Below are 57,671 nucleotides of genomic sequence, written 5' to 3' on the forward strand. Positions count from 1 at the left end.
AGAAATTCTACCAAAAGTAACTTTTTCAGCCGCTCTTCCTCCCATAGTAGCGCACATTTCGTCTAACATTTGATCAGCACGAACAATTAAACGCTCCTCAGGTAAATACCAAGCAGCTCCAAGACTTTGCCCTCTTGGAACAATTGTAACTTTTATCAGTGGTGCCGCATGTTCTAACATCCAACTCACTGTTGCGTGTCCTGCTTCATGGATAGCGATCGCTTTCTTTTCTCCAGGAGTTACAATTTTATTTTTCTTCTCTAAACCACCAACAATTCTATCGACAGCATCAAGGAAATCTTGTTTGTCAACAGCAGTTTTGTTGTATCGAGCAGCAATTAATGCCGCTTCATTACAAACATTGGCGATGTCGGCTCCTGAGAAACCAGGAGTTTGTTTAGCTAAAAATTCAGTATCAAGACCTTCCACTTTTTTTAATGGTGCAAGATGTACTTTAAATATTTCAGCACGTTCGCGAATGTCTGGTAAGTCCACAAAGATTTGTCTGTCAAAACGACCGGCACGCATCAAAGCTTTATCTAGTACGTCTGCTCTGTTTGTTGCCGCTAATACAATTACATTTGAATTGGTTCCAAAGCCATCCATCTCTGTAAGTAATTGATTCAGCGTATTTTCTCTTTCGTCGTTTCCACCTGACATATTGCTTTTCCCTCTTGCTCTACCTACTGCGTCAATCTCATCAATAAAAATAATTGCAGGCGATTTTTCTTTTGCTTGTTTGAATAGATCACGTACTCGTGATGCACCTACACCGACAAACATTTCAACAAAATCAGAACCTGACAAAGAGAAAAATGGTACTTGCGCTTCTCCTGCCACTGCTTTTGCTAATAAAGTCTTCCCTGTTCCCGGAGGTCCTACTAGTAAAGCTCCTTTTGGAATCTTACCACCAAGATTGGTGTATTTCTCTGGGTTTTTCAGAAACTCGACAATTTCTTGTATCTCCTCTTTAGCCCCTTCGAGTCCTGCAACATCTTTAAAGGTAGTTTTTACATCCGTTTTTTCATCAAAAAGTTTAGCTTTCGATTTTCCAATATTGAAAATTTGTCCGCTGCCGCCACCGCCACCGCCTGACATTTTTCTCATAATAAAAATCCAAACACCAATGATGATGATGATTGGCAGTAAGCTGATGAAGATATCAGACCAATTGCTTTTTGACAAGAAATTGAAATCTTGTAATTTACCTTCGCTAACTGCTTTCTCTAGTTTGTTTTGTAATATTTGATCGTTACCAATTATAAAAGTATAATGTGGTCCTTTGTTAGGACTGTCAAAAATATCCTTTGCAACTTTTTTGTTTTCAGTTGATTTTAAAGCGCTGGCTGTCAGAAAAACTTCTGCTTCCGTTTTATTGTAAACAACTACTTTTGCAATTGCGCCTTTGTCTAAAAGCTCATTAAATTTAGACGATGTTATACTTGCTGGTTCTTGTAAACTAGAGCTTCCAGTTATGAAACTAATAAATAAGAAAATAAGTAGTATGGCTGTATAAACTAGCCAAGGGCTTACTTTAAATTTATTAGGCGTAGGGTTGTTATCTTTAGCCATTCTTCTTTTATCTTTTTTTAGTATTTGTTTGCTATTGCAGTGATTTTTGCGTCTCCCCACAAACTTTCGATATTGTAATATTCGCGTATTTGTGTTTGGAAAACATGAACTACCACATTAACATAGTCCATAAGCACCCATTCCGCATTGTCGGAACCCTCAACATGCCAAGGCTTATCTTTTAATTCTTTTGAAACAGTTTTTTGAATGGAGTTAACGATCGCGTTAACTTGTGTGTTTGAATTTCCGTTGCAGATAACAAAATAGTCGCAAACTGCGGTGTCAATATCTCTTAAGTCGAGAATATTTATGTCATTTCCTTTTACTTCTTCGATTCCCTTAATAATGCTTGCCAGAAGGTCATCATTATTTATAGTCTTTTTTGCCATGAATTATTTTTATATAAGTTTGTAAAGTTACCATTTTTTGTGATTATTTTTGGCCCTTAACATAATATTAAATTCCGTTGGAGAAATAATTACTTATGAAACTAATCAAACTCGGTGCCATAGATTCAACAAATGAGTTTCTCAAGGGGTTGTCACATAAGCAGGAACTCGATAACTTTACCGTTGTAATTGCTGAAAAACAAACTAAAGGAAAAGGACAGATGGGCTCCGTGTGGGACGCTGAGGAGGGTAAGAATCTAATAGTGAGTGTTTTTATAAAGGATCCGTTGTTAAGCGTAAAGCAGATTTATAACTTTAATATCGCCATTGCGGTGGCCGTTGTTGCCGCTTTAGAAACCTATAATATTCCTAAATTAAGCATTAAATGGCCAAACGACATTATGTCATATAATTTTAAAATAGGTGGCATTTTGATTGAAAACAGTCTCAAAAGTGACGGTACTGTTTCTTCTGTCGTGGGTCTAGGGCTAAATATTAATCAATTAAATTTTGAGAATTTACCTAAAGCGTCTTCATTAGCGGTGATTTGCGGAGCTCAATTTGATAAGGAGCAACTGCTTCATTCGATTATTGACAAAATGAAACAGAATATTGATTTAGTACAGCAACAACCAGCGTCTTTGTGGTTAGAATATACCGAAAAACTTTTCAAAAAAGGAATTCCGATGCCTTTTAAAGACAATTTTGATAAAAAGTTCATGGGTATTATTCAGGGCGTCTCTTCGCACGGAAAGCTTCGGGTGCTTTTAGAGGATAAAAGTGTTTCTGAATACAGCATCAAAGAAATTCAAATGCTATATTAATAACCGTTCGTAGATTTTTACTGGGTATAAAAAAGAAAGCCTTTTAGTTTGTACTAAAAGGCTTTAATGATAGGATAAGGTCAGCGTTTATAACCTAGTCATATTTGTGGCTAGGGCTTCGATAAATTTACCAATAGGTCCTTTAATCATCATGGCCATCATAGGGTTGAATTCCCCTTCGAAATCAAGTTGTACGGCACTGGAATTGTCTGAAATAGTATCAATGTTTGCTACTAAAGTGAAAGGTAGTTTGTCGCTTGCAGCCCCAAGTACTACTTTTGTAGGTGCTACTTTTTCTTTCATTTTTAATTTAATTTCCGGCATGCCTTTTAATCCAAAAATAAAAGCGTCCTCACCGATTACTTCAAACTTAGCAATGTTATCTGGCATTAATTTTTCAAAACTTTTCACATCTGTCAATAAATCGAATAATTCTTGTGCTGATTTTTGAACGGTAACTTTTGGACTTTCTAAGTTCATATTTTAAATTTGTTTTTTTATTTTATATCCCAAGTCGAAGGATTCACACTCCATTCTCTCAAGGTTTGTTCTTCTTTTTCACTAATGTAATTTTTGGCAACAGCCAAATTCAACAAGTTTTGATAGTTACTTAAAGTGTACAAATCGATATTGGCGTTTTTAAAGTTTTGTTCGGCTACATCAAACCCGTAAGTAAATATAGCGGCCATCCCTTTTATATTTGCACCAGCAGTGCGCAAAGCTTCAACAGCCATCAAACTACTGTTTCCGGTACTGATTAAATCTTCAACAACAACTACACTTTGTCCTTTTTGCAAGAAACCCTCCACCTGGTTTTGACGCCCGTGTTTTTTAGCTTCTGGTCTAACATATACAAAGGGTACTCCTAAACTTTCGGCAACTAGGATGCCAATTCCTATTGCTCCAGTGGCAACACCGGCAATAACATCTGGTTTTCCAAATTTATTCTCAATGTGTTTAGAAAACTCATCTCGTACATAATTTCGTATCGTTGGAAATGAGAGTATTAGCCTGTTATCACAATAAATAGGTGATTTCCATCCAGAAGCCCATGTAAAAGGATTTCCTGGATTCAATTTAATTGCATTTATTTGCAAAAGTAGTTCGGCTGTTTTTTCGGCAGTATCTTTATTAAAAATCATATTACAAATGTATAAAGTTTTTGTTAACGACAAACCACTTTTTTTGACAAATAAAATTTCAAAAGAAACAGATTTTCAATTGTTCTTGCTGGAAAGTATAGATATTGAGCAACTTATCGTGAAAATTTTTCAAAATAAAATTCAAAAAGCTTACCTCTATCATCCTGATGAAAAGGAAATCATGAAGACTTTGAAAGCTAAAATTCGCGTTTGTAAAGCAGGAGGAGGCTTTGTCCATAATAAAAATGGCGAGGTTTTATTCATTTTCAGGAACGGAAAATGGGATTTGCCTAAGGGTGGAATCGAAAAAGGTGAGGAAATTGAGGAGACTGCGATGCGTGAAGTGGAAGAAGAAACGGGAGTAGATCAATTGCGTGTTACAAAAAAGCTCCAAAAAACATATCATGTTTTCAAACGCAACGGGAAATACAAGCTTAAAATTACCCATTGGTTTGAAATGGAATCTGATTTTGAGGGTACGCCCAAGGGTCAGTTAGAAGAAGGCATTGAAAAAGTGGCGTGGCTGAAGCCCGAGGAAATTCCGGAAGCTTTAAAAAATTCATACGAAAACATCAAATTATTGTTTGAAGAAGAAAAACTCCCTGAATAGGAGTTTTTTTTTATTTATAACATGCGGTAGAGTGGATATTGCAAATGCGCTTTTTCATAGTAGACTGAGTGTTTGTAAACCCAGTCTAATTGAGCTTCGGGACTTTTAGCAAAGACAGGGTCCGCTATTTTTTTCTGTTCCAAAGCTTCTTTAAGTTTCGGGTTGTCTTTTAATATCTGAGCTGCAGTATCCTCAAAGGCATAGTCAGAGTAGCCTTCTTTTTGCTGTAACATGGTATCGAAAAAATTCCAATTGAAAAAAGAATCTATTCCTTCGGGTTCTAATGTTTCCATTAGATATTTTACGCCTTTTTGTTGTGTAGCGATAACATAATCTCCTTTGGCGAAAGCCACCCTTTCTGTTTTAGCCACTATTTTAGTGTCTCTATGAATATAGTGCCCTTCATAGGGCGTGTTTGAAGTTTTATAATCGGTAATTTTATATCCTTGTACTTCAATTAAAGTGTCTTTTTCTAACTGCGTAAAAGCAATTTTATTACTTTTTAATAAATCGATAACATTCCAAAATGCCTGTGGAATAATATAAGCTGTGGGTATGGTGATTTCTTTTACTGATTTGTATTCTTTTAGATAGGGAATGTCTTTTTTGAATGGTTTGGATCGGTCATAAAACAAACGATTACCGGTAGTAACTTCACTTTTTTTATGACCAGCTTCAAAGCCCAAAAATGAAAATTTGGAGACTTTTACAGTGTCAATTTCCCATTTGATAGAATAGGAATTTTTAGGCGCATATTGTTTTTCGTTTTGCAGGCGCATTTGTTTGATTTGTGTGTAATTCGCATCCATAAAATCAATTGTGGAACGCATGTACTCGTAGGTTGCTTTTACTCGATCTGTATATTTTTTCAGCATGTGTGTTTCAACAACAAAACCTATGGTATTAAATAGGGAGGTGTAGCCTGTCGAATATCTGGGACTGTCAAAAAATTGCATAAAGCCATTGTCCGGTGTTTCGCTGAAAGCATTTACATAGGGGGTGGTTTCAATATTTTTTTTCTGTAAATCAAGAATGATTGAAGGCATTATTTCAGTATCTAGATAGGTACCTAAAACGGTTCCTAATTGGTTCTGTTGTGTCATGATATAGGTAAGTTTGTATTGATAATCTGCTCCATTGCTTACATGGTTGTCTATAAAAACATCGGGGTTCAATTTATGAAAGAGTTCTGCAAAGCTTTTGGTGTTTCGCGTGTCCGATTTAATAAAATCCCGATTTAAGTCATAATTTCGACCATTGCCTCGAAAACCATAAATTTCGGGTCCGTCCTGATTCGCTCTTGTAGTCGAATTTCTATTCAGCGCCCCTCCGATATTATAAACCGGAATGGTCGATACAATCGTATTCTTTGGAATTTTAATTTTCCCTAAAGCCAAATCACGGAATAATTGCATCGTCGCATCAATCCCATCTGGCTCTCCGGCATGAATGCCATTATTAATTAATAAGACGGCTTTATTTTTTTGAATTTCGGCAAGATTAAATTGTTTTTCTGGATTAAAAATCACGAGATGTAGTGGTTCGCCACTGTCAGTAGCGCCCATTTTGAGCATTTTTATGGAGGAAAAGTCATTTGCCAGAAGGGTGTAATAGTCGATGGTTTCTGGGTAAGACGCCGATTGATTTCCGTTTCCTTTTTCAAAAAAAGTACTGTACTTAGTATCTTTTTGCGCGAAATTTGCCAATGAAAATAGTAGGAACGCAACGGTAAAGAATCTCATATTTAGTTTTTTTAGGGTATAAGTCAAATGTAATATTTTTTTCACGGTAATTTTTATGATGCAATTTATTAAAATGAAAATGTGACCTGAATAGTAATAACTGACCACTGACCACTTTTTTTAAGTACTTTTGCAAAATGAATAAGAGACACCATTCCAATAATATCCTTTTGAATTTAGGTATCGAAAACCTAAATGAAATGCAGGAAGCTGCGCAAGAAACAATATTAAATGATAATAACGTTTTGTTGCTTTCACCTACAGGTTCAGGGAAAACCTTGGCTTTTTTATTGCCTATATTAGAGATGTTACAACCCGAAATTCTTTCGGTTCAATGTTTAATTCTGGTTCCTTCTAGGGAGTTAGGACTGCAAATTGAACAAGTTTGGAAGAAAATGGGTACCGACTATAAAGTAAATGTATGTTATGGTGGTCACTCCATCGACACCGAAATCAAGAACTTAAGCAATCCGCCGGCTGTTTTAATAGGAACTCCCGGACGTATTGCAGATCATATTGATAGGGGGACTTTTAGAGTAGATAAAATTCAAACGTTGATTTTGGATGAATTTGACAAATCATTGCAACTTGGTTTCCATGAGCAAATGTCATTCATCATTGGTAAATTAACCAAATTGAACAAACGCGTTTTAGTTTCGGCAACTTCAGATATTGAGATTCCAAGATACACCAGAGTAGTAAATCCGACGATTTTGGACTTTATTCCAGAAAATGAAGAAGAAACTAATCTTTCCACAAAATTGGTTGTTTCCAAGGAAAAGGATAAGATTGGAAGTTTGTTTAACCTTATTTGCTCGTTGAAATCGCAATCGGCAATCGTTTTTTGCAATCATAGAGATGCTGCAGAACGCATCAGTGACACTTTAAATGAAAAAGGGATCTATTCCACCTATTATCATGGCGGAATGGATCAGGACGAGAGAGAACGAGCTTTAATCCAATTTAGAAACGGAAGTGTGAGTTATTTGATTACTACTGATTTAGCGGCCCGTGGTCTTGATATTCCCGAAATGAATCATGTTATCCACTATCATCTACCTTCAAAAGAGGATGAATTCACGCATAGAAACGGTAGAACTGCCCGTATGCTAGCTACAGGAACGGCCTATGTCATCGCTCATGAGAGTGAGAAAAAAATGGATTACATTAATTACGGAATGGAAGTTTTTAAATCGGAAAGTGCTTCATTGCCTAAACCTCCGGAGTTTCAAACCATTTACATAAGTGGCGGAAAGAAAAATAAATTGAATAAAATTGATATCGTAGGTTTCTTTTCTCAGAAGGGAAAACTGGAAAAAGGAGATTTAGGTTTAATTGAAGTAAAAGATTTTATTTCTTTTGCGGCAGTAAAATTTAATAAAGTAAAAGACCTGCTTCATAACATCCAGGATGAAAAAATGAAGGGCAAAAAGTTTAAAATCGAAGTAGCTAGAAAAGTGATTAAGAAAGAAGAGGAGTCTTAGTATTTAGCGATCAGTAAACAGTGTTCAGTTTTTTGTTGAAGTATTCATTAGTAAGTCCTTAATGGCTTTGAATTGAAAATACTCGATTTGAGTTTTTAAAAATATTAAATAAAAAAACGTTAGCAGAAAATGTATTGCTAACGTTTTTCTTATGCTTTTATCTCTCTAATACTGTAAACCGAGACTGAATGCTTTTCCAGTTCAAACACTGTGAATTGAGACACTGCAAACTATAATTTCTTCACGTATTGTGTAATGATTACGATAGTTTGTCCGTCCACTTTACCTTCAATGAACTCGGCATTGTCATGATCCAGTCTGATGTTACGCACTGCAGTTCCCTGTTTTGCAACCATACTCGAACCTTTTACTTTCAAATCCTTGATCAAAACTACTGAGTCACCTACTGCTAAAATAACTCCGTTGCTGTCTCTGTGGATCACCTTATTTTCATCTTCTTCCCCTTCACCCGTTGCTTGAGCCCAGGCTAAAGTGTCTTCGTCTAAATACATTTGGTCGATTAATTCTTGAGGCCAACCAGCAGAACGTAAACGGCTCAACATTCTCCAAGACACTACTTGTACTGCAGTATGCTCGCTCCACATGCTGTCGTTTAAACATCTCCAATGGTTTAGATCTTCGTTACCCGGAGTTTCAATTTGGTCTATACAGGTACTGCAAGCCAGAATACTTTCGTTTAATCCACCTTTTTTGGTCGGTAGTACTTCATATATTTTTAGGTTTTCAGTTGCTGCACAAAGTTCACATTTCGATCCGCTTCTTTTGTTTAATTCTCTTTCTATGCTCATTGTTGAAATTTGTTATGATGTGGCGAAAATAAGATTATTACGTACTTTTCGCAAGTTTGTTATTTTTATTGGTTTTGTGCTCGTTGAGAAAGTATAGAATACTTTTTTCTTAAACACATAGTCCCGAAGCTTCGGGGCATAGATTTTTATGTTGTAATAAAAGGTATTTCATTTTCTTTAGAGAACAGCCCTTTCGCTACATGCTGAATACTCAAAACTGAATTGGTAACACACTGACTAGTGCAATCTGAATACCGAAAACTATTTAACTCTCACCGCTTTAGGGACTAGCATTTGGTATTCACCGCCGTTTCGGAGTACGTCCCGTACGATGCTGGAACTAATGTACGAAGTACGTGCCGCAGTCAACAAAAATACCGTTTCTATTTTGGACAGATGCCTGTTCGTGTGTGCAATGGCTTTTTCGAATTCAAAATCGGCAGGATTACGCAAACCACGCAGAATAAAATCGGCTTTGATTCTATGACATAAATCAATCGTCAGACCTTCATAGGTGATCACCGTAACTTTTGGCTCATCTTTGAATGTTTCCTCGACAAAGCGCTTTCTGTCTTCCAAGGAAAACATGTATTTCTTTTCGGCATTAACACCTATTGCAATCACTATTTCGTCAAAAAGGGAAACCCCTCTTTTTATAATGTCTTCATGTCCTAGTGTTATGGGGTCAAACGATCCTGGAAATATGGCTTTTCTCATTTGTTTAAGATTTTAAAATTTAGATTCTTTACTTAGTATTAATATAAAAAAAATAGAAATTGTTAATCGCGGTCTATTTGATAGATTATTCTTTTATCAAATAATTCTTTCAGGTTTTCTTTTGAGAAAAACTGTGTTCTCTTGTAATTTTCATCAATATCTATTTCGTTAATTCCTGTTCCACTGCTCGTTTCCATATCATTAAGGTAGATATTAACACTGTCTCTAATGACTGATTTAACTTTTAAAGTAGAAAAGTGTCCATCGTTATTTATTCGATAAATATCACCAGTAAAAGGATTTTGTATGTATGTTTTTTCAGCTTTTTCAGCTCGAATTCCAGTATAAATGGCAACTGACATTAAAGCTGCTAATAAAAAGGAACCTGAAAATTGCCATACGGGAGTTTTTACAGGACTCTTTTTATATTGTTTCTGGAAGATGTTTTTAATTTCATAAGGTAATTCTATTAATTTATATATCTTTTTGCAATTGTCGCACTCTACTATAATTGTTCGTTTAATTGGAGCAGTTGGTATGATGATAACATTTACAAAGCCCCCGTATATTGAGAATTTTAATCCGTTTTTAAAATTACAATTTGGGCACAATGAATTTTCAATAGTTCCCGTTTGTATTTTTTTTACGTTACGACCTATATTTAGTAGCATAAGTCAAGTATTAATTACTAATTAAGACAATGTTTCTTGATTATAATGCCAATTCTATAGCATTCGTAAACAAATCTTCTAGTGAAATTCCTGCTGCTAACGATTGTTGCGGAAGTAGACTTTCTGATGTCAGACCGGGTACAGTATTCATCTCTAGCATGAAGGGCTCGTCCTCTACAATAATAAACTCCGTTCTCGAGAAGCCTTTGATCCTTAGTAACTCATAAGCGCGCTTCGCTATAGCGCCCACTTTCTCCGTCATTTCATCAGAAATTCGTGCCGGTGTGATTTCTTGGGATTTTCCGAGATATTTAGCTTCATAGTCAAAGAATTCATTTTCTGAAACAATTTCAGTGATGGGCAAAACGGTTGTTATTCCTTTATAGTTGATTACGCCCACTGAAACTTCAGTACCGTCAAGGAAGCTTTCTATGATGATTTCGTTATCTTCCACATAGGCTACTTCTATGGCAAGGGGCAACTCGGCTTCGGTTTTTACTTTTGAAATTCCAAAACTGGAACCTGCTTTATTGGGTTTCACAAAACAAGGTAATCCCACTTTTTTCACTATTTCGTCTGTGTAGATTTTGTCGCCTTTGTTCAAGTAATAGGAAACTGCGCTTTTTATTCCGTATGGTTTTAATACCGAGAGGAAGTCTCTTTTGTTGAACGTGAGCGCCGCTTGGTAATAATCACATGAGGTTTGTGGAATTTCTAGCAATTCAAGAAAGGCTTGCATGAGCCCGTCTTCACCCGGAGTTCCGTGTATCGCGTTAAAAACACAATCAAAATTGATTTTATTGCCGTCAACGGTCACCGAAAAATCATTTTTATCTATTGGGAATTCGATTTCATTATCGTCCACGTAGACCCATTTTTCTTTTAATATATGGACGCAAAATCCGTTGTATTTCGTTTTATCCAGATAGTGGTGTACGAGATTCCCGCTAATCAGTGATATTTTATACTCGCTGGAATAACCACCCATGATAATGGCAATGTTTTTCATTCTATTTTGTTTAAGGTTTTGAGGTTTAAAGTTTTATATTTAAACTCATATTTAGGGTTTCTTGTTTTGACAACCAATGGTATTTAGTCCCGATAATAGCGAATTCCTTTTCTTGTTCTCGTTTTTAACGACCTCAGTAAAAGATATAGCGTCCCGATGCTTCGGAAGCGAGAAATAGCTACTAATTCATGTCTGCGATATAAAATTAACTTTTTCTTTGAACTAATTCCCCTTTCATAAAAATGAGGGGGTACTAATCTTAATTTTTTACTGGTTCAAAAATAGAAATGTTTTTTCACTTTCTCTAAAGACAGACGTTAAATACTATTAAACAAAATTATCATTTTTTTTGAAACGAATAAGGTATATCTTTGCCGTATTATAAAAATAAATTTATGAGTTTACCTAAGTATCTTATCAGCCGTGTATTTCTTGTTCAAGTATTTTTAGCCGTTTTGATTATTGCTGTACTGGGATTTTTTTTTATGCATTGGTTGACCTTTACGACTGATCATGGAAATGAAATCACGGTTCCTAATTTGAGCAAATTAACGGAGGAGCAAGTCGAGGAGAAACTGGATGAATTAGATCTTGATTATGTATTGCTGGATAGTGTAAATTATAAGAGTGATTTTCCCAAGTTTTCTGTTGTACAGCAGGATCCTTTGCCAGGCGAAAAAGTGAAAGTGGGAAGAAAGGTCTATATCAAAATTAACAGTTCCGGATTTTCGTCAGTGAAAGTTCCGGATTTAATTGGAAAAACCTATCGTGAAGCAGTCCCTACTTTAAAAACATTGGGCTTAGAAGAGGGAACGATTACGTATGTGCCGAACCTTGGAAAAGACATGGTGCTGGAAATGCGTTACAAAGGAAGAAACATAAAACCGGGGGATAAAGTCTTGAAATCCTCTAAAATCGATTTGGTTTTAGGTGACGGTAAAATGAGTTATGAAGAAGAGATAGGAACGGATAGTATTGCTAATCCAACAGAAGAAATGCCAAATGAACAATAATGTAGAGTCAGTTGACTTAGAAGAAGAATTATACGAACACTTTAAATTTGAAGTACCTAAAGGTCAAGCGCCTTTGCGAATCGACAAATATTTGATGGGTCTGATTCAAAATGCAACCCGTAACAAAATTCAAATAGCTGCTACGGAAGGGAATATTTTTGTGAACGACTCTACAGTAAAGTCGAATTACAAAGTAAAAGCTTTTGATGTAGTGCGTGTGATGCTAACGCATCCTCCCTTTGAAAATCATATTGTGCCGGAGAATATTCCATTGGATATTGTTTATGAAGATGACACCTTGTTGTTGATTAACAAAAAGCCAGGAATGGTTGTTCATCCAGGACACGGAAACTACACTGGAACTTTAGTTCATGCCTTGGCGTATCATTTTGATAACTTGCCAATGAACAGTAGCGAGCGACCGGGACTGGTGCATCGAATTGACAAAGACACCTCAGGATTATTGGTGATTGCCAAAACGGAAGCTGCGATGTCACACCTAGCAAAACAATTTGAAGCTAAAACTTCCGAAAGGGAGTATGTGGCGCTTGTGTGGGGTAATGTAGTTGCCGATGCAGGAACAATTGAAGGTAATGTGGCCCGTCACGTAAAAGACCGCATGCAAATGGCTGTTTTTGCCGATCCTGAAATAGGGAAGCCAGCAGTTACGCACTACAAGGTATTGGAACGTTTTGGTTATGTGACGTTGATCTCGTGCCAACTGGAAACGGGAAGAACGCATCAAATTCGTGTTCATTTAAAGCACATTGGTCACACTTTGTTTAATGACGAGCGTTATGGCGGTCATTTGATTTTGAAAGGAACTACGTTTACTAAGTACAAACAGTTTATAGACAATTGTTTTAAAATATTGCCAAGACAGGCCCTACATGCCAAAACACTTGGATTTGTTCATCCTACAACGGGTGAGATGATGCGTTTTGATACAGAGCTGCCTCAGGATTTTCAGGATTGTATTGAAAAATGGAGAGGTTACTCTAAAACCAATTTAACGGAAGAAGGCGAGAAATAGACTTATCGCAGTATAGCACTGTCTAAGATATCCATCTAAATGAAAATCCCTCTTGATAACAATCGAGAGGGATTTCTTATTTGTACTTTGGTTTACGGGAAGTAGCGACTCCACGAGTTGGAGTGAATTAGGTTATTTTCCTGGTTCTTTAATAGTACTCGGTTTTTGGAAATAATATTATCGATAATCTGGATAAAATATTTTTTTTCTAAAGAGCCAGGTTTGTCTAAAATATTTCTAATTTCATTTTTTAAATTGGATTTTTACCGCAAGATAAAATGAGGCATTATTTTTTTTAGCTTATCTCTAAATTATAGTATTGTGAAATCAAAATACAACACCCGCTCTTAGTGATATTGCTCAATTATTCTTAAAATAGAAAAGAAGTCTATAGTATTTCAATTGTTCGGAAAGTAAGATTTACTCTAGGAGTAGTAATGCGTGTAGTGGGTGGTAAGCGATGCTGCCAGTGAGTTTGGGTTTCTTCTTTCATGACTAACAAGCTGCCGTGACATAAGTTCTGTGATACCGTTTCCTTGCTGTCTTTGTGTTTGAAGGTAAATTTTCGTTCGGCACCAAAACTTACGGAGGCGATGGCTCCATTTTTTTTTAAGTTTTTCTCGGCATCACTGTGCCAGCCCATTCCTTCGGTACCTGTGTGATATAAATTCAGCAGACAAGAATTATAGGTTTCTCCAGTTTTTTCCTCCACCAGGGTTTTTAGCGCCAGCAATTCGGGAGTCCAGATTAAGGCTTGCTTAGTTCTTTTAGAGTAGGTATAATTAAAAGTAGTATCCCCATACCAAGCGACCTTTCTTTTGGTGATGATGAGTTTACCAAAAATGACGGCCTCATCGTTTTTCCAATCAATGGTTTCCAATAAATTCTCTAGGTAAAAGTTGGCTTCTTGCAGGGGCATCATATGCCCGTAATAAAATACGGTTCCGTCTTTGGGCAACAGGTTTTGGTTCTCGTCTAATCCGGTGCTGAATAAATCCATTGGTTGTATGCTGTTTTCTTGCAATGACCACAAGGTCGGAAATTGTTTTGAATTGCTTGTGTCTCAGCGCTAAAAAATACTCAATTTTCTTTTTTCATTTGCTTCTCTGATTTGCAATGTAGCGTTCTATAAATTTTGAGTTTACCATTTCCTGCCAAGACAATTTGCTTTCGCTTGATTTTGGACTTTAGTTTGGCGGTTGTTATTTGTTTGTGTGCTATTATTGTTTTTGTTTTGCGTGAGGAGTTGTAGTGGGAATCTCTCTTGTCTTGTCTCGTTTAAAACTAGACGAGACAAGAGAGATTGAAAAATCCCGATCGCTATTGGGAGCTCCTTATTTGTCGCAGGGGCATTCCCAACTCCTTTTACAATTTTATTTCAAATAGGCAACAACCTTTAGTTGTTTGATAATGCAGAGGCAATCCCGCAGTAGATTTTAAATCGAATAGTCCCAGGAAATCAAAGCCGGCATTCGTGTAATGTTCAATAAGTTTTACATTCTTGCCCAAGGTGTCTAAACGAATATAATCTTTATCGATGCTTCGGGCATATTCTTTTGCCCAGTCTACTATAGTTCCAACAAAATTATGACCTCTAAAATAGGGGTTTGTGGCTATACGATGGATGTAGATGGCATCATCGCAGTCGCGTTCTTCCCAAATTTCAGCATCGTCAAATGTTATGGCCCATACACAGGCAATTTTGTCGTCGATCAGGAGTTTCCATTGTCTGTTTTCGCTTAGTTCTGTCTGGACTAATTGGCGTTCAAAGTCGGGCCAAACCACTACTTTTTTTGTTTTTTGGTATGCCGAAGCGATGGCGTACAGTCTAAATATTTCATCGACATCCGTAGCAACTGAGTTTTCTATTTTCATATTCTAAATTTTATTTTTTTGTGATCTGGCCAACTAATGATTTCCTTAACTACTACAATGCGATTGTAATCGATAGTTTCTTGTGAGTCATTGCATTTTGTATCACAAATATCGGAAGTGTTTTAACATTATAAAATCTGAAACTTTGCATATTGCTTTTTTGAAGCAAGTAGTAATATATGAAATAAGTTTTACCCACGTCTTGCACTTGTTTTTGAATGCGAAAGTCCTGTTGTTGTACAATAGTTAATTATAAGTTAAAAGTGGTTATACGAATGATTATATGTAGGTGTAAACTTATTTTTGAGACTAATTAATCATTAAAAACCAATAAATGAAGAAATTATTCATTTTAAGCACGCTGGCAGCTTTTGTATTTGTGCCAAGCTCAGTAATAGCACAAAAAAAGTGGCATCTAGATAAGAAAAAGAATAAAAAAACAGAAGTGGTTGCGTCTCCAGAAAAAAAACCTGAAGTTGCCATTAAACCTTATGATAAGATAATTACAAAAGATGCCATCTCTGACACTGGTTTGTTCACGGTACATAAAGTAGATAAAAAATATTATTTTGAAATCCCTAATAAGTTATTGGACAAGGATATGCTGCTGGTCAGCAGACTGTCTAAACTACCTTCTAATTTGGGTGGTGGTTATGTCAATGCTGGTTCAGAGACAAATGAACAATTAGTAGTTTGGCAGCGTTTTCAAGATAAAATTCTAATTAAATTGAAATCTTATAATGCTGTAGCAAATGACAGTTTGCCTATCAGTATCTCTGTGAAAAACAACAATTATGAGCCAACTTTGTTCGCTTTTGATATTGCTGCTTTCAGTAAAGATTCAGCCAATACGGTGATAGATGTATCTAAATTTTACGGAAGTGATATTAAGGCTATCAGTGGATTATCAGCCGGTATGAGAGAGACCTATAAGGTAAAGGGCATGGATGATTCTCGCAGTTTTATCACGGGGATGAAAAGTTTCCCAATGAATATTGAGGTTATTCAGGATTTTACTTATAATGCGACTAAGCCGCCTGTTCTACAAGATACGGAAACTATTAGTATCCAAATGAACCAATCGATGATTTTACTACCTGAAAAAATGATGGAGCCGCGTCTTGCTGATCCAAGAGTAGGCTGGTTTACTGTGAGTCAATATGATTATGGTAGCAATGAATTAAAATCAGATAAAAAAACCTATATCCGCAGATGGCGTTTAGAGCCAAAAGATGCTGTGGCTTATGCCAAAGGAGAACTGGTTGAACCAATAAAGCCTATCGTTTATTACATTGACCCAGCTACACCAGAAAAACTTCGTAAATACATCAAGCAAGGTATAGAAGAATGGCAAAAGCCATTTGAAACTGCAGGTTTTAAAAACGCTATTATTGCGAAAGACCCACCAACGAAAGAAGAAGATCCCGATTTTAGTCCAGAGGATATACGGTATTCGGTAATACGCTACGTAGCCAGTACGACACGTAATGCGGTTGGTCCGAGTGTCTCTGACCCCCGAACAGGAGAAATTATTGAGAGTGATATTATTTGGTACCACAATCACTTACGTTCGTATCGAAATCGCTATTTATTAGAAACGGGTGCGGCTAACCCTTCCGCACGAACATTAAATACAAGCGATGAGGAAATGGGAGAGATGATGCGTTTTGTTATAGCTCATGAGGTAGGACATGCGCTTGGTTTTCCACATAATATGGGAGCGAGTTGCGCCTATGAGACGGAGAGTTATAGAAACGCCGCTTTTACCCAAAAAAATGGAATAGCGGCTAGTTTGATGGATTATGCCCGTTTTAATTATATAGCACAACCAGGAGACAAAGGAGTTCGGTTTATTCGCCAGATGGGTCCTTACGATCATTATGCGGTGAATTGGGGCTACCGTGTAATTCCAAACTTAGTTACTCCGGAAGCAGAAGTTCCTACTTTAGACAAGTGGATTCTGGAAAAAGCGGGAGATCCAATGTATAAGTTTGGTAAGCAAAGTAGTAGTTTTGATCCAACTTCACAAACGGAAGACATAGGTAATAGCTCAATGAAAGCCAGTAGCTACGGACTTAAAAACTTAGAATATGTGGCAGCACATTTATCCGAGTGGACCAGTGATGTAACTAATAATTATGAGGATTTAAGTGAATTGTATGATGAGCTTTTGAGTGTATGGAGCCGTTATATAGGGCATGTTGTGACGAATGTGGGTGGTGTGTTTGAAGATATTAAAAAGCCCAATCAAAATGGAGTTGTTTATAATGTTGTTCCCAAAGCACAGCAACAAGAAGCCATGCAGTGGTTGCAAACTAACGCTTTTGCTTCGCCTACGTGGCTGGTTAATTTAAAAACTTTAAAAAACACCGATTACTCCGGTTATACAGAACGTTTTAGAAAGTTACAGGTGAGACATTTGGATGATGTATTGAGTTTTGATCGGATAGGTCGCTTAATTGATGCTGAAATTTTAGGAACTACTAACTATACTGCTTTGAACTTATTACGTGATATGCGAAAAGGGATATGGAAAGAAGCTAATACAGCAACAACCGTATCTATCTATCGCAGAAATTTACAGCGCGCCTATATTGTAAGGATGGAGTACCTAATGAAAGAAGAAATCAAATCAACTCGTTCAGCTGATTACTACAATGTGGCGCAATCTGATGTGAGAGCTTTAGTAAGAGGAGAGTTGACAACCTTAAAAACGGCTTTGGCAATATCAAAAAGCAGAGCTGTAGACGTAGAGACGAAATACCATTATGCAGACTGTATTGAACGAATCGCTTTGATTTTAGATCCCAAATAAAAGTAAATAATACCCATGAAAAAGTCCGCTCTCGAGCGGACTTTTCTATATGGCGTTAACTGGATACCCATCATGAACCTTTGCAAGGATGGGTTTGGTTATTGGGTATTCCATTTTATATTCCTTGGTCGGGAATTCAAAAACGTAACTTTTACCTGAGAGATATATCAGACCGTGGATTATTGATTCCGGGAGAAAACTAAGTTTATCCAAGAAGTAATCATAGGTTTTATTAGAATAATTAGTAATCAGAAAAGGGAATGAGTTTGGTATAAGATAGATATCTTCTATATATTGTTTGTCAACAACAACTTTTTTGTTGAACTCAAAATAATGGATTTCTTTGTTTTCTTTTTTTAATTGGATTAGTTCAAAAACGGATAAGGGTATTTTACAGTTAGTGTGGTAAAAAAATATTGATTTGGATACGTCAATCAGAACCCACTTCTTAAACTCCCGAGAGTATACCTCATTAAATGAATGGCCCCCGCGGATCGTTCGGTTTTTTGATATAATTTTTAAGCCCCACTCTTTTACTTTTAGATCATTGATGACACAGAAATTATTATAAACCTGTGACATGTCACTGCAAACGCCTCCTTCGCCTCTTATCATTTTTCGTAATGCTTTGTTGGAGGATTTTCCAAGTCCCGGGCCCCCTTTGATATGGTTTCTGAGCCATTTTGCTATTTTTTTTGCTTTTTCAAGATCACTCAGGTCTGACTTTGGTTGTGCCAAAATCATACGGTTCAGTTGAAAATAAATGGGAGGGATATCATACTTAGGGTTGATGGTATTGTAGCAAAAGTTTTCAATACGATCAAGCGATGATTTCCTGGAAACCATTTTAAATCTTATTTTGAACAACAGAGAATGTCTTCTAAAATACCAAAGTAAGGGTTTACTCATAATTCATTTTATTAGAGGTTTGCATAACTTAAATATAAAGAATTAAATAGTTAATTAATTAACTAATCGTTAAAAATCAGATATATACGATGAGTGGTCGGTATTGTAGTATATTGCTAAATTGGCGAATTACTGATAGTGCATAAATCGCCGCATAAAAAACTCCCAATCTTACAATGGTACGATTGGGAGTTTTTTATTAATCTAAATATCTTAACTAGCCGTTAAGTAGTCTAACTAAATAATGGGAGTCAAGAATATGATTCTATTTCTGGCTATACATTTCGATTTGTTTTTTTACGAGGCGTTGTTGCAGCCAGAGGGATAATTTTTTTTCTGAGCTTGCAGTAAGCCCTTGCTTGCTTCTATAAATCAGTACGGGTATTGTTCTGGAGCTATCCGTATTTTCATTAAAAGTATGGTTACCCATTGAAATATTATTAATTTCAGGAAACAAAATTTTTATTTCAGCTAACAAGGCTTTATTGTCATAAGTATTTAAGGCAAGTTCTTTTTTTAACTTTAAAATTGAAACATCTTTTTGACTTAGTTCCGATTTGTTGAAATTAATTTCACTAAGAATATCGCTTTTAAGATCTGTTGTGTCCTGCATTACAGTAAGCTTAGTGTCTTTTATATCGTAGTCTTTAAGTCTTTGATTCAATTCCTTAATTTCATCTTCACTATATCTTTTTGTAAGAAATCCGAGTTCCAGTTTTTTAGGCTTTTGATTGAATTTTGTTTTCTTATACAAAATGGCAATTCCTTTATTTGAAAATTCATTATCCGTAAAAAGATCAATCTGGTGTTGGTACTTTTTTTCTTCAATTAATAGGTATGCGAAATAGATGCTTGGTAATATTAACACTGTGATTAAGCCTGAAATAATATATTTCACCTGTTTTTGGGATCGATCATCTAGCTGCTTTTTGGTAGGGTATTTTAAGTATTTTACAATGAAAAAAGTAGAAATGCAAATGAATACGCAGTTGATGGAATACAAATACATAGCGCCGAAAAAGAATTTGTAACTCCCTAATGCCAGTCCATATCCTGCGGTGCACAGTGGTGGCATAAGTGCGGTTGCTATCGCAACTCCAGGTATCGGATTCCCTTTCTCTACTCTCGTTATCGCAATTGCACCAACCAAACCACCAAAAAAGGCAATAAGAATATCATAGATATTAGCTGAAGTTCGGGATAATAATTCGGGTTGAGCTTCCTTGAATGGGCTGACATAAAAATAAATGGTCGAAACCAATAATGATGGCTATAAGAAGGTTTTTTAAAGATCTTTTAAGTAAATCAAAGTCATAAACACCTCATCCAAAACCGGCTCCTATGATGGGGGCCATTAATGGAGATATAAGCATAGCACCTATAATCACTGCTGTTGAATTTACATTCAATCCAATTGATGCCACGACAATAGCACAAGCTAAAATCCACAAATTATACCCTCTGAAGGAAATATTGGACTTCACAAAGTCCAATACTTTATTTTTTTCTTCTTCTCCCTTACTCAGATTAATGTAGGAGAAAAAACTATTTAATATTGTTTTCACCAACTCCTTCTTTTAAAGTTTTTTTCAAAAAGACAAAGCCTATTATGCCCGCAATTAAAGAAGAAAGTAGAATGATAAACTTGGCATTGCTAATTATAGTTTTGTCATCAAAAGCAAGTAAAGTTATGAAAATAGACATTGTAAACCCTATTCCTCCCAAAAATCCGACACCAATAATTGTTTTCCAATTCATATCTGAGGGGAGTTTACATATTCCCAAAGAGACCGCCAGGAGAGAAAAGAGATAGATCCCCAAAGGTTTTCCCACGATTAATCCTAAAGCGATTCCGATACTGTAATGTTGAGCAATAGTTTCTCCTATGTTTGAACTTATAACAATTGCTGTATTGGCCAAAGCAAAGAGCGGAAGTATTAAAAAACCAACGGGTTTATGCAGAAAATGTTGTAAAATCGATGAGGTAGAGTCTTTATCTCCATTTCCAAAAGGAATGACAAAGGCTAATAATACGCCTGTAACAGTTGCATGAATTCCTGAATGTAGCATAAACCACCACATTATAACCCCACCGATAAGGTAAGGAATAAGACTTTTAACTTTCATGCGGTTCAGTATGAATAACACTAACATTGTACCTAAAGCATAAAAAAGATTAGACCAAAGAATGGTTTTCGTATAAAAGATGGCAATAACCATAATCGCTCCTAAATCGTCTATTACTGCTAATGCCGTTAAGAATATTTTCAAAGAAAGTGGTACCCGATTCCCTAATAAAGATAGGATTCCCAATGCAAAAGCAATGTCAGTTGCCATAGGGATACCTGCTCCGGCTTGTGCAATACCTCCGTAGTTCAAAAGTAAATACAGTCCCGCAGGTACTAGCATTCCTCCTAATGCCGCAAATATGGGCAATAAAGCATCTTTTATGTTTGACAATTCACCTTCATAGATTTCTCTTTCTAATTCTAAACCAATTAATAAAAAGAAGATCGTCATTAATCCATCATTAATCCAGTATTCCAGACTTTCTCCTCCCAGTTTCATATGCCAGGTGTGAAGGTATTGTGACCCAAAGATTGAATTTGCCATAAACAAAGAAAATACGGTGCACGCTATAAGTATAAGCCCAGTTGCTTTTTCGCTTTCAAAAAACTCATTAAATAAATTTGAATTGTAAATGCGCTTTATTGTTTTTTTCATTTTTGTCTTCATGGATTCTTTTTAGCCTAAAACCGGAAGAGTTTCCGTTTTGGTTGCTAAGTTACAGGACTAATTCTTAGAAAGGCAAAAATAGCTAAATAGTTACTAATCTCCTTGTAGAAATTGATAATATTATCAGAAGTTACAGTCTTAACAATCCTGAAACGGGAATTTAAGTACTATTTTTTTGATAATTGGATACTAATAAAAAGAGGTTTTTATGGAGTTTAATCAATGGAATTCATTCAAAATGGCAATAATAGGGGGTTGTTTTTGAATACTTTAATACTGAAAGTTAATTCGGTTTCAATATTAGGAATAGTTTTTTCATGAGTTATTTTTTTATTTGAAGCTTTAATAGTAGGTCGGTTTGTATGTCATCCCCCAAAGTGAAAATGTGTTTGTCAAATGCGACAAATCCATTTTTAGCATAAAACTCAAGCGCTCTGTAATTCTCTTCCCATACTCCTAACCAGATATATTTAACATGACTTTGATGCACCATTTCCAGAACGTAATCAATTAAAAGCTGTCCTACTTTTTTACCCTGGTATTCCTGCAAAACATAAATACGATGGATTTCCATTGCATGCTCATCCATTAATTCAGTTTGCGCATTACCAAAATTTATTTTTAAATAACCAATAATTGTAGTGTCTAAAGTGGCAAAGTAAAAGGAAGATTCCGGATTAGTGAGCTCCTGTGTCAATTGGTCCACATTAAAATTTAGGGCTATATAATTGGAAAGGTTTTCAGGGCTATTTACTGCCGCAAAAGTTTCCGTGAAGGTTTGTTTGCCGATAATTTGCAGCAATTCTAAATCTGATAGGGCTGTTTTTCTAATTTCAATTTTGCTCATGATAAAAAATAGGGTGCATTGTCGTAAAATTCAGGATCAAAAATAACATAATTAAAATATGCTGCAATTTTTATTTCTTCATTAAACAAATCGATTTATAAATGTCTGTTTATTGTTTTTCAATTAGTACTTTTGAATTTGTATTAAAAACAACCTGAAATAGGATTAATTATGAAAATTGTCATATCACCAGCCAAATCTTTGAACTTTGAAAAGGAACTACCTACTTCAAAATATACTGATCCTGCTTTTCTGAAAGAATCAAGAGAAATCCAAAAAGTATTGAAGCAACGGTCCCCAAAAGACCTATCTGAATTAATGAATATTTCTGCAAAATTAGCGGATATGAACTGGCAACGTAATACAGACTGGAAAACTCCTTTTACTCCTGAAAATGCGCGCCCTGCCATTTATGCTTTTGATGGTGATGTATATACTGGCGTAGATGCATATTCGATTCCGACAGAGAAAATAGAAAGGTTACAAGATAGTTTACGAATACTTTCGGGTTTGTATGGCGTGTTAAAACCGTTGGATTTAATTCAGGCATACCGATTGGAAATGGGTACGAAATTACCCGTTGGAGATCATAAAAATTTATATGAATTTTGGAAAACTAAAGTAACAGATGCTCTAAATAAAGAATTGGGAAAAGACGAGTTGTTTGTCAACCTGGCAAGTAATGAATATTTTTCGGCGGTAGATGTCAAAGGATTAAAAGTTCCCGTAATCACTCCTGATTTTAAGGATTATAAAGACGGGAAACTTAAAATAATCAGTTTTTACGCTAAGAAAGCTAGAGGTATGATGGTGCGTTACATTATAGATACAGAAGCAAAAACAATAGAAGATTTAAAAGGCTTCAATTATGATGGGTATCAATTTGATGCGACTCTTTCAAAAGGGAATCATTTGGTATTTACCAGATAATTCTTTTGACAATAACCCATAAAAAACTCCGACGTAGATCGGAGTTTTTTATGGACTTAGTTTGAATTAGCAAACGGTATTAGTGCATGGCATCTGCCGGATTGATTTTATTTTTTCCTCTTTTGATGAAGAATATAATTGGAATACAACAGAGAAACAAAATTCCCAGATACATGAAAATATCCATGTAGGACAAAACAGTACTTTGTTTCATGACAGAGTAATCAATTGCCTGATATGCTTTTTTCATGGATTCATTAGCAGTAAATCCTTTTGACATAAAACCTTTTTGCAATAGCTGTAATCGTTGCTGTACTTCAAATTTACTTCCATCTAAGTGTGCAATCAAATCGACGCGGTGTTTCTGCGTGAATCGTGTGATAAAGGTAGTAATGATGGCGATACCAAAAGAACCTCCCAATTGTCTCATCATACCCGTAAATGCAGCTCCTTCACCAATATTTTTCCCTGATAAAGTGGATAGTGATAAGGTAGTAATAGGGACGAAAAGCAACCCTAAACCAATTCCTCTTAAAATTAATGCCCAATACATATGTTCTTCACCAGTATCCGGTGTCATGCTATTGTGCATCATTAAGGTAAATAAAAAGAAAATTAAAAACCCAACACCAATCATGTAGCCTTGAGGCACTCCTTTTTGAATCAATTTACCAATAATTGGCATCATAAAAGCAGTAGTTATAGAACCAGGAATCAACAATAAACCAGCATCAGTGGCAGTCCATCCCAAAATGGATTGTGTATATATCGGAATTATTAATGTGGAACCGTACAAACCAAAACCGAGAATGAAAGCCATAAGAGTACCAATTCTTAAATTCCCGTCTTTCAGAACGCTTAAATTTACGATTGGATATTTATAGGTTAATTGTCGCCAAATGAACAGTATTAATCCAAATACGGAAACGGCACTCAATAAAACAATTAGTTTATTGTTAAACCAATCGTCCTGTTGTCCATGTTCCAGTACGAATTGTAATGAACCAATGAAGGACGCCAAAAGAATGATTCCCATCCAATCTACTTGGTTCGACTTCAATTTTTCTCCGTATTTTGGACTTCTTACAAAGCTTAAAGTCAAAAGAGTGGCAATAATGCCTAAAGGAATATTGATGTAAAAAATGTAAGGCCAAGAAAAATGATCCACAAGATACCCTCCCAATGGCGGACCTAATGTAGGGCCTACAATTACACCCATCCCATAAATGGCTTGTGCCATTCCTCTTTTTGCAATAGGGTAGCTCTCGGTAATAATGGTTTGTGCCGTTACTAATAAAGCGCCACCTCCAAGACCTTGAATAAATCGGAAGGCCACTAACTCCCATATATTGGTAGCATTACCGCATAAGAAAGAAGCAACTGTAAAAATAATTATTGAAACAGCAAAGTAATTTCGTCTTCCAAATTGCTGTGAAAGCCAACTAGTCATGGGGATTACAATCACATTTGCGATAGCATATGCAGTAATTACCCAGGCTACATCAGTTAATGTAGCACCTAGGCTTCCTCTCATGTTTGTTAATGCCACATTTACAATAGTGGTATCTACAATTTCCAGCAAAGCACAAAGCACTGCCGTTATTGTAATGATAACCCGTCTAAAGCCGTATTCGACTAAATCGTCGTCTCCTTGTCCTATTATCATTTTACTTTATGTGTACGTCTACATCCACATTCATTCCCGGACGTAATAATTTTATTTTTTCAATATCGTTATTGGCATCAATAGTAATTTTTACCGGTAAACGCTGAACTGTTTTTACAAAATTACCAGTGGCATTATCTGGAGGTAAAATAGAAAAACGTGATCCGGTTGCAGGGGAAAAGGAAGTAATTGTTCCATTAAAATCATAGTCAGGATACGCATCTACTTTGATGGTCACCTTCTGTCCGGTCACCATTTTATTTAATTGAGTTTCTTTAAAATTGGCTACGACCCAAGCTTCATTGTTGTTGATGATATAAAAAAGAGATTGTCCCGGTTGAACTAGTTGTCCCGGTTGAATGTCAATTTTAGAAACCTGCCCGTCAATTGCAGCAGTTATGGCCGTATAGCTTAAATTTAAAACTGCGGAGGCAAGCAATGCTCTCGCTCTTTTAATATTGGCATCAGCCACATCAGTTTGTTTGTCAGTGGCTTTTGACTTAGCTACAACAACTGATTTTTGAAATGCACTTGCTTTTTCCTGCTGTTGCAAAATACGTACCTGATTTTCAGCTTCTAATTTAGCCGATAAGGCCTGTTCGTATTGCTGTTTAGTAATAGTATGGCTTTTATATAAATTGTTATATCGGTCGTAATCATTGCTAACACGATTCAATCTGATTTTGGCGGTTTCAATGTTTCCTCCGGCTGATTTCACGTTGGCTTCCGATACGGAAATACTGGCTAAAATACTACCGATATCCGCTTTAGTAATTTCTAAATTTCCTTCCGCTGCAGCGAGGTTCGCTGTTGCTTCATCAATTTTTAATTGGTAATCTTTTTTGTCGATTGTAAATAAAGTATCTCCTTTTTTGACAAAATCGTTGTCTTTTATAAACACTTTACTTACATATCCCGATACTCTGGGAATAATTGGGTTCATGTTTTTCTCAATCTGTGCATCATCTGTCCCTTCGTGAGAAAGCGAGTGGATATACTTATAGGTTCCATAAGTAACACCTAGTAGTACTAATGAAGTGATTATAATGATAAACTTGGTATTGGTTTTTTTATTAGTCATTTTAGGTGTCGATTATATTTTTGAAAGATTGAAAGTTTGGTTTAATTGCCCGCTTACAGAAAGCAACTCATAGTATTTTTGGATAACATTAGCCCTTGCCAGTGTTCTATTGATATTGGAACCCAGTTGCTCTACATCAGCTTCAAGAAGATCATTTGTGTCAGATAAACCGTTATCGTATTTATCTTTTATAATTCTGTAATTTTCTGATGCCTGTTCCACCGCCTGATTGTAAACTAAATCTTGTTTTAAAGCCAAATCATAACCCTCAATGGCTTTTTGTACTTGTATTTTGATATCGTCGGTAAGCATTATTTCTGAATTTTGTACTTCAAGTGCTTTGCTTTCCGCTATCTTAACATTGGTACCGTTTTTTAGAATACCACTTAAATCATAAGATACACCAACACCAATGTTCATCGCATTTTGCACTGTGATTATATTTTGTAAATTTAATGCAGTAAAACCACCGATGATCGAAATGGAGGGGTAGTAGCCACTTTTGGCAATTTGAACATTAGCTAAACTTGCTTTTTCTTGCAATCGAATGGACTCTAAATCTTTACGATTTTTTAAGGCTAGTTCATCATTGGTTGGAATATTGCTCACTTGGAAGTCAGCAAAATCACTTTCTTTGATTTCTAACTTTGTTTTGGAATCCATTTTTAACAGACTGACAAGCTCCATATTTACAATATTTAAATCACTTATTGCACTATCTAAGGATAGCTGTATTTTTGAAACTTGAAGTTGTGATTTCAATAAATCATTTCTTGGAATGATTCCGTTTTTTTCCAGTTGAAGGAAATCCGCAACCCGTTGTTGTGCACTTTTTTGATTTTCTTTTAAAAGTTCTACCGTTTTTTGTGCTTTATACAAACTGGCATAGTAATTAACCACCATCATTGCTACTTCTTCCTTGGTTTGCATGGCACTGGCTGTTTCAGCCTGATACATGTTATCGTAGGCTTTAATGCTGTTTTGAATTTTAAAACCGGCAAATATGGGGAGGCTTGCGTTTACTTGTCCTAGCATTAATTGATTTACGATAGGTATTGGTTCAGCAGTTGCACTATTATTTTTGTTGATTTTTAAATCAACGGATGCGTTTGTCAATCGTTGGTACTGTCCTGAAATTTTTAAATCAGGATATCTGTTGTTATTTACAGACTGTAATTCGTGTTTTTTGGTGTTTACTTTAGTGTTTGCCAAAGAAACTTCGTTGCTTTTGGCCCAGGCCAAATGAATGGCTTCATCGAGGGTTAAGCTCTTTTTTTCTTGTGCTTCTATTGATGAAATTCCGATGAAGAATATCCCAAACAGCATGAGTTGACTAACTTTCATATATCAGAAGTGCTTTTATGGTTTGTTGAATGTGTTTAGTCAGATTGACCTTTATATAATTGTTGTATAATTCCTCTGTCTTTAAATTTAATAAATCCATGAAATACTCTTTATTCATATAGAAATGGAAAAAAGTGCCAAGAATAGTGGGGGTTATCAACGGAATTGAAATGTCTTTCCTAAACACGCCTTTTTCCTGGCCTTCGGTAATGATGGCTTCAAGAGATTTAAAATTACTTTTTCGTAAATCATAAAAGGATTTAATATTTATTTCCTTTTTTTTGGTAGCCACTTCAAAATGAAGAATTCTAAAAATCCCCTTATTTGTATTAATCCTATTTATGTAAATGGCAATCAATTTATTGATCTTGGCAATGGGGTCGAGGTCTTCAATCAACAAATTCTCTATTTGAATCTTTAAATCTTTAGTTCTATAAGATATTAGCGATTCTAGTAAACGTTCTTTAGATCCAAAGTAATAAGAAACCATGGCAATGTTAATCTTGGCCATTTTAGCGATGTTTCTAATGGAAGTTCCATCAAATCCTTTTTCGGCAAATAAGGATTCTGCCACTAGAAGGATTTGGATTTGTTTTTCGTTAAAATCAGGAATAACGGACATAGTTGTTAAATATCTGGTAAATTTAAACAACTGTTTAAATTAAACGCTTGTTTAAATTTTATTTAACATAATATTAACAAGGTTTTAAGGCTGTTTTTTAGTCGGTTGATAGTATTTCGTGTTGATCGCGATATAGTAGTGCTATTAGATAACTAGAACTAGCATTCCGATTTTTTGTTTTGTCGTTTTTGTTCTTATTTCAAAATGTATTTGGCATAGGTAACGAAGCCGGCTTAGAGGTCATGAAATTTAAAACACTGGCAATAAAAGGGATACGTTGCTGATTCAAAATTGTGGATATCTATTTGGTGAATACTCTATTTTTTTTTCTTTAAAATCTATCTTTGACATCCTAAAAAATAAAGAGATGAGTACAACTTGGTATGAATGCAAAGTAAAATATAGAAAAACAGATGAAACTGGTGGACAAAAGATTACGACTGAACCGTATTTGGTAGATGCTTTATCGTATACTGAAGCCGAAAGTAGAATCAATGAAGAGATGGCAGCTTATATCAGTGAAGAGTTTAAAATTACGAACATAAAAGTAGCTAATTATGCAGAGATTCATCCTTTTGAAAATTGTGATCGTTGGTTTAAATCGAAAATTTCTTTATTAGCTTATGACGAAGAAAGTGGTAAAGAACGTAAAACCAATATGTATTTTTTAGTACAGGCAAACGATGTAAAAGAAGCTTTTGATAATACAATGGGAATCATGCAAAGCACTATGGGTGAGTATAGCATTCCAGCTGTTTCAGAATCTCCTATTATGGATGTATTTCCTTATTTCTCTGGAGAGGAAGAAGACTTGGAAAAAATAGAAAAGTTTAACGCACTCAAGGCGTCTCGACCCGAAGTTGCAGCAGAAACAGAGGATACTATGGAATTTGTTGTTGAAGAAGAAACGGCTTCTTAAGATTTCTAAAGTTTTTTAAAAAAAATACAGCAAATTCGCAAATTACGCAGTCCTAAAAGGAGTATGTAATTTGGGAATTTGCGATCAATATAAAATCACTATTAATTTGTATTCTACTATTTTTATCGAATCGATTTAACAAATTCCGCAATTTTTCCAGTTCCGTTTTTAGTTAGGTCTTGGATAAAAGCACTTCCTATGATAGCACCTTTGGCGAATTGTGTCGCTTGATTAAACGTTTCTTTGTTATTGATTCCAAAACCGATGACTTGTGGACTCTTGAGATTCATGTCGGCAATGCGTTTGAAATAGGCTTCTTGCGCATTTCCAAATCCTGATTGAGATCCAGTTACACTTGCTGAACTTACCATGTAGATGAATCCGTTAGAGACGCTGTCTATGAAGTTAATTCGTTCAACTGAAGTTTGAGGTGTAATCAAGAGTACGTTTATTAGTCCGTATTTTTCAAATATCCCCTTGTATTCATCAGCATAAACATCAACCGGTAGATCAGGAATAATGAGTCCATCGATACCAATTTCAGCACATTTCTTACAGAAGTTTTCTACGCCGTATTGTAACATCGGATTAAAATAGCCCATGATAATTAAGGGAATAGATACTGACTTCCGAATGTCTTTTAATTGGTCAAACAACACTTGTGTGTTTATTCCATTATGAAGTGCTTGAGTGGAGCTTTCTTGTATTGTAGGACCATCTGCTAATGGATCACTGAAAGGTAATCCGATTTCGATCATATCGACACCATTTTTTTCTAAATCCTGAATGATTTGTACCGTATCATTTAGATTTGGGTATCCAGCAGAAAAATAGATGGATAGTATCTTATTGTCCTCTTGTAATTTTTGATTTATTCTATTCATTTTGATTATTTTATCAGATGCTGCATCTGTGTGGAGCCTATTTTTAGTTCGTTTATAGCTTAGCGCTGTAAGCCCATACCATTTGCTTAGATTTTAATGGGACTTGAATCCGGCTATAAGAGTTACCTTCATAGGTGTCAGAAAGTTGAAGTTCTTGAACGGTTAGCTCATAGACTATTCCTTCAATGCAATCTGAATCATCTTCGGTAGGAGTGATAATTGGATAGTTTTCTAGTCCAAATTCTTCTTCTATTTCTATTCTTTTTACTTCGTATCCTAATAATTTTTCTGGAACTCCTTGAAGGATTCGTCCAAATACAGTTTTTTGTACTTCTTCTTCTCTTAAGGATCCGTAGGCAAATAAATTTTCCATTTTTTTATATTTATGATTTATATGTAAATCAGATTTCCTTCCTATGGATTGCTTTTCCTTCTACTCCCGAAATTATTTTAGGCTAAAAGGAAACACGCTGAAATAAAGCCAGCACAACCCCAACAGTTAATTTATGGAAACTAATTTATAATTTAAAGTAATCAATATACGTATTTAAATCTTTGTCGCCACGTCCTGACAGATTAATCACTACAATATCCTCTGGTTTGAATTTCATTTCGTCCAGAACGGCAAAAGCGTGAGCAGTTTCAATTGCTGGAATTATTCCTTCCATTTTAGAAAGTTTTAGTCCCCACTGCATCGCTTGTTCGTCGGTAATTGAGATAAACTGTGCTCTTCCCGTTGCGTAAAGATTAGCGTGCATAGGCCCAACACCTGGGTAATCTAATCCTGCCGAAATGGAATATGGTTCAGTAATCTGTCCATCCGTAGATTGCATCAACAAGGTTTTGGCGCCATGAATAACACCTACTTTCCCTAGAACGGAGGTAGCAGCGCTCTCACCAGAATCTACTCCGAGACCTGCTGCTTCAACTGCGATGATATTTACTTCTTCGTTATCTAGGTAATGGTAATAAGTACCGGCTGCATTACTCCCTCCACCCACGCAGGCGATTAGATAATCAGGATTTTCTCTTCCTTCTTTTTCCAGTAATTGTATTTTTATTTCTTCAGATACAACACTTTGAAAACGGGCTACCATGTCAGGATAAGGATGCGGTCCTACTACAGAACCAATAATATAATAGGTATCTATTGGATTATTAATCCAGTCGCGAATCGCTTCGTTTGTAGCATCTTTTAGGGTTTTAGAACCTGAAAGTGCTGGGCGAACTTCAGCACCTAGCATTTTCATACGTGCTACATTTGGCGCTTGACGCTTGATGTCAACTTCGCCCATATAGACGATGCACTGCAATCCCATCAAAGCGCATACTGTTGCTGTTGCTACACCGTGCTGTCCAGCTCCAGTTTCAGCAATAATACGAGTTTTTCCCAAACGTTTGGCAAGTAAAATTTGTCCAATGGTATTATTGATTTTATGCGCACCAGTATGGCATAAATCTTCTCTTTTTAGGTATACTTTTGTATTGTATTCTTTAGACAAGCGCTCTGCAAAATAAAGAGGGGTAGGGCGGCCTACATATTCTTTTAAAAGAGAATCAAACTCAGCTTGAAAGCTTGGCTCAGCCATTATTTTTAAATAATTTTGGCGTAATTCTTCAACATTTGGATATAACATTTCAGGAATGTAGGCTCCTCCAAATTCACCATAATAGCCTTTTTCGTTTACGTGGTATGACATGATTTTATTTTTTGTTTTTCGATAGAGACAATTCGCGAATTGTCCGTATATCATTGATGTTTTTTAATCCTGGCTCTATTTCAAATTTACTGTTTACATCAATAGCGTAAACGGGTAGATTCGTTTTTGTTATTTCTTTAACTGCTTCCAATTCTTCAAGTCCTATACCGCCACTTAGAAAAAAGGACTTTGTGGATGGATAATTTTCCAATACTTTCCAATCGAAAGTAGTTCCGTTTCCACCGGGTAACTTTCCTTTTGTATCAAAGAGAAAATAATCGCAGAAGTCTTCGAAGGGCTTTAATGCGCTAAAGTCAAATTCATCTTGTATAGAAAAGACTTTTATAATTTCAATATCTTTTGGCAATTGGCGGCGCAAGACTTCAATGAAGTCAACTGATTCTTTACCGTGCAATTGAACGGCTTGTAAATCGTGTTTCAATACTTTTTCTATAATAATAGAAAGTGTTTCATTAACAAAAACACCAACTTTTTTTATCGAGCCTGGTAAAGTAGGAATGATACCATCAAAATACCGCGATGATTTTTCCCAAAAGATAAATCCCATATAATCGGGTAGTAGCGATCCCACTTTGAGTATGTTATCAGGGTATTTCATACCGCAGATTTTGAGTTTCATAACTATTGATTTTTTTACAACAAAGTTCACAAAGAATACACTAAATTCACTAAGAGTTTAACAATTATTTGTGTTCTTAGTCCTAATTTAGTTTCGTAATAAATTCGGCAGCTGCTTTTCCCGCATTTTCTGTTTTCATGAAGTTTTCTCCTATTAGAAATCCTTGGTATCCAAAGGGTTTTAATTCATTTATAGCTCCAATCGAGCTAATGCCGCTTTCGGAAATTTTTACAAATTCGGCCGGTATTTGCGAGGCTAATTGTTTGCTGTAATCTAAACTTACTTCAAAAGTTTTTAGATTTCGGTTGTTCACGCCAATAATGTCTAATGTTGGCATAATTGATTTTTCCAGTTCTTCCTGATTGTGTACTTCTAATAACACTTCTAGTCCTAATGCTTTGGCAAATTTCGATAAAGATTTTATCTCTTCTCTTGTCAATACCGCTGCTATTAACAAAATTAAATCAGCTCCGTAGGCTTTTGCTTCGAGGATTTGGTATTCATCTACTATGAATTCTTTCCGCAGTAAAGGGATAGCTACTGAGGCTCTTGCCAAAAGTAAATCATCTAAAGAACCGCCAAAATATTTACCGTCTGTTAATACCGAAATTCCGCAAGCACCGGCACTTTCATATCCTTTTACTACCTCTTCAACTGTAAAGCTATAATTTATCTCTGCCTTTGATGGAGAACGACGCTTGTGTTCAGCAATAATTCCAGTAGTACTGTTTTTTAAGTTTTCACTTAGCGAAACAGTCTTTTTCGAAAAAAAGATAGAGGCTTCTAATTGAGAAACAGGAATGATTAATTTTTTGAGAATGACTTCTCTTCTTTTATCAACTATTATTTTATCTAAGATGTTCATTTTTGTATTTTAAAGTTTTAATAATTGAATTTCTATCCAAATTCCCCCTTTTGGTGTTAAGAGGCTTTACTCAATTCCTGTAAAGTCGTTAATGCTTTTAGTCCTTTACCCGAAAGTAGACTTTCCTTAGCTATTTGGAATCCTTCGAGCGGTGTACATCTCGTCGTCGTTGCGATGGCCATTCCCGCATTGGCACAAACTACATTGTTTTGGGCTTCCGTTCCCTTACCAGAAATTATATTGGTAAACATTTGGGCAGATTCTTCAATTGTTTGTCCCCCTTGGATTTCACTTTGTGACAAGAGATTCACGCCAAAATCCGCTGGATTTAGCACCCCTTCCATTGAACTAGTGATAATCTTTGTTGGTCCAGTCAAAGATACTTCATCATAGCCGTCCAATGAGTGGAGAATGGTGACATTCACATCGGTATTTTGATAGAGATAAGCATATATTCTAGCTAGTTCTAGATTAAAAACGCCTACTAATTGATTCTGTGGGAATGATGGATTGACCATCGGACCCAGCATATTAAAAAAGGTTTTAACCGCTAATTCTTTTCGAATTGGGCCTACATTTTTCATGGCAGGGTGAAATAAAGGAGCATGTAAAACACAAATACCAGCTTTGTCGATGCTTCGTTTTAAGAAATCAGTATCATCACTGAATTTGATCCCTAGTTTTTCCATCACGTTACTAGAACCAGAAATAGAAGAAACTCCATAATTTCCGTGTTTAGCCACTTTTACTCCTGCTCCTGCAGCGATAAAAGAGGCTAGAGTAGAAATATTGAAGGTATCTTTTCCGTCACCGCCTGTCCCACATAGGTCAATTGTGTTATAGTCCGATAAATCAACACGAATACACAATTCCAATAAAGCGTCTCTAAAACCGGAAAGTTCCTCAATACTGATGCTGCGCATCATGAAAACGGTTAAAAAAGCAGAGATTTGACTTGGGTTATAACTGCCGTTAGAGATATTGACCAAGACCTCTTTTGCTTCTGCTGCAGTAAGCATTTCGTGATTGATTAATCTATTTAATATGTTTTTCATTTTGTTTGTTTTTTTGCCGCGAAGGCACGAAGGCATAAAGTTTTGTTTTAATTAACTTTAACTGTAATCAGATTATGTGGTTTCTGCTTCCTCTCTTTAGAAAGGGGCTAGTGGGGAAGATTAGCTATTTAACCAATTCTCTAAAATCTTTTTCCCGTTTGGAGTTAACACACTTTCTGGATGAAATTGTACCCCGCGCACATCAAATGTTCTATGACGCAAAGACATTACTTGGCCATTTTCATCAAAGGAAGTCGCTTCTAGCATTTCTGGTAAAGTGGAATCAACAACCCAAGAGTGATAGCGTCCTACTTCAAACTCGTTTCCTAGACCTTCGAATAGACCTTCGTCATCAACTACTGTTTTTACCATTGTAGCAATCCCGTGGTATACTTTTTCAAGATTCGATAGTGTTCCTCCATAGACTTCGCCAATTGCTTGCTGTCCAAGGCAGACGCCAAGAATACTTTTTGTAGCACCGTATTTCCGAATGATATCTTTCAATAACCCGGCTTCTTCAGGTACTCCAGGACCAGGAGAAAGTAATATTTTGTCAAATTCTGCTATTTCATCGATATTAAACTCATCGTTTCTGTACACTGTCACTTCGCACTCTAAATCTTCCAGATAATGGACCAGATTGTAAACGAAACTATCGTAATTATCTATAACTAATACTTTTTTTGTTTTCATTATTGAAAAATTGAATGATTAAAAGATTGAAAAACGTGGTTAGAACAATCTTTAAATGCTAAAATTATTAAATCTTTAAATTCGTTTTTTAAATAGTTTCTGCTAAATCCAGCGCCTTATTCAATGCACGGAGTTTATTATACACTTCTTCCATTTCGCTTTCTTCGTCTGATCCGGCAACAATTCCGGCTCCCGCTTGAGAGTGTAATTGGTGATTCTTACTCAGAAAGGTTCGAATCATAATGGCATGGTTAAAATTCCCTTCAAAGTCCATGAAACCTATGGCACCTCCATAAAAATTACGATTTGTTTTTTCGTACTCTTCGATTAGCTGCATAGCCCTATGTTTTGGCGCTCCACTTAATGTTCCTGCTGGAAAAGTATCGGCGACCACTTGCATAGTGGTAGCTTTTTCATGTAAATGTCCGGTGACTCTGGAAACCAAATGAATCACATGGGAAAAAAACTGTACTTCCCTGTATTTATCTACAGTCACAGTATGACCATTCCTACTTAAATCGTTACGGGCCAAATCGACTAACATTACGTGCTCGCTATTTTCTTTTTTATCTTCGGATAATTCTTTGGCTAATATTGCGTCTTTTTCATCATCACCTGTTCTTTTAAAAGTTCCTGCGATAGGATGGATTTCGGCCTTACGGTCTTTTACAATAATTTGTGCTTCAGGTGAAGAACCAAATATTTTGAAATCTCCATAATCAAAAAAGAATAAATAAGGGGAAGGGTTGATGCTTCGCAATGCTCTGTACACATTGAATTCGTCTCCTTTGAAGCCTTGAGTAAACCTACGAGATAAGACCAATTGGAATACATCTCCTCGGAAACAATGCTTTTTGGCCAAAGCCACATTATGTTTGAACTCTTCGTCTGTCAAATTTGAAAAGCCTTCGCCTTCTTTTGAAAATTTATAGGATGCAATATTTCTAGATTGTAATAATTGTTCAATTTCAGAAATGTTATTTTTCCCGTCTAAACTATGGCAGAAGATATACGCTTCATTTTTAAAATGATTGATCGCAATGATATTTTGATATACCGCATAATAAACGTCTGGTATTGAAATACTATTGTCTTTTTTAGCAATTGTTACTTTTTCAAAATACCGAACAGCGTCATAAGAAATATACCCAAACAAACCATTATTGATAAATTTAAATTCGTTTTTCTCTGATTTAAACTGCCCTGAAAACTCTTGAATCACTTCTGGAATATTTGTATTCGCATCGATAGCTACTTTTTCTGTGGTACCGTCAGGGAAGGTTTTGTAAATTATTTCGTTTTCTATTTTTATAGAAGCGATAGGATTGCAGCAGATGTACGAGAAACTATTATCACTTCCATGATAATCACTACTTTCTAAGAGAAGACTGTTTGGGAATTTATCGCGTATCTTGAAATATACACTAACCGGAGTTATGGTATCAGCAAGTATTTGCTTATATTTTGTTTTAAAGAGGAAAGGTTTCAATTTGTGTAAAATTTAAGGTTTAAAGTCTTAAGTGATTTTTAAAATAAATAAACATAAAAAAAAAGGCTTGTCGTGATGACAAGCCTTTTATATTTATAGTTGATAATACCATAGGAGCTTTGTTCACGACGTCTGACGTAAATTGTTCCACCACCAAGTATTGTTTGTATTTGTGCTCATGATACAAATATATAAATGTAATTTGGTTATTCAATTGCAATGGAATAAAAAAAAACTAAATTTTAACTTTCTTTTGTTACATTCCCCCGCGGAGTGCTATAAAAATCCCCAACGATCGCTTGTTGAGGATTCTTGTTTTTATTTTGAAAAATATTAAAATTTCAAAGCTACTGCCAATTCAAATTCATCAGAGATCGCTTTATCTCCTAAATTATCAAAGAAGCTACCTGAACCATATTTAATATCATATTTAGTTCTGTCAACTTTAAAAGCCGTTGTAGCGGTATTTCCATTCACGGTAATATCAAATGCTACTGGATGAGTACTATTTTTGATAGTCAAGTCAGCCGTTATAGCGTATACATTTTTACCTTTAGCTGCTACAGTTTTGAAAACTAAAGTAGAAGTAGGGAATTTTTCAGTACCAAAGAAATCTTCTGATTTCAAGTGACCGTTTAGTTTTCCTTGTGAGTCACCTGAAAGGTCAGTAGAAGTTAATGTTGGCATATCAACAGTGAAGTTCCCGCCAGCTAATTTATCACCTCTGAAGATTAAAGTACCTTCTTTTACGCTTACAGTTCCACTATGTTGTCCTGTTACTTTCTTTCCAACCCAATTGATGCTGCTTTTTGAAGCATCTACTTTTTTTGTTTGTGCTGCTACCGATAGAGTAGAGAATACTACTGTTAATGCTAACGCAATTGCTTTAAAATTTTTCATTTGTTTTAATTGTTTAATTTGTATTAATAATTATAGTGTAATAAATAAATCTTCTTGTGATTTTCTAACTTTTTTGTAGTGCTGAGTTGCATCTTCATCATGTCTATAACCTAGTGGTGCTAAAAGAGAAGCGGTATATCCTAATTTTTCTAGACCTAATAATTCATTCACTTTTTCAGGAACAAATCCTTCCATAGGAGAAACATCAATTTTAAGTTCAGCTGCAACATTCAGTAAATTACCCATAGCTAAGTAGGTTTGTTTTGATGTCCACACATTTTTATCATCTTCTGTTAACGGTTTTATATAGCTTTTAATAAAATTAGCATATCCGCCTAACGACTCTATAGAAGCTTCTCTTGTGATGCTAGTGTTTTTAACGTAATCATCTACCTCTTCATCGCCAATATTAACTTTACTTGCAAATACTAGTAGATGGGAAGCATCAATAACTTGTGCTTGTCCCCAAGCTACATCTTTTATTTGTGCTCTTAATTCTGCGTTTTCAATTATAAAAATTTTATAAGGTTGCAATCCGAAAGAAGATGAACTCAAACGTATAGCTTCTTTTATAGTATTTAAATCTTCATCAGTTATTGTTTTTGTTGCATCAAATTTCTTTGTTGCATATCTCCAATTCTGATTTTCTAAGAAAGTATTCATAATTTAGTTGTATTTACTGATTTCTGTATTTTTCTAATAATCTATTTAGCTGCTCTAATTCTTCCGTATTCAAGTTTTTAGAGAAGCGCTGTTCGTGCTCTACCACTTTAGGTTCTAATTCTTCTAAAACGTGTAATCCTTTTTGCGTAATCAAAACTTCTATTTTTCGTCTGTTTTCTAAACACACCTTACGGGTGACAAAGTTTTTTAATAATAATTTATCTACCAGCCTAGTGGTGTTGCTCGTTTTTGCTATCATTCGTTCCTGAATGACACTCATATTAGCTGGATTTCCTTTTTGCCCTCTTAGTATTCGCAACACATTAAATTGCTCACCTGAAAGATCATATGGTCTTAAAACTTCATTGAATTTCTCATTGATTACGTTTTGAGCATACAATACATTCAAAACAATTCGTTTTGAATTATTTAAAATGGTCGTAGTCTTTATAATCTCTTCAATTTTCATACCAACAGTTGCTTTATTTGTCGATACAAATGTAACACTTTATTTAGTTGTATATACAAATGTAGACTTAATTTTTTGTTAATACTATCATTGGCTCTTTAATTCATGGTGTAGAATTTAGTTTAACTATCTGTTTTTTAAACCTATTGATTTTATATAGGAACAGATAACAACGTTTTTTAAGCTGCGGATTAGTTTTTTAAAAAACCAATCGCTGTTAAATAGGTTCGTTTAGATCCGTTTGTAAAAAAAGCAAGTATTTGACGTTACATAGTATACCTGACAAAGTTCTTGCCTAATTAACGATATATCACGATTTTGACTCTATTTTTTGCTAAAAAGGTCTTTAGTAGTTTCCTTTTTTCAAAACGTACTTTTAATTAGTTGAGTTCTTCTTCACTTTGCTATAATGAAAGGTTCTTTTTAGAAACCTTGATACAGAGGATTATTTTAGTGTCACAGTCATCATGAAATTGTTTGGGGATGGTTATTTACAAGTTCATAAATACTATTGGAATTAGTAGCTTCATTTTTTCGATACTCCATAAAACGAAATTCAGTTTTTCTAATGATTTTTAGAGGACTCGTTTTTATTGTGTGTATATGCTTCGATGTTAGTTAGTTTTAGCACGTTAAAACTTAAATCAATAACGCATCTTAATGCTTCACCCATGATTCCTTTATTTTGAAATTTAGGACTTAGGTTATGACCAACCTCGGCACTATTATTGTTCTCAGGAAAATTCCATTAACAGATTGTTCTGCTATTATCAAGTTCATTTTATAAGTGATCTCCCTAGTCACTGATTTATTGTTTTCGCAGTCTTCATTTACTCTTTTGATAAACGTTTTGGTTTGTGCAATAGTCCACGTTTTCCTGTTTTCTAGTATTTCTATGAACTGATTTATTATTTTATCAGACCGTAATTATAGGATAACAGTACCATCAATCTCCTTTATTTTCCTTAACAAAAGGCATTCTGATTTTATTTCTGGAAAAGTGGAGAAGTTCATTTCGGCGCAGTTTTGCCTGAAAGAAGATAAGTAATAAACAGCTACAATTAAAATTTGGTTTTAAAAAGCTAAAACTTATTTAAGCGCAAACTTGTCATTTTGATTAAGGTGAAATCTTTGCTTGCTATTTCAATGTAGTGGTTCAATTGGGGTGTCACGTTCTCTAGGTTTTGGGAGCAAATAAAAGTTGGTTTTTCGCAGACCTATGTTTGAGATTTGGTTTGCTACTGCCACCCTAAAGCAATCATGTCTAATGGAGTTTAGATGTTTGACATTTTCATAGTTATAAGTTAGAGAATTAAAAAAGCGGTTTGAGTATATCTCAAACCGCTTTTGCATTAATAATGTTGTGAAACTTTGCACTTAGTCAATTAAAGTAACCAAGTCTTCTTTGCTTTTTCTCACTTTAGTAAGATTAACTAGCCAGTCGTTTTCACTGTCTCTGTAACCCACAGGAAGCATAACGCAACTTCTAAGTCCTTTAGCTCTTAGGCCTAATATTGCATCTAATGCATCAGCATCAAATCCTTCTAAAGGAGTAGTGTCAACCCCTTCGAAAGCTGCAGCAGTAATGGCTTGTGCAAATGCAATGTAAGCTTGTTTAGCGGCATGGTTAAAGTTTTCTTCAGCATCCTTTTGCGGATAACTGTTTAAAAGCATTTGACGGTAATTTTCCCAGCCTTCGTTTTTCATGTCCCGAATTGTGTTTGTTAAATCAAACATCTTGTTAATGCGGTCTGCAGTGTAGGTATCCCAAGCTGCAAATACAAATAAATGAGAGCAATCAGTTACTACAGATTGATTCCAAGAAATAGGTCTGATTTTTGTCTTCATTTCTTGATTTGTAATCACAATGACCTCAAAAGGTTGCAAGCCACTTGAAGTTGGAGCAAGTGAGATCGCTTCAATGATGTTGTCAATTTTTTCTTGAGGTACTTTTGTACCATTCATTGCCTTAGCAGCGTATCTCCAATTTAATTTGTCTAATAATTCCATATTGTTTGTTTTCTTGTTTTTATTGTTTTGTTTTGTTGTTTTCTGTGAGTAGAGTAATCCAATCATTGAGCATTTCTTTCAATTGTATGACATCAGATAAATCGATGTTTTCAGTAAGTAATATTTTAATTAGTTTTTCAGGAATGGGTTTGGCTTGCTCTTTTAGTCTTCTCCCTTTTTCTGTTAGCTGCACAATAACACTTCTTTCATCTTCACTAGAACGAGTACGTTGTAGGAGTTCCATTTTTTCCATACGTTTGAGCAATGGCGAAAGTGTATTAGTGTTCAGGAGCAGCTTTTCCGTAATTTGATTTACAGAAATACCATCGTTTTCCCACAATACTAATAATACCAAATACTGTGGATATGTTATCCCCATTTCGTCTAAATAAGGTTTGTAGGCTTTAGTGATCAAACGGGAAGCGGAATAGAGCGGAAAGCAGACTTGACTGCTTAATTTTAATTGATTGTCATTCATTAGTCTTTGGTTTTACTGGTTCTCCAGTTTTTAAACGCACCAGTTGACCATAAGGCCCAAGCAATAAGTACCGGTTGGAAAAACAGACGAATTAAACGCGAATTATCTGAATTTAAAGCTCCAAAAGCATCTTTGTGGTCGAGGTATTGCGCAATATTACCTGGAAATACTAAAACGAAAAACAACGCTAATGCCCAACCAAATGTTACTCGTTCCTTTTTCCAAAAAGCCAATCCGAGACCCAATGCTATTTCTACTATACCTGATAGTATTACTACCAAGTCTTTGCTTAGCGGCAACCAGTCTGGTACTTGTGCTTGAAAGTCAACTCTATTAAAAGTAAGGTGGCTGAATCCTGCATAGACCATAAAAATGGATAGTAGAATTCTGAAAATATTTTGTGTCACTGTTGTTTTTATAATTGTATTCATCTTTTGCTATTTTAATCGCAGACGTTTTTATCGCGCGCGATACAAATGTAGTCAATTGTTTTGTATCCAATAATTTATTAGGAAAATATTGTGTGCTTATCTAGTAAAGTGATGATTGATTTGAAATCTACAATAGATTTAAAGAGACGAATCGCAAGGTCTAGATTCAGTTTCGTTCGTTTCCTTTTTTATTTGTTTTCGATGGCTATATCTAGCCAATAATCCCATAAATAACCAAAAAAATAAGCGCATAAAAAACCCGATCTGCTTTTGGCAAATTGGGTTTTAGATTTTATAAGATAGGAATTAGTCTTTCAGTCCTAATTTGGCTAAAATAGTTTCCAATAAACACCATTTTGTAAAACCGGATTGAATTAAATTGACGCCTATAAAAACCGTAAACCACAACCAATTTAGGTTTACATAAACTGCAAGTAGTAAACTGATTAATATAAGTGAGCCTACTACAATTCTAAAAACTTTATTTTTCATATTGTCATTGCGAGGGACGAATTAATCTCCACCTCTAATTTAATTGTTATTAATTTTCTTTTTTTGAAATACGTAGAGGCATCCATTTTATGCTCTTGATTGAGAAACTAAGCTTTAAGATATTCCCACATAGCTTTGTAAAAAATTTATTCTATTGCCTTTAATGTTTCTCTGATTCTATGTGATTTAACTTTTTTATTAATTGTGTTTTTCAATATTTAATACTACCACGTGAATATTAGACAACGTTTCTTGCTTTACATTAAAAGCATTTACTTTTGTAAAAAAGGCATCTACATTTCCAACTTGTACAAAGGCATAGTAGAGTATGGAGTCGTTCTCGTTTATTTGGCTTCCAAACCAATTGCTTTCTATTGCTTCTTCGGAAATATCCCTAAACCCCGTTACGGCTTTATAGCTGAAGATTTTTACGTCTGCTTGTTTCAACATTTGCTTAACATCTTTGTCAAATACTTTTATAGCGGTTATGATCAGTAGTTTCATATAATTATAGTATTATCCCCAGCTGACCTCCCCACTGGCAAGGAAATTGGAGTAGTTGAAATTATTCAATATTTTCTTTTTTAGGTTCTAGCTCCCCTTCTTCCGAGGGATCTTGGGAGGATTCCCATTTCTTTCTTTCTGTCACATAATAGATCAACGGTACAACAATCAATGTCAGAATAGTAGAAACGATGGCTCCAAATACTAACGAAATCGCCAATCCTTGAAACAACGGATCAAATAAGATAATGGAAGCTCCAATAACAACTGCTCCAGTCGTCAAAAGAATAGGAGAGGTTCTTACTGCTCCAGCTTCAATAATTGCTTGTTTTAGTGGTTCTCCGTCATTTAAGCGGATCTCGATAAAGTCAATCAGTAAAACCGAGTTTCGCACCATAACTCCTGCCAAGGCAATCATCCCAATAAAAGAAGTTGCTGTGAAGTATGCGCCTAATAACCAGTGTCCAAACACAATTCCGATCAACGATAGCGGAATCGCCAACATCATCACTATTGGAGTTTTAAAGTTCTGGAACCACCCTACAATCAACATATAAATGATCACGATAGCGACTAAAAATGCTACTCCTAAATCACGGAATACTTCCAATGTAATCTGCCATTCACCATCCCATTTTACCGTGAAATTACTTTCATCTGTTGGTTGGTCCATATATAGTTCATTGAGTTGGTATCCTTTTGGAATTTTCATTTTATCCAATTTCTCTGTCATTCCCAGAATCGCATAGACCGGACTTTCTAATGCTCCAGCCATATCAGCAGTGACATAAACCACCCGTTTTTGATCTTTTCGATAAATGGTTTTTTGTAATGTATCTGTTTTTACTTTTACCAGATCACTCACCGGAATCATATTCCCCTGGCTTCCCTTTATTTTAAGGTTTTGGATGTCTTGCAAGCTTGTTTTGTCTTTATCGTCAAGCGAAAGAACAATAGCTACATTGTCATTAGAATTTTCAGCGTACAAACTAGAAATAGGATATTCTTGTAATAAATAAGTCAAATTCCCAACTATTTGTTGTGGTGCAATTCCGTTCAGCATTGCTTTTTCCTTTTCTACTACCAGTTTGTATTCCGTTTGATTGGCTTCCACAGTCCAGTCGATATCTACAACACCATCTGTTTTATGCAGAATATCCTTTACTTGCGACGCCACTTTAATCTGGTCCTCATAATTGGGTCCGTAAACCTCAGCGACTAATGTTGATAATACAGGAGGTCCCGGTGGCACTTCAATGATTTTTACATTCGCACCATATGTTTTGGCAATTTTTTGAATTTCAGGACGTACATTTTTTGCAATGTCGTGACTTTGTAATTCTCGATCTCCTTTGTGTAATAAGTTCACTTGAATATCGGCCATATTGCTTCCACTACGCAAATCATAATGACGCACTAATCCGTTAAAAGTGATTGGGGCCGATGTTCCAATGTAGTTTTGATAATCAACAACCTCTGGTACTGTTATTAAATATTGTGCGATTTCCTTAGTAACGGCTGATGTTCTTTCCAGAGTCGTTCCTTCTGGCATATCAATTATTACTTGAAATTCATTTTTATTATCAAAAGGCAGCATTTTTACTAAAACGGATTGGGTAAAAAACATACCAACAGAACCAAATAATAATAGAACTGTTATCCCAACAAGGACTCTTCGTTTCATACTGCTTTCCAATAAAGGACGCTCTAGCCTGTTGTATATTTTGTAAACTCGGCTTGTTTCGAGGCCTTTGGCATCTTTATGCTTTTGATCGTCTTTTTCTTGTAATAAATGATATCCTAAGTAAGGCGTAACAGTTAAAGCCACAAACAGGGATAATATCATTGCAATCGAAGCTCCAATAGGCATCGGGCTCATGTAAGGCCCCATCATTCCAGATACAAATGCCATTGGTAAAATAGCTGCAATAACTGTAAATGTGGCTAATATCGTTGGATTTCCTACTTCGTTTATCGCATAAATAGCGGCTTGTTTAAACGGGAGTCGCTTCATCTTGAAATGCCTATGCATATTCTCTGCGATAATAATACTGTCATCGACGACAATTCCCACGACGAAAACCAGAGCGAAAAGTGTGATTCGGTTTAACGTATAATCTAGCATATAATAACTGAACAAAGTCAGAGCAAAAGTCAATGGAACAGAAAAGAAGACCACTAATCCACCGCGCCATCCCATGGCAAACATGACTAATATCGTAACCGCCAATATAGCGATTCCTAAGTGCAGTAATAATTCACCGACTTTGTCAGAAGCGGTTTCCCCATAATTACGCGTTACTTCAACATGAACATCATTAGGTATCATGGTAGTTTTTAGATGGTCAACTTTGGCAATGATTTTCTCCGATATTTTCATCGCATCCGCACCTTTTACTTTACCAACAGATATGGTTACGGCAGGATATTCAGATTTTGCGTCTTTGTATTTTTCGTTTGATTTACTATACCCAAAGGATACGTAACTTTTTGCGGTAGACGGTCCGTCTTGAACCGTAGCCACTTGTTTTAAATAAATGGGCATGTTTTTATTGATGCCCACAACCAGATTTTCGACATCATCTACTGAGGTTAAGAACTTCCCTGTTGTGATCAGATATTCTTCATCATTATTGACGAAACTGCCCGATTGCGAGCTGCTGTTACTAGCTTGAATCATTTGCATGATACCTAGGGGATCAATGCCGATCTCTGCCATTTTATCTTTGTCCAAAATTACTTTTAGCACTCGGTTTCTTCCGCCAATTTCTTCCGTTATGGCAACATCTTTGACTTTTTCTACTTCAGAGGTTACTTCTTCAGCAATTTGGCGCAGTTGAAAACTGTCCATTTTATCGCTCCAAAGCGTAATTCCAAGCATGGGTACATCATCAATAGAACGTGTTTTTACCATCGGTTTAGAAACCCCTTTTGGAAACATATTTTCATGTTTGGTGAGTTCGTCGTACAATTTCACATACGAGCGCTCGACATCCTGACCTACATAAAATTGAACGATAAGTAGCGCCTGACCATTCATAGCCATCGTGTGGATGTGTTCAACCCCTTTAATATTGGAGATGATTTTCTCCAGAGGTTTCGCCACACGGCTTTCCACCTCGGTAGGACTAGCTCCCGGATATCCTACCATGACGTCAGCCATCGGAACAATTATTTGTGGTTCTTCTTCTCTTGGAATAAGAAAAGAACTGTAAACACCAATGATCATCAAACCGATCATCATCAAAATCGTTAGTTTTGAGTTGATGAAAAAGTTGGCAATTTTACCTGAAATTCCTTCTTGCATAATTTTTTATTTATTTGGGCGTGACCACAAGGGTCGGGCTATATGTTTCAATCTTTTTGTTTTAAAAAAAACAAAAAAGATTTCCACTGCTATCCCTCACGCAGTATTAAGGACTACTTTTTTATTCCTTTTCAGTTTATGTGTTCTTATTTTTGAGCTTTTAAACCTTAAACTTTAAACTTTTTTTACTGAACACTTGCCTTCGCTCCGTTGAACAACTTTCCTTCGGCAGAGATAATATAGTTTTCATCAGCTGATAATCCGGATAAAACCTCTACCGTGTCACCATATGTTTTTCCTGTTCTCAACCATCTTAGAATCGCAACGTTGTCGCTTCCCACGGTATATATTCCGGTAAGTTGTCCTTGTCTTACCAAGGCACTTTCAGGAACTAAAACCATCATATTTGGTGTGGTAGTACCTTTGTTTTCTGCCGGGAATTGTACATTGACAAACATCCCTGATAAAACAGAACTGTCCGTTTTGTCTAAATTTATTTTGACTAAATATTGTCCTCCCGTATTCTTAGCGGATACACTTACTTCGCTTACTTTACCTGTCAGTTTTTCGTTAGATGATTTTACTAAAACGGTTACTGGCATTCCTTTTTTGATAGAAGTGATATCATTTTCTGACACCATGGCGCTAACCTCTAATTTAGAAGCGCCTTCTACACTTACCAAAGGCATTCCTGGATTGGCCATATCACCTTCTTTTACATAGGTATTAGTCACCACTCCAGAAAATGGTGCTGTGATATTAGAGTAGTTGAATTGTGCCATTACCTCATTTCGCATTTGTCGTGCCCCTTCTAATCCTGCTTTTGCCATTTCATAACGAGCAGTTATATCATCTAATTCTTTTTGGGAGGCACTTTGTTGTTTAAACAAAGTGACAAAACGATCGTAGTCTTTTTTAGCATTTTTATATCCGGCGGTAGCCTGAAGGATACTGGCGTCAACTTGTGCTTTTTTAGCCAGTAAATCAGAATTATTGATGCTTACCAATAATTGTCCTGATTTCACTTTCTGTCCTATTTGCACATAGACTTTGGTTACATACCCCATCATTCGCGTACTTAAATCTGCACTGTTTTCTGCTTCAATTTTCCCGCTTGCACTCACAAAATCGCTGTTGGCGTTTTCTGCGACTCCACTTACCTTAACGGCAATTGCAGGAGATTCTGCCACTGCTTCTTTTTTTTCTCCGTTGCAGGAAGATAATGTAGCGATTGCGATTGCAATGAATGGTATAAATATTTTTTTCATGAGTATGATTTAATTGGTTTGCTTTATTTTTTTATCAGATAGAGACATATTCGTTAAGTTTTTCATTAAGAAGTTACGCTTTGGGATAGTTCCATTTAGCGATGTAAAAATGTTTTTTAAGCTTCTAATGTGCTTGTCTTTTTTTATTTCGTCAAAAACTGTAAGTATTCCTGTGTGTAGTTGTAATCAAAAACGGCTTGTAGATGGTCAAGTTCTTTTTTGAACATCTGTGTTTCAGACTCTAATAAGTCTGTTGTTTTTTCTAATCCTTGTGTAAAGCGATTGCTTCTTATTCTGTATGCTTCTTGTGATTGTTGTAAATCCAACATAGAAAGACTGACCTTGTTCTCGGCATCATGAAGCTGGCGATTCACCTTGTTTAATTCTAGTTGGCTTTTGGCTTTGTATTGTTGAATTTCAATCTCCGCTTTTTGGAAATCAGCTTTCGCTTTTTCCATTTTCCCAATTGATTTATACCCGTCAAATACATTCCATAATAATTGAGCTCCTATTACATATCCTTTTACGTTAGTTCCAAAAAGGTTGTCATCGTACAATAGATAACTTCCAAAAGCATTCAAACGAGGCAAGAAAGTCATTTTACTCGATTTCAACATTTTTTGATAGGCTTCAGTAGATTGCTCCATCGCCTGAATGTCTTTTCTGTTTGCGGAAAGAGATGTGTTAATCGTTTGTAAAGTAATAGTGTTTTCTAATCCTTCAGCAGGCTTGTATACAGCACCGGCCAGATCTTCATTTACAAGAAAAGCCAAGTAATCTGAAGCGTTTTGTACGTTGCTTTTTGCATATTGCAATTGGTTTTTTATTTCATTAACGCGAACTTGTACGGATAGCAAATCTGTTTTTTGAAGAATCCCTTGTTTGAAATAGTTTCCTATTAATTTCAGGTTTTCCGCACCGGTAGCATTTGCTTTTTCTAAAACCGCAACGGCTTTATAGGCAAGCTGCAATTCCATGAAAGATTTATTTACTTCCAGTTCCAGGTATTCCTTCGTGCGTTCCGTTTGTAGCGAATAAGCATTCATCTTTGCTCTTGCCGCCTGTCTTCCATACAATCCATCTGTATTGATGATGGGTTGCAGAATTTCAATTTTACTGGCAAAGTTTGTTGTTCTATCTGGATTATTTAATAGTTCTGGATTAAAATCAGATGCCGTCAGGATTCCCTGATTCAATTTAGACCCAAAAGCCATCAAAGGATTATTAGTGGCAATTGCCGTGTGCGAAGCGGTAATGTTGGGTAAAAATAACGAGTTGGATTGTCTGTAATCTGCCTGTGCCGATTTAAACTCCTGGTCCGCAATCTTAATTTGTAGATTTTTATCGGCAACTTTCTGCCAAAGATCAACTTTAGCAAGGGACAATGTGTCCTGACCGTAACTAATTGACGATATGTAAATTATCCCAAATAATACTATTAAATTTATTTTCTTCATAATTTTATTTCTAATTATTGCACAAAGATAAAACCGGAACTAAGCCTACACAGTAACAAATGTCACCCTCGAGGAATAAAATGAAAAAGGGACTGTTTAATAATTTGTTTTTGTGCTTTTAGTGTTTTCATACATAAAGATAGATAAATAATTACGTATTTTTTATTAACTATCTAATTTACAGGTAGTTGTTTTTTTTTTTATATAAAGATGAAGTATATCCTGCGGAATGTAAAGTGAGTTATATGTTAAAACAGGTAATTAATAAAAAAGCAATGTTTAAGAAGATAAAGACACAATAAATGGGATTCGATTGTCACAAAAATTAATCAATCTAACCAGGAAATACTATTTTATTGTAGTTGGACGTATATTATTGTATTTGACCGTTTATTAGTAGTATCTTGTCTGATATTTTAATTTTATGAATACGAATTTCCCCCAACCCACCCACGAAGATTTACTCAAGATTATAGCAAGTCAAGAGGAAGAAATAAATAAACTTAGTAAAGGACGTAATACGTTACCCAATTTTGAATTCTATCTTAAGGAATCCGAGGATTTGCTATGCGTCGCGGGAGCTGATGGATTCTACAAAGAGGTTAATCCGGCATTCTCCAAAAAAACCGGGTACACAAAAAAGGAATTACTTAGCACCACTTTGATTTCATTTATTCACCCTGAAGATATAGTAAAAACTAATCTTGAAATAGAGCGATTGTCGAAAGGTCAGGCTTCAATAGGTTTCGAAAACAGATATGTTAAAAAAAATGGTGCCATTCTAACAGTTCAATGGACTAGCAGCATTGAGCCTACCGGAAAACTTATATATGGAATAGGAAGGGATATATCCCAGATACGAGAAGCACAATTAAATTTAATTAACAGTGAGCGACTGTTAAATGATGCTCAAAAAACAGCTAAGATTGGAAGTTGGGAATTCGATATAATCAATAAAAAAATGATTTGGTCGGAAGAATTATATTCTATTTATGAAGTTATAAAGAAGCCCAAAGAGAAGTTGTTTCAATCCTATCTAAAATGTTTCTCAACAAAAGCTATTGCTGTATTTCAAAATAAAATCAATCAATGTATACTCGATAAGAAGCCTTTTGAAATTGAAGAGGCGAGTCATTTTTCTAAAAATAGAATAAAATGGCTTCATATAGTTGTTATTCCCGTAACTGATATAGGTGGAAAAGTGATCGCACTTAAAGGGAATACACAAGACGTTTCTTTAAAAAGAAAAACAGAAGAAGCGTTAAAAGCCAAGGAACAAATTGAAGTTGCCCTTAATGCTAAATTAATTAAAGAGGAAAGTAACGCTAAGTTTAGAAGTTATATTGATAATGCCCCTGAAGGAGTTTTTGTTGTTGATGAAGAGGGGAATTATTTAGAAGTAAATGCTGCCGCGTCTTCAATAACAGGCTTCTCTAAAGAGGAACTATTGTCTTCAAAATATGGGGATTCGCTGCTTGAGGAAAAACTTGAAGATGCTCTAAGACAGTTTCAACAGTTATTAAAAAGTACGAGCCTAAAAGGGGAACTTACCGCAATTCATAAAGATGGAAGAATGATAATTTTATCTGTTGATGCAGTAAAACTATCTGAGAACCGTTTCCTGGGATTTGTAAAAGATATAACAGAAAGTAAAAAAGCAAAAGTATTGCTTACAAATACATTTGAACGCATAACTGATGCTTTTGTGGCACTGGATACTAATTGGTGTTACACCTATATGAATAAAAAAGCGGGAGAAGTTCTGAACCGAAATCCTGAAGAAATGATCGGGAAGCACATTTGGACTGAATTTCCTGAAGCTATTAATGGGGAATTCTATAAATCAGCCATTAAAGCAATGAAAACACAAGCTTATAATCAGTTTGAAGACTTTCATAAGTACAGTCAGAAGTGGGTGGAGAATCATTTTTATCCTTCTGCTGATGGCTTGTCTAATTTTTTTAGGGATATCACTGAAAAGAAAAAGTCGGATGCCATTATTGAAACAAGCGAAAAATATTTTAGAGCTTTAGTAGAGAACAACCAAGGAATAATTACCGTTATTGATGCAGCATTTAAAGTTATTTTTAGAAGTGTTTCATCTGCCCGTGTCACTGGGTATTCTAATGCAGAATTTGATGCAATTACAGATGAAGAGTATTACCATCCGGATTATTTAGTATATGCACATAATAAGATTAAAGAGTCCATTCAGAATCCCAATATTCCTATTCCTGCATTGTTTCAAGTCAAACATAAAGACGGAAGATATATATGGTTAGAAGGAGTATTTAATAACAGGCTTGATGATACTAGTACAGCTGGCATTATTACAAACTTTAGAGACATTACTGAAAAAATAGATGCTGAATTAAAATTAAAACAAAGAGAACAACGTTTTCTTGCATTGGTAGAAAATAACGAAGGCGGTATTTCATTAGTTGATAAAGATAAGAAAAGCTTATTTCGCAGCGCATCCTCTATGCGATTAACGGGATGGACAAATGAAGAATTTGATAGTATTCCTGAAAATGAATTTGTGCACCCTGACTGCATGAGGCACTGGCAGGAGACAAAGCAAAAAATATTGAGCAATCCAGGTGTGCCAATACCAGTTTTGTTTCGAGTAAAACATAAAAAAGGCCATTATATTTGGCTGGAAGGTACCTTAAATAATATGATTCACGACAGCAACCTAAAAGCAATTGTGATTAATTTAAGAGATGTTACTGATAGAATTGAGGCAAATAAAACTTTAAAAAAGGAAAGAGATGTTTTTGCTAAAATTGCCGCAACTTCACCAGGGTTAATTTATTCGATGCGCCAGAATAAAGACGGGTCGTTAAGCTATCCTTATGCAAGCGACGCGATAAGAGCGATTTATGGATTCGATCATGTAGAAATAGAAAATGACGCCAATAAGATTTTTGCACTAATCCATCCAGAGGATGTAGAAGCTGTGATTGAAAAAGTTAAAACCACGAAATCTAAATTAGTTCCCCTTAAAGGCAGGTATCGTTATTTGCATCCATCGAAAGGATTGGTTTGGCATGAGGTAAACTCTTTGCCAGTAGTTGAATTAGAAGGAACAGTTATCTGTCATGGTATCGTAACGGATATAACAGAGCGATTAGAAGAGGAGCAAAAACTACTTAAAGTTAATCGACTGTATTCATTCATCAGCCAGATTAATCAGGTTATTGTTCGCGCTACTAATGAAGAAATGCTTTTTAAAGAAGCTTGTACTATAGCGCTTGAAGTAGGTAAGTTCAAGATGGCGTGGATTGGTTTAATTGATTCAAAAACAGATAAAGTAGTACCCGTAATGATTTCCGGCACAGATAAAGGGTATTTCTCAGATATTAAAATGATTTCGATTAATAAGGATGTACCGCAAGGAAGGGGACCGGTAGGAGTCGCAATACGAGGTGCGAAAAAGGTTGTTTGTAATGACATTGAAAATGATCCCATAATGGCGACCTGGAAAGAAGAGGCATTAAGTCGGGGATACCAATCTTTAATAGCGCTACCCTTAAAAAAATTAGGTAAAGTGATTGGTGTTTTTAGTTTTTATGCCAGTGAGAAAAACTTTTTTGATGCTGAAGAAGTTGAATTATTAGAAAAAGCGACTGATGATGTATCATTTGCTTTGGAAGTCTTTGATAAAGAAGTTCAAAACAGAAAAGCGGAAGAGGCTGTTTTTCAAAGTGAGAAAAGATACCATACGCTTACTGAGGTATCTCCTGTGGGAATATTTCGCATGGATGTTGCGGGACTTACCACTTATGTTAATCCTAGCTGGTGTGAGATTTCAGGGCTATCATTTCAAGAAGCTTTAGGGAATGGTTGGCTTAACGCAGTTCATGACGAAGATAGAATGGCAATTATTAATGATTGGCAGAAGGCAACTAGTATTAATGAAAAATTAATGTCAGAATATCGTTTCATTCGCTCTGATGGTACAATTGCGTGGGTCATGGGACAAGCCATTCCTGAGCTAAATTCAGAAAATCAGATTGTGGGCTATGTTGGTACCGTTACAGATATTACAGAGCGTAAGCAGGCTGAGGATCGAATTTTTAAAGAAAGATTACTTTCAGAAACGATAATAAATAATCTGCCTGGAATATTTTATCTCTATGATGAATATGGGAAATTTTTAAAATGGAATGAGAACTTTGAGCTTGTTACAGGTTATAACAGTCATGAAATTAGTCAGATGACTCCATTGGATCTTTTTGACGAGGATGATAAAGAAAAGATCAACATCAGAATTAGTACTGTTTTCGAAAAAAAATCTCCCGGTATTGAGGTTGAGGTATATACTAAGGCAAAAAAGAAAGTACACTATTATATCAATTCCTTAGCTATAGAATATGAAGGACGAAAATGTCTGTTAGGAATGGGCTTAGACTTAACGGATCGCAAGAAATCCGAAGAGGCAATTAAAAAGGCAAATGAACGATTCGAAAGAATTTCATCAGCAACAAATGACGCTATATTCGAATTAGATTTTGGTAGCGGTAAAAGCTGGCATAACAAGGTATCGCATGATAATTTAAATATGTATGACGAAAATTTGTCAACTGAGGAAAATAAATTATTATGGCGATCTAGGCTGCATCCTGATGATAGTGATCGAATCACAAAGGGTATTGAATCATGTTATTCTGGAGCCTCAAATTCATGGTCAGATGAGTTTCGTTTTTTAAGATCAGATGGTACTTATGGTAATTTTTACGAACGCGCGATAATTATAAGAGATGAGCAAGGGAAGCCGACACGTTTTATAGGATCGATGTTAGATGTTACTGACCTCAAAAAAGCCGAAGAAGAATTTAAGAATGCGAATAAAAAAATGGAGGCAATAATTGATGCTATTCCAGATTTGATGATTGAAGTAGGTTTAGACGGTACCATTTATAAATACCATTCCCATCGCAAAGATTCCTTTATAGAACCCACAGACCAAGTTATAGGCAAGAAAATCTCAGAAATATTACCTGCCGCCGCCGCTGATATAGCTTTTTCGGCAATCCGGGAAGCGGCTGAAAAAAGGTTTTCGTCTGGACATCAATACACAGTAGAGAAGAATAATGAATTGCGTTGGTTTGAACTTTCTATAGCTCCCATGAAGGAAACAGATGAACATGACACCCATTTTATTTGTCTTTCTCGTGATATTACAAAAGTCAAACTTATTGATCAGTCACTGCAGGAAAGTGAGGCGAGGTATCGAGGATTATTGGATAATTTGGATGCAGGTGTCGTTGTTCATGCAGCAGATACTTCCGTAATTATGAGTAATAATAAGGCATCGGAATTATTGGGTTTAAGCACCGGACAAATATTAGGTAAAAAGGCTCTAGATCCAATTTGGAAATATCTAGATGAAGATAATTTGATTCTTGACGTTGAAAAATATCCTATAAATATAATACTGAAAACAAAAGCAGCGATTAAAAACTTCACTCTAGGAATTAATAATCTTAATAGTGACAAGACAATATGGGTTTTAGTAAACGGATTTCCGGTTGTAGACCAGAAAGGAGAAATTTCAGAAATTGTAATCAGTTTTATTGATGTGACCGAGCGAAAATTAATGGAAATTGAATTGTTGAAATCAAAAGAACAGTCTGAATCAGCAAACAACGCTAAAACTGATTTTCTTGCTAATATGAGTCATGAAATTAGAACGCCGTTGAATGGTATTATAGGATTTACCCATTTATTGATGAAGTCAGAACTGGAGAAGAACCAGTCAGAATATATGTCGACGATAAATGAATCTGCGACTTCTTTAATGCAGATTGTAAATGATGTTTTGGATTTTTCTAAAATTGAATCCGGGAAACTAGAATTGAACATTGAAGAGGTGAATTTGTACCTATTGATCCGGCAGGTTATTGATTTATTCAGCCATCAAGCAAAACAAAAAAATATTGATTTAATATTAAATTTAAATTCAAATGTCCCGAAATACATACTTGCAGATTCTGTTAGACTAAAGCAGGTTATGGTAAACCTATTGAGTAATGCATTAAAATTTACAAGTTTTGGAGAAATACGTCTGGATGTAGAGGAGATAGCCGTATTAAATAAGAAAAATACAACTTTAAAATTTTCCGTAAAAGACACAGGTCTTGGAATTAAAGCAGACAACAAAGAAAAAATATTTAATTCATTTGTACAAGAGGATAATTCAACCAATCGAAAGTTCGGAGGGACTGGTTTAGGTCTCGCGATTTCAAATCAATTGTTAGCACTAATGGACAGTAAGCTGCAACTAATTAGTATGTATGGAGACGGAAGTGATTTTTTCTTTGAAATTAAACTTGAAAAGTTCAAAATTAAAAATAATAAAACTTTTAAGGACATTATAATAAGTGAAGGTAAAGGAGCTGGTAGCATTACTGATAAAAAGGTTTTAATTGTTGAGGATAACAAAATCAACATGCTTTTAGCAAAAACATTAGTCAAAAAATTGGTTTCAAATTGTACAATTTATCAGGCTATGGACGGAAATGAGGCTGTAGAACACTACAAAAAGGAAAAACCGGATATTATTCTAATGGACATTCAAATGCCCAACAAAAATGGATATGAAGCTACACATGAAATCAGACAGTTAGCAGGGGGGGCAAGTACACCTATTATTGCAATCACCGCCGGTATAATGAGTGGTGATAGGGAAAAGTGTCTGGAGGCAGGATTAGACGATTATTTGTCAAAACCTATAATTGAATTCGATTTAGAACAAATATTAATGAAATGGTTGAATAAATAGTGTGCTTTTTTATAGTTGTTTCTTCAAAAGGTTAAAGCATATCATTTGCGTTATTCATTCAATAGAATAGGATTTTTTTTATAAATAATGATAATTTTTGTTTAAATTAGGTCAAAATAAAGTTTAAGTTTATGAAAAATGATAGAGACAAAATAGAAGAAGTATTAAGTCTTCGTCAAAAGGCAGAAGCCCAACAGAGGAATAAAAAATCAGCTTTAGACTTATCTGAGAATGAAATAATTAGGCTTGTTCATGAATTAGAAGTTCATCAGATTGAATTAGAAATGCAGAATGAAGAACTTTCATTGGCCAAAGGCCAATCTGATAGTGCCACTAAAAAAAACACTGAATTATACGATTTTTTACCTTCGGGTTATTTTACCCTTAATAGAGAGGGTGATGTAATCGGCATCAATCGGGCTGGCGCCGAGTTGTTGGGAAAAAACCGATTTAAATTAATAAATAGTAGGTTCGGCTTTTTTGTTTCAGATGACACAAAGCCAATTTTCAATCTTTTTTTGGAGAAGATTTTTGAATATTCGAAAAAAGAATCTTGTGAAGTCTCCCTTATAAATAACGAAGATGAAACTACTTATGTTTACATTACGGGTATTGTAGATGAAATTACGGAGTATTGTCATATCTCCGTAATTGAAATTACCGATCGAAAGTTGATGGAGATTGAATTGATTAAAGCAAAAGAAGAGGCAGAAGCCGCCAACATTGCTAAAGCTGATTTCCTTGCCAATATGAGCCATGAAATTAGAACGCCATTAAATGGAATAATTGGGTTCACCGACTTGTTAGTTAAATCAAATCTAGAAGAACATCATCTGGAATACATGTCAACGGTTAACGAATCAGCAATGATATTAATGCATATCGTAAATGATGTTTTGGACTTTTCTAAAATTGAAGCCGGTAAATTGGAACTGGAAATCACAAAAACAGATATTTGTGAGTTGACTAAGCAGGTTATAGATTTGTTTAAATGGCAAGCGACAACCAAGAAGATAGACTTAGTACTTAATATTGATTACAATGTTTCACACTACATTCAAGCGGATGCTCGCAGGTTAAAACAAATATTGGTAAACCTATTAAGCAATGCTTTAAAGTTTGGTAATACAGGGAAAATCAGTCTGGATATTTCTGAAACACCCTCTTTTAGTAAAGACTCCTGTATGATTAATTTCTCTTTGAAGTATACGGGTATCAATATAAAAGAGCGTGCTAATAAAAAAACATTTAAGTCTTTTATTGAAAAGGACAATACTACAAGTCGTCGATTTGGAGACACTAGTTTAGGACTGTCCATCGCAAACAAACTTTTGACGTTAATGGATAGCAAATTGCAACTAAAAAGTAAAGTTGGTGAAGGAAGCGATTTCTTTTTTGCGATTTCTTTCAAGAGGGTAAATTTGAAGCAAAATATTGATTATACATTCAATTCAATCATTAGTAAGCGCATTATTCCTTTTAAAATACTTTCTAAAAAGAAGGTTTTAATAGTGGAGGACAATCAAATCAATATGTTCTTAGTAAGAACGTTTGTGAAAAAAATATTACCAAACGCTATTATTTTTGAAGCGGGTGATGGTAATGAAGCTGTATTTCATTTCAAAAAGGAAAAGCCAGATATCGTATTGATGGATATTCAGTTGCCCAACAAAAATGGGCATGAAGCAACGAGAGAGATTCGCTTATTGTCTACGGAAGTAGAAATTCCAATTGTTGCTATAACAGCCGGAATAATGATTGACGAAAAAGAGAAATGTTTTGAGTCAGGAATGAACGACTATCTCCAAAAACCGATTACGGTATCAGATTTGGAAAAAGTATTATTGAAATGGTTAACTAAATAGAGGTTGTTTTTAGTATTTTGAATCTGAAGAAATAGCGTCTCAGAATAGGTTTTTGTTGAAAAAAAAATATTTCTAATTAAAAATATTTCTTTATTTAATTAGAGTTGGATGCATTTGTAAGTGGTCAAAAATAATAGAATTAGGATTCTTTAATTCCAAGCTGACAGCTTTTTTCCAGTAATGCAAAGCCCATGAAAATTGGATATGACTACCCTCGGAACATTTTAACTCGCCATGCAGATGGGGGGATCTGTAAACTTTGTGAATTCATAATAATCGGTTGATTTTTTTTCGAATACCAATTGGATGTTTCAGTATTTATCTTTAGTTAAATTATACCAAACGAATATATGTTTTATTCCTCCCGATAGTTATCGGGAGCGTTCTGGTAATATGCCGATAGCCTGTGGAGATTTTTCGGCATAATATGAAAATAGTACAATGCAATTGGACTATATTTAATATACAATCGGTATTAATTCTAAAAGTAACTGTTTACAGAAAGTAATAATAGACGTTTAGAAATAATAAATTACATTTATCATAAATTAGCCTGATGCTTTATTTTAAACATTGGGATTGATTTATAATAGTGCAATATCATAATGAAAAAGAGAGAGAACAAACAAGTTTTACTGGAAGAAGATACCTTTTCTAAAACAACCACAAAGAACACTGTTGCTAAAGATGGGAGCAGTGACTTCCCTATTGTTGGCATAGGAGCTTCTGCAGGAGGACTGGAGGCAATGGAAGTTTTTTTTAAAAATATGCCGAAAAATCCCGGTATGGCATTCGTCGTTATTCAACATCTCGATCCTAGTCATGTTGGAATTTTACCGGAGCTATTGCAACGTACTACTTTGATAAAGGTCTTGCAGGTAACGGATCGTCTCAAGGTAAAGCCTAATCATATTTATGTTATTCCTCCAAATAAAAGTTTGACAATACTAAATGG

General features: G+C 35.3%; 48 protein-coding genes and 2 pseudogenes (2 of these 50 running past the window's edge). 11 read left to right on the forward strand and 39 right to left on the reverse strand.

Annotated elements, in window-relative coordinates:
- On the reverse strand, positions 1–1,572 hold the 5' portion of the coding sequence (gene ftsH, locus CXF59_RS00645) for an ATP-dependent zinc metalloprotease FtsH (protein ID WP_101135799.1). Its footprint begins 354 nt before the window's first position; the window shows 1,572 of its 1,926 coding nt (coding positions 1–1,572); the start codon lies at positions 1,570–1,572; its stop codon lies off the left edge, out of view.
- 17 nt (positions 1,573–1,589) lie between these two features.
- On the reverse strand, positions 1,590–1,961 hold the full coding sequence (rsfS, locus tag CXF59_RS00650; protein ID WP_101135800.1) for a ribosome silencing factor: 372 nt from the start codon (positions 1,959–1,961) through the stop codon (positions 1,590–1,592).
- Between the two features lie 95 nt (positions 1,962–2,056).
- On the opposite strand from rsfS, the gene CXF59_RS00655 reads away from it, so the two are divergent.
- Positions 2,057–2,785, forward strand: a complete 729-nt coding sequence (locus CXF59_RS00655; RefSeq protein WP_101135801.1) for a biotin--[acetyl-CoA-carboxylase] ligase — start codon at positions 2,057–2,059, stop codon at positions 2,783–2,785.
- Positions 2,786–2,872: 87 nt separating this feature from the next.
- On the opposite strand, the gene CXF59_RS00660 is transcribed toward CXF59_RS00655, so the two are convergent.
- Together CXF59_RS00660 and pyrE are read right to left on the reverse strand one after the other, a co-directional pair.
- On the reverse strand, positions 2,873–3,265 hold the full coding sequence (locus CXF59_RS00660) for an orotate phosphoribosyltransferase (protein ID WP_101135802.1): 393 nt from the start codon (positions 3,263–3,265) through the stop codon (positions 2,873–2,875).
- 17 nt (positions 3,266–3,282) lie between these two features.
- A complete protein-coding gene (pyrE, locus tag CXF59_RS00665; protein WP_101135803.1) occupies positions 3,283–3,927 on the reverse strand; it encodes an orotate phosphoribosyltransferase in 645 nt (214 codons plus the stop codon).
- Positions 3,928–3,934: 7 nt separating this feature from the next.
- Between pyrE and CXF59_RS00670 the strand changes: the two genes are divergently transcribed.
- Entirely contained in the window at positions 3,935–4,537 is a 603-nt protein-coding gene (locus CXF59_RS00670) for an NUDIX hydrolase (RefSeq protein WP_101135804.1), read from the forward strand.
- A gap of 14 nt (positions 4,538–4,551) precedes the next feature.
- Here CXF59_RS00670 and CXF59_RS00675 read toward each other — a convergent pair whose 3' ends face one another.
- Positions 4,552–6,279 (reverse strand): M14 family metallopeptidase, encoded by a 1,728-nt coding sequence (locus CXF59_RS00675; RefSeq protein ID WP_101135805.1) that lies wholly within the window; start codon positions 6,277–6,279, stop codon positions 4,552–4,554.
- A 137-nt stretch (positions 6,280–6,416) separates the two neighbouring features.
- Between CXF59_RS00675 and CXF59_RS00680 the strand changes: the two genes are divergently transcribed.
- Positions 6,417–7,763 (forward strand): DEAD/DEAH box helicase, encoded by a 1,347-nt coding sequence (locus CXF59_RS00680; RefSeq protein ID WP_101135806.1) that lies wholly within the window; start codon positions 6,417–6,419, stop codon positions 7,761–7,763.
- 230 nt (positions 7,764–7,993) lie between these two features.
- Here the strand turns inward: CXF59_RS00680 and CXF59_RS00685 are convergent, their stop codons facing one another.
- The 4 genes from CXF59_RS00685 to CXF59_RS00700 all read right to left on the reverse strand — a co-directional run bounded on the left by CXF59_RS00685 (position 7,994) and on the right by CXF59_RS00700 (position 10,969).
- Positions 7,994–8,572, reverse strand: coding sequence for an alkylphosphonate utilization protein (locus CXF59_RS00685; RefSeq protein WP_101135807.1), 579 nt, complete (start codon positions 8,570–8,572; stop codon positions 7,994–7,996).
- A gap of 261 nt (positions 8,573–8,833) precedes the next feature.
- A complete protein-coding gene (gene coaD, locus CXF59_RS00690; protein ID WP_101135808.1) occupies positions 8,834–9,289 on the reverse strand; it encodes a pantetheine-phosphate adenylyltransferase in 456 nt (151 codons plus the stop codon).
- Between the two features lie 62 nt (positions 9,290–9,351).
- Complete coding sequence (locus CXF59_RS00695) at positions 9,352–9,960, reverse strand: hypothetical protein (protein WP_101135809.1); 609 nt, start codon at positions 9,958–9,960, stop codon at positions 9,352–9,354.
- A gap of 40 nt (positions 9,961–10,000) precedes the next feature.
- Positions 10,001–10,969 (reverse strand): D-alanine--D-alanine ligase, encoded by a 969-nt coding sequence (locus CXF59_RS00700; protein WP_101135810.1) that lies wholly within the window; start codon positions 10,967–10,969, stop codon positions 10,001–10,003.
- Positions 10,970–11,364: 395 nt separating this feature from the next.
- Between CXF59_RS00700 and CXF59_RS00705 the strand changes: the two genes are divergently transcribed.
- Positions 11,365–11,982 carry a PASTA domain-containing protein gene (locus tag CXF59_RS00705; RefSeq protein WP_101135811.1) on the forward strand — a complete coding sequence of 206 codons (618 nt, stop codon included), beginning with the start codon at positions 11,365–11,367 and terminating at the stop codon, positions 11,980–11,982.
- Positions 11,972–13,015 (forward strand): RluA family pseudouridine synthase, encoded by a 1,044-nt coding sequence (locus CXF59_RS00710; RefSeq protein ID WP_101135812.1) that lies wholly within the window; start codon positions 11,972–11,974, stop codon positions 13,013–13,015. The genes CXF59_RS00705 and CXF59_RS00710 overlap by 11 nt, the downstream gene beginning before the upstream one ends.
- A gap of 388 nt (positions 13,016–13,403) precedes the next feature.
- Here the strand turns inward: CXF59_RS00710 and CXF59_RS00715 are convergent, their stop codons facing one another.
- Together CXF59_RS00715 and CXF59_RS00725 are read right to left on the reverse strand one after the other, a co-directional pair.
- Complete coding sequence (locus tag CXF59_RS00715; protein WP_101135813.1) at positions 13,404–14,015, reverse strand: alpha-ketoglutarate-dependent dioxygenase AlkB; 612 nt, start codon at positions 14,013–14,015, stop codon at positions 13,404–13,406.
- Between the two features lie 365 nt (positions 14,016–14,380).
- Positions 14,381–14,890: a GNAT family N-acetyltransferase gene (locus tag CXF59_RS00725; RefSeq protein WP_101135814.1), complete on the reverse strand. Its 510-nt coding sequence runs from the start codon at positions 14,888–14,890 to the stop codon at positions 14,381–14,383.
- Between the two features lie 334 nt (positions 14,891–15,224).
- Between CXF59_RS00725 and CXF59_RS00730 the strand changes: the two genes are divergently transcribed.
- A complete protein-coding gene (locus tag CXF59_RS00730; RefSeq protein ID WP_101135815.1) occupies positions 15,225–17,705 on the forward strand; it encodes a zinc-dependent metalloprotease in 2,481 nt (826 codons plus the stop codon).
- Between the two features lie 45 nt (positions 17,706–17,750).
- Here CXF59_RS00730 and CXF59_RS00735 read toward each other — a convergent pair whose 3' ends face one another.
- The 4 genes and pseudogenes from CXF59_RS00735 to CXF59_RS00750 all read right to left on the reverse strand — a co-directional run bounded on the left by CXF59_RS00735 (position 17,751) and on the right by CXF59_RS00750 (position 22,197).
- Positions 17,751–18,614 carry a hypothetical protein gene (locus tag CXF59_RS00735; RefSeq protein ID WP_232758548.1) on the reverse strand — a complete coding sequence of 288 codons (864 nt, stop codon included), beginning with the start codon at positions 18,612–18,614 and terminating at the stop codon, positions 17,751–17,753.
- Positions 18,615–18,879: 265 nt separating this feature from the next.
- Positions 18,880–20,179: pseudogene (locus CXF59_RS00740) on the reverse strand (DUF389 domain-containing protein).
- Entirely contained in the window at positions 20,160–21,350 is a 1,191-nt protein-coding gene (nhaA, locus tag CXF59_RS00745; protein ID WP_198554606.1) for a Na+/H+ antiporter NhaA, read from the reverse strand. Before nhaA ends, CXF59_RS00740 begins: the two are co-directional and overlap by 20 nt.
- Before the next feature lie 322 nt (positions 21,351–21,672).
- A complete protein-coding gene (locus CXF59_RS00750) occupies positions 21,673–22,197 on the reverse strand; it encodes a GNAT family N-acetyltransferase (protein WP_101135816.1) in 525 nt (174 codons plus the stop codon).
- A 171-nt stretch (positions 22,198–22,368) separates the two neighbouring features.
- Between CXF59_RS00750 and yaaA the strand changes: the two genes are divergently transcribed.
- Entirely contained in the window at positions 22,369–23,127 is a 759-nt protein-coding gene (gene yaaA / locus CXF59_RS00755; protein ID WP_101135817.1) for a peroxide stress protein YaaA, read from the forward strand.
- 79 nt (positions 23,128–23,206) lie between these two features.
- Here the strand turns inward: yaaA and CXF59_RS00760 are convergent, their stop codons facing one another.
- Genes CXF59_RS00760 through CXF59_RS00775 form a run of 4 tightly spaced genes read right to left on the reverse strand, consistent with a single transcriptional unit; the run spans position 23,207 to position 27,840 of the window.
- On the reverse strand, positions 23,207–24,793 hold the full coding sequence (locus CXF59_RS00760) for an MDR family MFS transporter (protein WP_101135818.1): 1,587 nt from the start codon (positions 24,791–24,793) through the stop codon (positions 23,207–23,209).
- A 1-nt stretch (position 24,794) separates the two neighbouring features.
- Positions 24,795–25,874 carry an HlyD family secretion protein gene (locus CXF59_RS00765; RefSeq protein WP_101135819.1) on the reverse strand — a complete coding sequence of 360 codons (1,080 nt, stop codon included), beginning with the start codon at positions 25,872–25,874 and terminating at the stop codon, positions 24,795–24,797.
- Between the two features lie 12 nt (positions 25,875–25,886).
- Positions 25,887–27,218: a TolC family protein gene (locus tag CXF59_RS00770; RefSeq protein ID WP_101135820.1), complete on the reverse strand. Its 1,332-nt coding sequence runs from the start codon at positions 27,216–27,218 to the stop codon at positions 25,887–25,889.
- On the reverse strand, positions 27,208–27,840 hold the full coding sequence (locus tag CXF59_RS00775; protein ID WP_101135821.1) for a TetR/AcrR family transcriptional regulator: 633 nt from the start codon (positions 27,838–27,840) through the stop codon (positions 27,208–27,210). Before CXF59_RS00775 ends, CXF59_RS00770 begins: the two co-directional genes overlap by 11 nt.
- 367 nt (positions 27,841–28,207) lie before the next feature.
- Here CXF59_RS00775 and CXF59_RS00780 point away from each other — a divergent pair, with 367 nt between their 5' ends.
- A complete protein-coding gene (locus CXF59_RS00780; protein WP_101136111.1) occupies positions 28,208–28,759 on the forward strand; it encodes a DUF4494 domain-containing protein in 552 nt (183 codons plus the stop codon).
- A 122-nt stretch (positions 28,760–28,881) separates the two neighbouring features.
- Here CXF59_RS00780 and trpA read toward each other — a convergent pair whose 3' ends face one another.
- From trpA to CXF59_RS00880, 20 genes and pseudogenes are all read right to left on the reverse strand, one after another.
- Positions 28,882–29,643 carry a tryptophan synthase subunit alpha gene (gene trpA / locus CXF59_RS00785; RefSeq protein WP_101135822.1) on the reverse strand — a complete coding sequence of 254 codons (762 nt, stop codon included), beginning with the start codon at positions 29,641–29,643 and terminating at the stop codon, positions 28,882–28,884.
- 52 nt (positions 29,644–29,695) lie between these two features.
- Positions 29,696–30,016 (reverse strand): gamma-glutamylcyclotransferase family protein, encoded by a 321-nt coding sequence (locus CXF59_RS00790; protein WP_101135823.1) that lies wholly within the window; start codon positions 30,014–30,016, stop codon positions 29,696–29,698.
- 145 nt (positions 30,017–30,161) lie between these two features.
- A complete protein-coding gene (gene trpB, locus CXF59_RS00795; RefSeq protein WP_101136112.1) occupies positions 30,162–31,343 on the reverse strand; it encodes a tryptophan synthase subunit beta in 1,182 nt (393 codons plus the stop codon).
- Positions 31,344–31,347: 4 nt separating this feature from the next.
- A complete protein-coding gene (locus CXF59_RS00800; protein WP_101135824.1) occupies positions 31,348–31,983 on the reverse strand; it encodes a phosphoribosylanthranilate isomerase in 636 nt (211 codons plus the stop codon).
- An 82-nt stretch (positions 31,984–32,065) separates the two neighbouring features.
- Entirely contained in the window at positions 32,066–32,848 is a 783-nt protein-coding gene (trpC, locus tag CXF59_RS00805; protein WP_101135825.1) for an indole-3-glycerol phosphate synthase TrpC, read from the reverse strand.
- A 56-nt stretch (positions 32,849–32,904) separates the two neighbouring features.
- Entirely contained in the window at positions 32,905–33,903 is a 999-nt protein-coding gene (gene trpD / locus CXF59_RS00810) for an anthranilate phosphoribosyltransferase (protein ID WP_101135826.1), read from the reverse strand.
- 120 nt (positions 33,904–34,023) lie between these two features.
- Positions 34,024–34,596 (reverse strand): aminodeoxychorismate/anthranilate synthase component II, encoded by a 573-nt coding sequence (locus CXF59_RS00815; RefSeq protein ID WP_101135827.1) that lies wholly within the window; start codon positions 34,594–34,596, stop codon positions 34,024–34,026.
- 88 nt (positions 34,597–34,684) lie between these two features.
- Positions 34,685–36,085 carry an anthranilate synthase component I family protein gene (locus CXF59_RS00820; protein WP_101135828.1) on the reverse strand — a complete coding sequence of 467 codons (1,401 nt, stop codon included), beginning with the start codon at positions 36,083–36,085 and terminating at the stop codon, positions 34,685–34,687.
- Positions 36,086–36,418: 333 nt separating this feature from the next.
- The gene (locus CXF59_RS00825; protein WP_101135829.1) at positions 36,419–36,985 is read right to left on the reverse strand and encodes a YceI family protein; all 567 of its coding nucleotides are present in this window, start codon (positions 36,983–36,985) and stop codon (positions 36,419–36,421) included.
- A gap of 30 nt (positions 36,986–37,015) precedes the next feature.
- Positions 37,016–37,648 (reverse strand): NAD(P)H-dependent oxidoreductase, encoded by a 633-nt coding sequence (locus tag CXF59_RS00830; RefSeq protein ID WP_101135830.1) that lies wholly within the window; start codon positions 37,646–37,648, stop codon positions 37,016–37,018.
- A gap of 13 nt (positions 37,649–37,661) precedes the next feature.
- Positions 37,662–38,117 carry a MarR family winged helix-turn-helix transcriptional regulator gene (locus CXF59_RS00835; RefSeq protein ID WP_101135831.1) on the reverse strand — a complete coding sequence of 152 codons (456 nt, stop codon included), beginning with the start codon at positions 38,115–38,117 and terminating at the stop codon, positions 37,662–37,664.
- Positions 38,118–38,682: 565 nt separating this feature from the next.
- A pseudogene (locus tag CXF59_RS15160) lies at positions 38,683–38,799 on the reverse strand (GNAT family N-acetyltransferase); the annotation flags it as partial.
- Positions 38,800–39,494: 695 nt separating this feature from the next.
- A complete protein-coding gene (locus tag CXF59_RS00845; protein ID WP_101136113.1) occupies positions 39,495–40,127 on the reverse strand; it encodes a nitroreductase family protein in 633 nt (210 codons plus the stop codon).
- Positions 40,128–40,146: 19 nt separating this feature from the next.
- A complete protein-coding gene (locus CXF59_RS00850; protein WP_101135832.1) occupies positions 40,147–40,605 on the reverse strand; it encodes a MarR family winged helix-turn-helix transcriptional regulator in 459 nt (152 codons plus the stop codon).
- Positions 40,605–41,036 carry a DoxX family membrane protein gene (locus CXF59_RS00855; RefSeq protein ID WP_101135833.1) on the reverse strand — a complete coding sequence of 144 codons (432 nt, stop codon included), beginning with the start codon at positions 41,034–41,036 and terminating at the stop codon, positions 40,605–40,607. Before CXF59_RS00855 ends, CXF59_RS00850 begins: the two co-directional genes overlap by 1 nt.
- 306 nt (positions 41,037–41,342) lie before the next feature.
- Positions 41,343–41,528, reverse strand: coding sequence for a DUF2892 domain-containing protein (locus CXF59_RS00860; RefSeq protein ID WP_101135834.1), 186 nt, complete (start codon positions 41,526–41,528; stop codon positions 41,343–41,345).
- Positions 41,529–41,726: 198 nt separating this feature from the next.
- Complete coding sequence (locus CXF59_RS00865) at positions 41,727–42,032, reverse strand: hypothetical protein (protein ID WP_101135835.1); 306 nt, start codon at positions 42,030–42,032, stop codon at positions 41,727–41,729.
- A 61-nt stretch (positions 42,033–42,093) separates the two neighbouring features.
- On the reverse strand, positions 42,094–45,339 hold the full coding sequence (locus tag CXF59_RS00870; protein WP_101135836.1) for an efflux RND transporter permease subunit: 3,246 nt from the start codon (positions 45,337–45,339) through the stop codon (positions 42,094–42,096).
- Positions 45,340–45,524: 185 nt separating this feature from the next.
- Entirely contained in the window at positions 45,525–46,607 is a 1,083-nt protein-coding gene (locus tag CXF59_RS00875; protein ID WP_101135837.1) for an efflux RND transporter periplasmic adaptor subunit, read from the reverse strand.
- 143 nt (positions 46,608–46,750) lie between these two features.
- Positions 46,751–48,064: a TolC family protein gene (locus tag CXF59_RS00880; protein WP_101135838.1), complete on the reverse strand. Its 1,314-nt coding sequence runs from the start codon at positions 48,062–48,064 to the stop codon at positions 46,751–46,753.
- Positions 48,065–48,488: 424 nt separating this feature from the next.
- Between CXF59_RS00880 and CXF59_RS00885 the strand changes: the two genes are divergently transcribed.
- The 3 genes from CXF59_RS00885 to CXF59_RS00895 form a co-directional block, all read left to right on the forward strand.
- Positions 48,489–54,851, forward strand: coding sequence for a PAS domain S-box protein (locus CXF59_RS00885; RefSeq protein ID WP_101135839.1), 6,363 nt, complete (start codon positions 48,489–48,491; stop codon positions 54,849–54,851).
- Between the two features lie 131 nt (positions 54,852–54,982).
- The gene (locus CXF59_RS00890) at positions 54,983–56,716 is read left to right on the forward strand and encodes a response regulator (RefSeq protein WP_101135840.1); all 1,734 of its coding nucleotides are present in this window, start codon (positions 54,983–54,985) and stop codon (positions 56,714–56,716) included.
- Positions 56,717–57,321: 605 nt separating this feature from the next.
- Positions 57,322–57,671: the beginning of a chemotaxis protein CheB gene (locus CXF59_RS00895; protein WP_101135841.1), read on the forward strand. The gene runs 2,986 nt beyond the window's last position; the window shows 350 of its 3,336 coding nt (coding positions 1–350); its start codon is at positions 57,322–57,324; its stop codon lies off the right edge, out of view.

Origin of the sequence: Flavobacterium sp. ALD4, from assembly GCF_002836475.1 — a bacterium.
In the GTDB taxonomy this organism is placed as follows: Bacteria; Bacteroidota; Bacteroidia; order Flavobacteriales; family Flavobacteriaceae; genus Flavobacterium.

Excerpts from the sequence above, each read along its gene's own strand:
- rsfS (WP_101135800.1), bottom strand. The coding sequence starts at position 1,961 with ATGGCAAAAAAGACTATAAATAATGATGACCTTCTGGCAAGCATTATT.
- CXF59_RS00850 (WP_101135832.1), bottom strand. The coding sequence starts at position 40,605 with ATGAATGACAATCAATTAAAATTAAGCAGTCAAGTCTGCTTTCCGCTC.
- CXF59_RS00870 (WP_101135836.1), bottom strand. The coding sequence starts at position 45,339 with ATGCAAGAAGGAATTTCAGGTAAAATTGCCAACTTTTTCATCAACTCA.
- coaD (WP_101135808.1), bottom strand. The coding sequence starts at position 9,289 with ATGAGAAAAGCCATATTTCCAGGATCGTTTGACCCCATAACACTAGGA.
- nhaA (WP_198554606.1), bottom strand. The coding sequence starts at position 21,350 with ATGAAGACAAAAATGAAAAAAACAATAAAGCGCATTTACAATTCAAAT.
- CXF59_RS00865 (WP_101135835.1), bottom strand. The coding sequence starts at position 42,032 with ATGAAACTACTGATCATAACCGCTATAAAAGTATTTGACAAAGATGTT.
- CXF59_RS00885 (WP_101135839.1), top strand. The coding sequence starts at position 48,489 with ATGAATACGAATTTCCCCCAACCCACCCACGAAGATTTACTCAAGATT.
- trpC (WP_101135825.1), bottom strand. The coding sequence starts at position 32,848 with ATGAACATCTTAGATAAAATAATAGTTGATAAAAGAAGAGAAGTCATT.
- CXF59_RS00875 (WP_101135837.1), bottom strand. The coding sequence starts at position 46,607 with ATGAAAAAAATATTTATACCATTCATTGCAATCGCAATCGCTACATTA.
- CXF59_RS00835 (WP_101135831.1), bottom strand. The coding sequence starts at position 38,117 with ATGAAAATTGAAGAGATTATAAAGACTACGACCATTTTAAATAATTCA.
- CXF59_RS00825 (WP_101135829.1), bottom strand. The coding sequence starts at position 36,985 with ATGAAAAATTTTAAAGCAATTGCGTTAGCATTAACAGTAGTATTCTCT.
- trpB (WP_101136112.1), bottom strand. The coding sequence starts at position 31,343 with ATGTCATACCACGTAAACGAAAAAGGCTATTATGGTGAATTTGGAGGA.
- CXF59_RS00715 (WP_101135813.1), bottom strand. The coding sequence starts at position 14,015 with ATGGATTTATTCAGCACCGGATTAGACGAGAACCAAAACCTGTTGCCC.
- CXF59_RS00730 (WP_101135815.1), top strand. The coding sequence starts at position 15,225 with ATGAAGAAATTATTCATTTTAAGCACGCTGGCAGCTTTTGTATTTGTG.
- CXF59_RS00845 (WP_101136113.1), bottom strand. The coding sequence starts at position 40,127 with ATGGAATTATTAGACAAATTAAATTGGAGATACGCTGCTAAGGCAATG.
- CXF59_RS00700 (WP_101135810.1), bottom strand. The coding sequence starts at position 10,969 with ATGAAAAACATTGCCATTATCATGGGTGGTTATTCCAGCGAGTATAAA.
- CXF59_RS00670 (WP_101135804.1), top strand. The coding sequence starts at position 3,935 with ATGTATAAAGTTTTTGTTAACGACAAACCACTTTTTTTGACAAATAAA.
- CXF59_RS00675 (WP_101135805.1), bottom strand. The coding sequence starts at position 6,279 with ATGAGATTCTTTACCGTTGCGTTCCTACTATTTTCATTGGCAAATTTC.
- trpA (WP_101135822.1), bottom strand. The coding sequence starts at position 29,643 with ATGAATAGAATAAATCAAAAATTACAAGAGGACAATAAGATACTATCC.
- CXF59_RS00855 (WP_101135833.1), bottom strand. The coding sequence starts at position 41,036 with ATGAATACAATTATAAAAACAACAGTGACACAAAATATTTTCAGAATT.
- CXF59_RS00770 (WP_101135820.1), bottom strand. The coding sequence starts at position 27,218 with ATGAAAGTTAGTCAACTCATGCTGTTTGGGATATTCTTCATCGGAATT.
- pyrE (WP_101135803.1), bottom strand. The coding sequence starts at position 3,927 with ATGATTTTTAATAAAGATACTGCCGAAAAAACAGCCGAACTACTTTTG.
- CXF59_RS00655 (WP_101135801.1), top strand. The coding sequence starts at position 2,057 with ATGAAACTAATCAAACTCGGTGCCATAGATTCAACAAATGAGTTTCTC.
- CXF59_RS00735 (WP_232758548.1), bottom strand. The coding sequence starts at position 18,614 with ATGAGTAAACCCTTACTTTGGTATTTTAGAAGACATTCTCTGTTGTTC.
- CXF59_RS00685 (WP_101135807.1), bottom strand. The coding sequence starts at position 8,572 with ATGAGCATAGAAAGAGAATTAAACAAAAGAAGCGGATCGAAATGTGAA.
- CXF59_RS00750 (WP_101135816.1), bottom strand. The coding sequence starts at position 22,197 with ATGAGCAAAATTGAAATTAGAAAAACAGCCCTATCAGATTTAGAATTG.
- CXF59_RS00660 (WP_101135802.1), bottom strand. The coding sequence starts at position 3,265 with ATGAACTTAGAAAGTCCAAAAGTTACCGTTCAAAAATCAGCACAAGAA.
- CXF59_RS00860 (WP_101135834.1), bottom strand. The coding sequence starts at position 41,528 with ATGAAAAATAAAGTTTTTAGAATTGTAGTAGGCTCACTTATATTAATC.
- CXF59_RS00765 (WP_101135819.1), bottom strand. The coding sequence starts at position 25,874 with ATGACTAATAAAAAAACCAATACCAAGTTTATCATTATAATCACTTCA.
- CXF59_RS00705 (WP_101135811.1), top strand. The coding sequence starts at position 11,365 with ATGAGTTTACCTAAGTATCTTATCAGCCGTGTATTTCTTGTTCAAGTA.
- CXF59_RS00815 (WP_101135827.1), bottom strand. The coding sequence starts at position 34,596 with ATGAAAACAAAAAAAGTATTAGTTATAGATAATTACGATAGTTTCGTT.
- yaaA (WP_101135817.1), top strand. The coding sequence starts at position 22,369 with ATGAAAATTGTCATATCACCAGCCAAATCTTTGAACTTTGAAAAGGAA.
- CXF59_RS00775 (WP_101135821.1), bottom strand. The coding sequence starts at position 27,840 with ATGTCCGTTATTCCTGATTTTAACGAAAAACAAATCCAAATCCTTCTA.
- CXF59_RS00880 (WP_101135838.1), bottom strand. The coding sequence starts at position 48,064 with ATGAAGAAAATAAATTTAATAGTATTATTTGGGATAATTTACATATCG.
- CXF59_RS00680 (WP_101135806.1), top strand. The coding sequence starts at position 6,417 with ATGAATAAGAGACACCATTCCAATAATATCCTTTTGAATTTAGGTATC.
- CXF59_RS00830 (WP_101135830.1), bottom strand. The coding sequence starts at position 37,648 with ATGAATACTTTCTTAGAAAATCAGAATTGGAGATATGCAACAAAGAAA.
- CXF59_RS00760 (WP_101135818.1), bottom strand. The coding sequence starts at position 24,793 with ATGATAATAGGACAAGGAGACGACGATTTAGTCGAATACGGCTTTAGA.
- CXF59_RS00780 (WP_101136111.1), top strand. The coding sequence starts at position 28,208 with ATGAGTACAACTTGGTATGAATGCAAAGTAAAATATAGAAAAACAGAT.
- CXF59_RS00710 (WP_101135812.1), top strand. The coding sequence starts at position 11,972 with ATGAACAATAATGTAGAGTCAGTTGACTTAGAAGAAGAATTATACGAA.
- trpD (WP_101135826.1), bottom strand. The coding sequence starts at position 33,903 with ATGAAAAACATATTAAATAGATTAATCAATCACGAAATGCTTACTGCA.
- CXF59_RS00890 (WP_101135840.1), top strand. The coding sequence starts at position 54,983 with ATGAAAAATGATAGAGACAAAATAGAAGAAGTATTAAGTCTTCGTCAA.
- CXF59_RS00790 (WP_101135823.1), bottom strand. The coding sequence starts at position 30,016 with ATGGAAAATTTATTTGCCTACGGATCCTTAAGAGAAGAAGAAGTACAA.
- CXF59_RS00695 (WP_101135809.1), bottom strand. The coding sequence starts at position 9,960 with ATGCTACTAAATATAGGTCGTAACGTAAAAAAAATACAAACGGGAACT.
- CXF59_RS00725 (WP_101135814.1), bottom strand. The coding sequence starts at position 14,890 with ATGAAAATAGAAAACTCAGTTGCTACGGATGTCGATGAAATATTTAGA.
- CXF59_RS00800 (WP_101135824.1), bottom strand. The coding sequence starts at position 31,983 with ATGAAACTCAAAATCTGCGGTATGAAATACCCTGATAACATACTCAAA.